This window comes from Alcanivorax sp. MD8A (assembly GCF_002888555.1).
Taxonomy (GTDB): Bacteria; Pseudomonadota; Gammaproteobacteria; order Pseudomonadales; family Alcanivoracaceae; genus Alcanivorax.
Genome location: NZ_AQOQ01000026.1, coordinates 1 through 45271 on the forward strand (window position 1 = coordinate 1; position 45271 = coordinate 45271).

The following is a 45271-nucleotide window of genomic DNA, read 5'->3' on the forward strand; positions in this document are numbered from 1 at the left end:
ATTGCGAACCAGCCTGAAAGACTGAGCATACAAGGAGTTATTCAGAGGCTCCCCAGGTATAACCCTGCACCGAAGACTGTGTGGGTAAGCAGGCTTTGCAGGCGGGCGGCGCGGGGGTTGGGCGTGCGGCGTGCGGCGAGGCCGGCGCCCATGCCAGGCTGCATGAGCAGGAAGGGTGCGGCGACGGAAAGCAGACCAAACAACAGGGCGGGCCACAGGGTAGGGTGCGACAACCAGCCGGGGCCCGCCAGTAACAACAGGGCGCCGGCAAACCCCAGCCCCACCAGATAGTGGACGGCCCAGCCTGTGATGGCTTCATGGGGCATGGCGGTGGCTTGGGCAATCGCAGGGTGACGGAACTGACCGTTGCCCATATGCCGTACCCACCGGCCGACCAGGTCGTAATTGGGCGGTGCGATGCCAAGCAGCGGCTGGCGAAGCCAGCTCCAGGCATCCATTACCAGGGTGGCGCACAGGCCGACGATGGCAGTGTTCAGCAGAAAATCCAGCAAGTGGGTCATGGTGGCTCGTCCTCGGGTTGCGGTGGGTGTTAACGTACAACTTCAAGTCAGCTTGAGGTCAAGGGCATGGATATTTCCGAGGTGGTGCGCCAGTCCGGTGTGCCGGCATCGACCCTGCGTTACTACGAAGAAAAGGGCTTGATCGCATCGGTAGGGCGAAGCGGATTGAAACGGCTTTTTGCGCCACGGGTGGTGGATCAGCTGGCGCTGATTGCACTGGGGCGTGCGGCGGGGTTTTCGCTGGATGAGATTGGTGAGATGTTTGACGCTGACGGCGAGCCCACCATTGATCGACAGGCGCTTGCGGCCAAGGCCGATGAGCTGGAGCTGACCATCCGGCGTTTGTCTGCCATGCGGGATGGACTTCGACATGCGGCCAATTGCCCGGCGCCACGGCATCTGGAGTGCGACCGGTTTCGTCGTCTGATGACGGTGGCGTCTGCGCATGCCAAAACCGCTAAGGCGAAACGTGGGAAACCGTGAGCCCGTTATGTAGGCGGGTGATTACCGGTAACAAGACGAGTTACGGAGTGAGTGAATGGAAACCTTTGGCATTATCGGGATGGTGTTCGGTGTGCTGGGATTCGTGTTCGGGGTGAATGCCCTGGCGAAGGTCTCCCGGCTGGAAAAGCAGCTTCAACAACGCGGGGACGACAACGCCTAACCCAATGTCAGGAACGGCACCAAGGTCACCAGGATCAGCACACTGACGGCAATCACTACGCCCAGCACACGGACGGGGTGCTCGCGCAGTCGCTGGCCCAGCGTCGGCGCAGTGCCATTGCGTTGCGCCTCTTCGTAGCGCTGGCGTTCGCGCAGGGCGCGTTCCTGCTGATAGGTTTCCATCAATGCCTTGGCTCGCTGGCGCTCTTCGGGATCGGTGAGCCAGATACCCCCGGAGGAAATGCCCCACAGGCTGGGAGTGGTTTCATAGAACGCGATGCGATGCTCGTTGAGCAGGGCGCGCACTTCCTCGGCTTCGTCGTCCGGTACCTGTCGCAGGTTGAGTAGCAAGGTGGTCATGAAATCGCTCTGATTGGGGGGGCGTTAACCGGGCCTAGTGTAGCGAAGCGGGGCGGGCTGTGTCGCCCGGGGTGATGGGCGTTGCGGTTTGGCCTGTTGGGCACTTTCATGGTTACATCGATCAATGTCATGGTTGGGCCGATCGGTGACACGCCAGCAGGAATCCCCTGCGCCTCGCGCTGCCGCCCATTACCCACCACCAATCACTCAGGGGAAGCCAATGAAAGCCGTTGTTTGTCATCACGGTCAGTTGAATGTGCAGGAAGTGGCCGAGCCGGAGCCCGGCAAGGGGCAGATGCTGCTCAATGTGCTGCGCTGCGGTATTTGCGGGTCGGACCTGCATGCCCGTGATCACGCGGATGAACTGGCCGACGCCACCCAGCGGGTGGGTTATGACAAGATCATGCGCAGTCAGGACCAGGTGGTGCTGGGCCACGAATTTGTAGGGGAAATTGCCGACTACGGGCCGAAGACACACCGTCGCTGGAAGGCTGGCGAGCGGGTCGTTGCGATGCCGCTGATGCGTGCCGGTGGCGAGGCGCACCCTACCGGGTTGTCCACCTGTGCGCCGGGGGCCTATGCCGAACGGATGGTGGTGGAGCAGTCGCTGACTTTCCGCGTGCCCAACGGGATTTCCGATGACCATGCCGCCCTGACCGAGCCCATGGCCGTGTCGTTGCACGCAGTGAACCGCTCAGGTGTGGGCCGCCGCGATACCGCCATCGTGATCGGTTGCGGCCCCATTGGTCTGGGGGTGATTGCCATGCTCAAGGCCAAGGGGGTACGGCATATTGTGGCCAGCGATTATTCGCCGACCCGCCGTAAACTGGCCCGAGCCATGGGCGCCCATGTGGTGGTGGACCCCTCAGAGGGCAGCCCCTACGAAGGCTTGGCCAAACGTGGCTTTGTGGTCAATGCGCCGCAGCTGTTTGATATGGCCCTGGATGGCATGTCCATGTTGCGTCTGACGCCGTTCCCCTGGGAGCCGTTGTGGCGGGCAGCGGAGGTGGCGGGGGTGACAGAACCCAAACGGCCCGTGATTTTTGAATGTGTCGGGGTGCCCGGCGTGATCAACAGCATTATCGATGAAGCGCCGTTGCGTTCCTGTGTGGTGGTGGTCGGGGTCTGCATGAAGACCGACAACTTTGTGCCGGTGAATGCCATCAACAAGGAAATCGATCTGCGTTTCGTGCTCGGCTACATGCCGATCGAATTCCGCGATGCCTTGCACATGATTGCTGAGGGCAAGGTCAATGTGGAGCCGTTGATCACCGGCACGGTGGGGCTGTCCGGGGTGGATGACGCCTTTACGGCCCTGCGTGACCCGGAACAGCACGCCAAGATCCTGATTGACCCGCGCAAGGCGTGACGGACCCCGTCACGCCCGTTCCTGGTTTTTTCCTTCCGGCCCGTTGGCAGCCTTGCCTGCCCGGGCCTTGCTGGAGACATAGTTCTCCGGCGGTTCTTCATAGATGCTCTGGTAGCTTACGTTAACGATGGACTCGGAGGTTTTCGGCAGCAGGTAGTACATGGCTAGCGCGCCCTTGCCGAACACACCTAACTTGCGTTTGTTCTGGGTAACGATCACATCCAGCATCCATTTCACGGCCGTTTCCGGCGACATCACCGGCATGTATTGGTAGATCTTGGTTGGCGCAATCATGGGCGTGCGCACCAGCGGGTAGTTCAGTGAAGAAAACCGCACCCCGGTGTGGGCGAACTCGTTGGCGGCCACCCAGGTCCAGCCTTCCAGGGCCCACTTGGAACCCAGATAAGCAGAGAACCGGGCGGGGTTTGCCTGCACGCCGACAGTGGACACATTGATGATGTGGCCTTCGTTGCGAGCTTCCATGCCGGGCAACAGGTTCATGGCCATGCGGATTGACGCCAGGTAATTCAGTTGCAGTGTGCGTTCGTAATCGTGAAAGCGGTCGTAAGTGAATTTGATGGAGCGGCGGATGGAGCGTCCGGCGTTGTTGATGAGGATGTCCACGCGGCCGTGATCCTGCTGTGCCTGCTCGCAAATTCGGTCGCATTCTTCCAGATTGGTGAGGTCGGCAGGGTACACCCCGGCCTTGCCGCCACTGGCCTGGATACGCTCGGCAATGACATTCAACTTGTCCCGGTTCCGGGCCACCAGCAACACCGTGGCGCCTGCCTCGGCCAGTTTTTCGGCGACCCCTTCACCAATGCCGGAGCTGGCGCCGGTCAACATGACGACTTTGCCACTCACCCGTCTGCGTAGAGCGGTGCCGGGCTGAATCACGCTGCGGGTATTCCAGGACCAGTGGTCCCGCAAGCGCGAAAAATAGGGGCGGATGGTCGGGAGTCGGAACTTCAATTCGCTGGACATGATCGGGGTGCTCTGGCTTGTCGTTGCAGATAGGCTTACATCTTAACCTGAGCATATACTCGGAAAAACTCGGGTTTTCGCTGCAGCAAGAACGGGGGAAGAATGGCCGCTGATCATCGTCAACATACTGTTTTTAAAATGAAAAAAGAGCCCCGCCAGGCACGGTCGCGAGCCTCGGTAGAGGCCATGCTGCAAGCCTGTGCTCGGATTCTGGAGCGCCGTGGGTACGCGGGGTTAAGTACCAATGCGGTGGCAGAGGTGGCCGGGGTGAGCATCGGTTCGGTGTATGAGTACTTTCCTGGCAAGGAAGCCATTGTGGCGCGGCTGGCAGAATCGTTGCTGGCGGAAACCACCGACTTGTTGCAAGGCCGTTTGGCCATGACCGACCAGCGCAGCGAGTTGAACGTGGCCATGCGCCATTTTCTTGGTGCACTGCATGCGCTGATGCACCAGCATCGCAGACTGCTGCGGGTATTGGTGTTTCAGGTGCCGTACCTGCATCAATTGCCCGCCACTCGCAAGCTGCAGCAGGAACTGCAAACCGTATTGCAGGAGGGGTTAAAGCGAACCCACGAGCAGTATCGGGTTTCCGTGTCGCCCACCACTCTGTATTTGATGTCCACATCGGCAGCGGGAACCCTGATGCACATGGTGCTGATGGCGCCGCCGTCTATGGGGGCCGAGCCAGTACTTGATGCTTTGTCGCAAAGGTTGACGCAGTGGTTGGTCTCGATGCCGGCAAGCTGAGGTCGACATTCCCGTGTATTGCCAAGGGGGGGTTACAGATAGAAACGAAAATTAACCCAAGTGAGTTGACCCATATGGGTTAATGGAAATATGTTGCTGCCTGAGATGTCCCGCGGCGGCTGCCGGGGACGCAAAGAACAACAACTCAGGAAACGCGCATGGCAATGATCAAACGACGGGTATTGGCTGTGGGGCTGGTGGCTTGCGCCTCACTAACCGGTTGCGGAGGATCAGACTCCTCGGGTGAAGCTACAAGCTTAGCTCAGTCTGATCAGGTACAAAGCGAGGGTTCCGCAGCTGTTCCTTCGGTTCCAGTTCCGTTGACGGGGTTTTGTGCGGAAATGATGATGGACTTTTCCCCGTCACCGTCTGTTGTCGTCACTGAGACCCCGGGTGCACTGAAGCATCTGGTGAAACAGCAGACGAGCACCCCCTTGTCGCTTTTCAGCCAGGTCAATCTGGCTTCACGCTCCCCCGCGATACAGGCAAGCGAAGTGATTCCGCGTGGGCAGGGATTTGGCACGATTCACGGGAATGTGATCAATAATGATCAGGTGGACCTGATTATTCCGGGGAATCTGGAGCTTCAATGGACGGTAGAAAGCCAGCTCTATCAGCCCGAGGGAGTCACATCGGGTGATCAGGGATACTACGGCACCCATGTGTTCCCCGTAGGCGGCACGGACATTGATTTTTCCATGATTGCGCTGGACAAGGTATCAGGAGCGCGCCGTTGGGTCGTGAGGCCTGGCCAGATTGGTCAGGGTGGCACGCCAATGGTGCTCAATGACATGCAAAACGCAGGTAAGGTGATTTACTCCGGAGGGCTGCGCGGGGTGTTTGCCGTTACTGAAAAGGGTGAGGTGCGTTGGTGCACCAACACCGGGTTTGGCATTGATACACCAGCAACCTCGGACTTTGATACACATATCAAGAAACGGCTATGGGGGATCAACTATCACCAGCCAACCGATAGCGTGATCGCTGTATACGGTGATGGTACGGTCCTGGCTTTCGCTCGCGAGACTGGAGAATTACGCGCGCAATACCGTGTCGAGGGGGATCCCTCTGTTGATAACACGGGGCTTAATCTACCTGAACCGATCCTTGAGGGTGCAGAGAAGGCCATCCGGAAACAGTTTGTTCCGGAAGGCGCGAACTTGCCGGAAGATGCCCGCATCTTTGACACAATTATCGCGGTGGCGCTTGGCGGCGACATGGTGGTTAGCAACTACTATGCGACCGACCCGGATTCTGATCGTATCTGGGTTGCGGCTACTTTGCCGGACGCAGCGGATGGTATTGAAGACGGGGTCGCACGTTTTGGTGCTTTGCACGCACTGACCCTTACTCGTGAGGGCGATCAATTCAGTTTTGAAACAGAGTGTGCTGTCCCGTTTGAGGGAGGGTCGGCTTCGACTCCCGCTGTGCTGCCCGGAGGGGACCGCATTTACACTTCTGACAAAGACGGCAATGCACTGGCATTTGATCAGCGATGTGAGTTGGTGTGGTCAGTCAATGTGGGCGATCAGATTCTGGGTTCGCTGGCTGTTTCGCCATACGACAACTACGTTTATGCGTCTACGGGATCCGGGGTATTCCAGATAGTTGATCATGGCAACAGTGCTGAGTTGGGCTGGTCAGCCAATCTGGATGGTGTTTTCTACGGGGGCGCGGCACTGCTGCCCGTCGCGCAACTGGTTAGCTCCGCTCTTGCGGAAGCCGGATTGTCGGTTCCCGTTCAGCTTCAGGCATCGAATATTGAGATTTCCACTGTTGCTGAAAATGCATTGGTGTTGATTGCCGGGTTGGGTTTTCAAATGGACCCGCAGCGCAGTGAAGTCTTTGCGCCTTTGGTTATGTCAGTGACCATGATCGACCGCATGACCGGGGAGGTAATTAATTCCACCCCGGCACGAGAAGAATCCATTGCTGTTATCGGTATTGATAACGATGGCAGCGTCGTGATTGGTAACTCGCCACTGCGTCGTGGTGCAGTGGTTGGAGTAACAGAAATTCTTGGAAACGGCCTTCTTGGCGAGGCGCTGGCAGATCTGCTGCCCCCTTTGACTGGAGGTGTCACCAAGTATGCTCCGTCATCGCGTTTCGATCTCGCAGCCCGTGATGCGGTGTGCTACGCGGCCCGGAAAGTGCTGGCATGGGAGGTTGGCCGTGACAGCGCTGGATACACATGGCTCGACTCTCCTGAGGCATCGTCTTATCAAGCACTGACCGGGCAGGCGGTGGAGATGTTAGGTCTTGCCAGGGCAGTAGGTGAAATCAGCAGCGACACTTATGCGGGGGTCAGTTATTTAATCAGTGATGCACGAGAGTCGGCGTTAACAGGGGATTTTCGTGCTGCCCACTCAGTTTTAAGAGAGGCGTGTCAACAGCTTGACTGATTCTGGATTCTTTTTGCCCTGCGTAAGCAGGGCTTTTTTTGCCTGTGAGTGCATGGTTGCCTGATCTATACTGACCGGGTGTTTGCAGTCTGGCTGAATCAATAATGAAGCGTTCCTCCCAGGAGAGACCGGGTGATGAAGTAGCAACCCGTCTGGTAAAAACTGCCATCGCGTTGTTTGGTGAAAAAGGGACCAGTGTGTCCCTGAGAGAAGTTCAGCGAAAAGCTGGCGTGCTCAATGAGGCGGCGATTCGCTATTATTTTGGCAAGCGGGAGGCGTTTGTTGAGGCATGTATAGAAGATGTCGCTGCCCGGTTTTTGGTTGTCACTGAGCAGCAATGGCAAACCTTTTCCGAGAAACAGTCCCGCCGAGCCGTGACGGTGCGGGATGTGTCCATGGTATTGGTGAAATCCCTTTACCTGTTCTTGCTGCAGGATCGCGCCAGTGTCTGGTTTATGGCCCGGATGATTCGCGAGGAGGGCGACTTTGGGCAAGATCTTCTGATCCGTTACTTCGGCGAGTTTATCTGGCGATTGGAAGCGGAAATTCGAGAAGTGGTTCCGGATAAGCCCAGGAAACTGGTTCGAATGCACTTGTTTCTTGCCATTAATAGCTCTCTTAACGGCATGGTCGATCAAGGGTTGCTTTGGCGCTTGCCTGATCTGGATGGCAATGAGGGCGGTTTCAGGTTGGACTTCGATGAATTCGCCAAGGGATTTATTGCATACGTTTCTGCAGGGATAGAAGCCAAGTAAGGGCTAATAAGAGTGATTCGGTCTTGATGCGCAGAAAAATGATAACTTTCCCGAAATTCATATAAAACGATTCTGGAGGCCGGTGGAACAGGCCGGTAGTGTGGCGGTGTTCAGGTTCAGGGAGGCAGACTCCGGGGGGAAGGTGCCTCCCTGCCTGGGCAGCTTCTGTGTCTTTCCTGTCTTGTTTCCTCACAGCCTCGTCCCCAAATAGCAATACACTACGCTGCACTGTTCAGGTGCTGCGGTTGTTGCTGTCGAGGTTGGCGATGACGAATACGTTGTTAATCAAACCTGCGGCCACGCGCCTGCAATTCTCTTCGAACCGCGGCGGGGCTCGTCACCGGGTCCGGTATGTGGAAAGTTCGGCGCCGCCGCCGGGACAATGTGGACTGTGTGTCGGGTCGCTTGCAGATCAGCCGGGCCGGCCAGGTGTGTCGTTCCGTGGGGTACGATTTTGTGGTCCGCTCATGGTGGGTAGTTTTTTGCCTTTGCCGGGCCTAACGGTGAAGCGCGTGCGCGATGAACGGGAGTGAGTATGAAAGAGCTGGAACAGGCCGAGGACGATTTCGCCCACAAGGCACTGGTGGAGGCGATTGAAAATCAGATTGCAGAGGGGCACCCCCGTGAGGCGGGCCTGGTGATGATGGCGTTGACCTCCAAAGGGATGGACCACGAGGAGGCACTAACGGCCATGGCTGATGTGCTGGCATCACATATCGCCCGGAGTGATGAAACTGGCACCGGCTTTGACGTGAATGCCTACGCCGCGGATTTGCTTGCCTTGTCGTAGTCCGAAAACCCGGCTTGTTGGCTACCAGGGAATATCGCTGCCGTCCCAGGCGACGAAACGGCCATGATCGTTTTCTCCTGCACCATCGATGATGGCAGCGAGTTGGTGTGCTGATCGTTCGGCCGAGAACAGCTTTCCTTCGGGGACATTGCGTTGATAGGGCTGCGACAGAGGAGTGTCGGTGGTGCCGGGATGCAGTGCCAGCACGGTCAGATTTGGCAGTCGGCGCCGGGTCTCGATTGCCAGGGTACGTAACAGCTGATTCTGTGCGGCCTTACTGGCGCGGTAGCTGTACCAGCCGCCAAGATGGTTATCCTGAATGCTCCCGACCCTGGCCGAGAGACTGGCAAACACGGTGCGTCGCTTGCTGTCGAGCAAGGGGAGCAGGGTGCGCGCCAGCAGAATGGGACCAAAGGCGTTGACCGCGAAACTGCGTTGCAGTGCCTTGAGCGAAATATCTTCCAGCCTTTTTTCCGGGGTCAACGACTGCGCTGGATCATGGAGCATACCCGCGCACTGGATGATGTGATCAGGAATCTGATTGTTGGTTCGCAAGCAGGTTGCCAGATCCTCAAGCTGTTGTTCGTCGGTGATATCCGCATCATGAATGTGCAGGACAGGCCCACCTGTGAGATGTTCGGACTGAAGTTGCAATAGCACCTGACAATGGCTGGCACGACGCGCCACAGCGATCACCGGACTGCCCTGTGACAGCCAATACCTCACAAGAGCAAGGCCGATGCCAGAGCTTGCTCCGGTAATCAGTCGGCTGATGGGGGAAGGCGTAATGGCAGACATTCCGACAGTATGCGGCTGGCGCGACAATGCCCCGTGAAGGGGGTCAGGACATCACGAAGTGCTCGATACCGCGGTTGAGAAACTGTACCAGCATGCGATAACTGTCCAGGTCAAAACAGGGAGAATAGGGCAGGCTCAGGTCGTTGGGAGAAGGGGGCTGCTGCAGGGTGGTGAGATGGCACCACTGACGAATCAGATGATAGTCCTCTGCGTCGTCACTGCGCTCGCGGATCACCAGTGTGCCACGGTAAGGCCAGGCTTGAATCTGGTGGGCCAGCAAGGTGCCCAGCAGGCGCTGGTTATGCTGGTCCGCGGTTTCCTCGCCACAGCACGCGCCACGACAACGGCCCAATTGCCACGAAAAACACGCGCCCTGATGCCGCTCCAGGCCACAGATGGCAGGGCATAACTGGGCATCCTTCACCCATTTTTCCAATGCCTGATGTGCCTGGCGGGGGCTGCGATACAAACCAAAGCAGTCCTGTTGCCATAAGGGGTTGTTATCGGCGGGGCGAAACAGGCCGGGTACCAGAAACCCGTTTGGTGCGGGGTTCAGAACCCAGGTGTGCAATTGCCGGTAGCGTCGTTGGCGCCGATTGAAGATAGGCTGACGCTCCTTGATTTCACGGTTTTCCAGTAACAGGGCGCCCAGTTCGCCTGCGGTTACGGTGAAGTCCACCTGGTCTGTGAGGCCACACATTCTTCTGGCTCGCGGGCTGGGGTTGCTGGCCTGAAAGTGACTCCGCACCCGTTGACGAATATTGATACTCTTGCCGACGTAGAGAAGCTCGCCCTGGTTACCGAAAAACCGGTATACCCCCGGGGAGTCCGGTAGGTCCGTGAATGCTGGGAGAGAGTGCGGGGCGTGGCTGTCATGCATGACATCATTATGAAAAGTACTGGTTGAGGAAAGGGTGAAGGGGTGGCGCGGATGAATGCTCGGCAAGAGGAATGCTCTGGGGTTCTGGATCGGGGAGAGCCTGAGGATCGACTGAGCATGCGTGATGGCGAGCGATTCGCGATTCCCGGAGTGCGGGGCCGCATGGAAAAGCTGGCATTCGGCACTGGCCTGTTTCTGCATCTTGCTGAGCTGGAGGTTGAGCAGGACGCGTTTTTTGCGGTGGAAAACTATATGGCGCCGGGCTGGATCGGGGGCAGCTGGAATATTCTTGGCGAGTTGCAGGTGCAGCCCCCGGGAATGGCCCCGTTATCGTGCGGCGAATCGGATGCCTTGATCATGCGGGTGGATACCACCGGGACGCGGTATCTGTTACCCGCAGGGCAGTTGATTCGTCACATTGGTGTGACGTGCACGCTGGAGTCGTTGCATCAGCGTTTCAATGGAAACCTGCCGGCGGCGTTGGCGCCGTTTGTGCGCAATGATGACGACGTGGTGGATATGCGCGTCACAGAAGTGACCCCGCGAATGCGGAGCGTGGGGGCGGCCATGTTTGCCCGGCAATTGCACGGGGCGGGCCGTCGCTTCCAGTTGGAAGGGCTGGCGATCCTCTTCCTTTACGAAATTATCGACAGTTTTTGTGAGGGACTGGATGATGACAGCGAGGACTTGCCGGATTGGGAGCAGGTAGCGCTGGAGCGCATCATGGTGCGCATCCAGCAGGATCCGGGAGCCCCTTTGGTTGCCCGTCAATTGGCTGACGAAATGGGCATGGCGGAAACGCGATTGAATAGTCTTTTCAAGGCACGCACTGGCAAACGCTGTGCGGAGTTTATTCGTGCCGAGAGGATGGCTTTGGCGAGACGCTTGATCGAAGAAGGGGAGCTTGCCCTGAAACAGGTCGCGCTGCGGGCGGGCTTCAACCACGTCAGTAATTTCTCCCGAGCCTACAAGAGCTGGTATGGCGAAAATCCCGGGCGTGCGCAACGCCGGAGCTAGTTACTCCCCGAACTCTGAAAGTGCCACGCCCACCGTCACGGCGCCGATGGCGTTGCCGGCATCATTGCTGATGGTATAGCTGACCTGGATTTGCCATACCCCGGTTGAGTCATCATGCCGCACAGGGCTGGCGTAATAAGCTCCCGGGCCGGCCAGAAAGGTTTTCACCCACTTGGGCTCGTCCCCCTGCCACAGGTCTGTGGTGATGGCGCTCTGCCCGGCGTTGAGCCCTTGGTTATCCATCACGATGATTTCGGTGATCACTCCTTTCTCTCGAAGGTGCAAGGTACGCAGGAAATCGGAGAGGGGGGTTCCCATCATCAGGGTTATCAAGTCGGCGTTGGATTTGCCGTATTGTGCCCGCCATCGTTCGTCTAATGCCTGTATCTCGGCAGGGTCGAGTTGATGATTGAGGCGATTCTGTTCTTCCACCGCTGCAATCACGGTGGGGGCGGCGGCAATTTCCTTCGCTTTGGCCAGGCCGAAACGAAGGCTGTCCGGCCATGCATCCTGTGCCAGGCAGGCGCTTGCCAGCAGGAGCAGTATGAGGGTAGCCGTGGCTTGAAATCGCGTGATCACATGCCGGTGTTCGGTTGTCACTTTCCTGTACCTGTGTGCCTGGAGATGTGGGGCAGGTGATTATACCCCGGTGCCGGTTTCGGTTATTACAACATGGTCAGGGTCGGGGAAGTCTGTGCAGATTTGTTAACGTCAGGCGGATAGTGGCGTTATCGGGACGAGCCGTGATGGTGGCGGTGATGCGCGGGTGTTGCTCTCTGATCTGTCGCCGGCGGCCCTGGAATAGGCCGCCGGTCGTCAGGGTGTCGCTGACTCAGGCCCAGTCACCCAGCCATTTCTTCTTGGCTTTTTCTACCAGGTCTCTGGCGTCGTGGTCCCAAGGGTGGAAGTTGGGGCTGTAGAATTTGAAGTAAGACGGTAGCAACTTCCTGAATACGCCAGGCTTGCCCCACATATAGTTCAGGGTGCTGGTCCATGCCTTCACATTGGTCAGTTGCCCTTCTTCGCGCATCAGCTGGGTCAGATGCATGGTGGTAAAGAACGGAAAGAGAACACTCACCAGCATCATTTCCGTGACCCGGGTGAATTCGCTGCCGCCGATGGCTTTGTAGACATCGAACGCTACCGCCTTGTGTTCGGATTCTTCCACTGCATGCCAGGCCCATACCGGTGCCATGCGCGGGTCCATTTCCTCCAGGGCGTCGTACTTGAGCAGGAACTCTTCGGCCATCAGGGCGGTGAAGTGTTCCACTGCGACGGTGTGGGCCAGCTGGCGTTCCGGGCTCAGTTTTTTGCGCATCAGGTTCATGAAATCGAGAATTTCCTTCTCTAACCGAGCCAGATTCACGCCCTTGTCCTGGAGGAAACCGTTCAGCATTTCATGCTCGCGGGAGTGGTGAGCTTCCTGGCCGATGAAACCCTTGATGGCTTTTTTCAGTTCCGGGTCGGTGATCTCTTTTTCGAAGTAACGCACGGAATCGATAAAGAACCGCTCGCCCGGCGGAAAACCGGCAGACATGGCGGCCAGCAGCAGGGTTTTAACCGGGTTGTTGTCCCACCAGTAGCGGGGCATGTCATCGCTGTTGCTGAACTCAAATTCCGGGCGACGCACCTGCGGGATCATGCCCTTGGGTGTCTTGCTGGCCACGGCACGGATAGCCCCGGCGATCCCCTTGCGTTTGCGGTTCGGTCCAATGGGAACAATGGCATTCATGGCTGTGCTCCTTTCTGCCCGTCAGGGCGTTTTGTCTCAATATGGCCTCTACGGTACTGGTTCCGCCGGGGGCAGCGTGAGATTCTGCATGGACATAATAATTATCATTGGTGGCCAACGTGGCGAGCGACTCCAAGACCGACTCCCTGATTGCCGAGACCCGTGAGCGTCTCGATGCGATGCCTGGCTGGATCAGCCAGCAGACCCAGTCGTCCACGTATCCGCGGGCTTTTCTGGCGGCGGCAGAGGCCCGTGGGGCCGACCGTGCCCAGATGCTGGCGGACGCGGGGCTGGACGCGCAGCGGGTAGAGGACCCGGAGGGGCGTTTGTCGCTGCGTGAAGTCTGGATGCTGGCGGCGGTGACGCGGGTGCGTAGCGGGGATCCCACGTTGGGGTTTGCCTGTGGTGACAGCATGCCCCTGACCGCCCATGGCAATCTGGGTTACGCCTTGTTGTGTGCCGGGACGCCGCGGGAAGCCGTGGGGTTGCTGCAGCGTTTCTGGCACTTGCGTGGGCGGGGCGTGCAGCTGCTGGTCAATGAATCTGACAATGACATGTTCATGGAGCTGGTGCCGGAGTGTGCGTTGCCGCCACGGCTGGTGGACCTGATGTTCAGTTCCATTGCCACCAGCATGTTCCGCGGTATGGAATTTCTGATTCGGGATCTGCCGGGGACAGCGGAAATCTGGTTGCAAGGCCCCGCGCCAGATGGGGTGGAGACCTGGCAGGCGCGCTTGCCGACCTTGCGTTTCAGTATGCCCCGGGCGGGTATTCACCTTGTGGGCGACCTGAGTGTGATGGACCAGCCACTGGCCACCGCCAACCCGGAAGGCTTGCGCGCTGCGGTGGCCCAGTGTGAACGGGAGAGTGCTCTCAGCGATCCGGGCGGGGATGTGTTGCGGCGGGTGCGGGCCATGCTGCTGGCCGGGCCCGACGGGTACCCCAGCCCGGTGATGCTGGCCGAGCGGTTGCACATGACCCCGCGCACCTTTCGTCGCCGGCTGCAGGAGCAGGGGTTCAGTTACCAGCAGTTGCTGGAAGAGGCGCGGCGCCGTGACAGTTGCCAGTTGTTGCGGGATCCGGAGCGCGAAATCCGCCGCATCAGTGACCAGCTGGGTTACCTGAACCCGGCCAATTTTACCCGTGCGTTCAAAAGCTGGACGGGCATGACGCCACGGGAGTGGCGTCAGCAGTCCAGTCACTGATCATGCGGTGTTATCCAGCCTGGCAAGAAACGCCAGTTGCTGGCGGATCACATCGCTAAAGGCCGGTTCGAAGTAGGGCTCGAAATGGTTGGCCTGAACGCTGGCGAGGGTCAGGTGAGGGTTGTTCGCCTTGCGGATGGCGTTTTCGACAAACGGTGCCACCGAGTCACCGCTGGCCCCCAGTAGCAGGGTGGGGATGCGGATGTTCTTGAGGTACTTGATGGGACGATAGGGCCCCATGGTCAGTAGCGACCGCGCCGCCACCCGGTTGTCGTAGGGCCGGCCGATGCTGGTTTCTGCCAGTTGCAGGGCTTTGCCGGCGTCGTCCCGGTCCATGGAGGAGAAGGCGCCGGGCTCGCTGACCACCGGCACGTAAATCGGGTGCCCGGGTTTGAGCAAGTCGGCCAGGGCATACAGGCCGAACCGCAATAACCGGCCAACGGGTACGGCGCGCACGGCGGCCATGCCATCCAGCATGGGCACCTGGGCAATGGCGCCCGCCAGTTCCGGATGCCCGGCGGCCAGCTCGACGGCGTGGCCGCCGCCAAAGGACGACCCCCACAACACGATACGGCGGGGGTCGATGCCTGGCTGGCTTTTCAGAAAGGCCAGGGCCGCATCGCCATCGGCAACCCGCTCTCTTGCTGAAATCACCTGTCGTGGCAGCCCGGCGCTGTCTCCCCAACTGCGATAGTCAAAGGTCATGACTGCATACCCTGCGCGGGTGAACTCCTCGTAGTACGGCACCGTCAGGGCGTCCTGGATGCCGCCCCAGCCGTGCAGCATGAGGATGGCCGGGAGGGTCTTGCTTGCAGGGTTTGCCGGCCGGTGCAGGGTGGCAGCGCACCAGGTTCCCGCTGAGTAAAAGCCGGTTCGCTGGCTGTCGCAGGTCAGGGTGTTGGGGTTGTGTCGCAGGGCATCCATGGTGGGGCTCCGTTATCTTGTATGGCATTCAAGAGCGCAGGCTAGCATTCTTGAATACCATACAAGATGACCGGGCAGACTGTAGGAGCATGCGCCGTGGCCAAGAACAAGCGCGAGATCGATTTGAAAGTGAAACAGGAAGAGCTGGAGAGCACCGCTGCCCGGCTATTCCTGACGCTGGGGTATGACGGCACCTCCATGAGTCGCATTGCCCGTGAGCTGGGGGTCGCGCCGAATACCCTGTACTGGTACTACCCCAGCAAGGATGAGCTGCTGGTCGCTGTGCTGAACCGGCAGATGTCAGCAACCCTGGCGCGCTTGCCGGGCATTGCAGGCCTGCCACTGAAGGACAAGATGGCCTGGGCCCTGCAGGCCTTCGAGCAGAGTCGCGAGTTGGTGACCACGGTGCATGCGCGACTGGAGCAGTCTGCCGTGATTCGGGAATGGCACGATCAGTTCCATCACTTTGTGGAGGCGGCAGTGATTCATACCCTGGAGGCGGAAGGAGTGGCCCCGGCGCGTGCGGCCATGGTGGCGACGGTGGGTACCTTTCTGGTGGAGGGCCTGCTGGCCCACCCTCACAGTGAGGCGCAGCGGGAGGCGATTCTGCAATGGTTCGCGGTGAGTGCCCTGCCTGACTGACCGCTACGGCTGATAGAAATACCGGCTCATCAGGGTGGCGACTTCGTCCACCATTTCCTCATCGGTGTAATACGGCACCGGTTCCAGCAAGTGTTGGGAGAGGATGGCGGTGCAGGCATGAAAGGCGGTGTAGATGGCGCGGTCCAGGTTGTCCACCTGCAGCCGCTGGCGCTGCTTGATCAGGAAGCGGTGCATGGCTTCCATTAATCGTCGTTCGAATTCCTTGCCTTCCGGCAAGGCGGTCAGCGTGTGCTGGCTGCGCAGTAGTTCGGTTAACACGCCTCCGCTTTGCCGGAATGACTGGATCCCCAGGGTCGCCCACAGCCGCGTGGACTCTTCGATGGAGATGTCCCCCAGTCCGTCCAGAAGGTCATTCAATACCCGTGTCAGGTCGTTCAGGTAGCTCTGCATCAACGCGCTGAGCAGTGCCTGCTTGTGGGGGAAATACTGATACAGGGTGGCGATATTCACGTTGGCCTGGTCGGCCACCTTGTTGGTGGTCAGGGCCTCCAGCCCCTGCTCCTTCACCAGTTCGCCGGTGGCCGCGATGATGCGTTCCACGGTGCGAATGGCCCGCGGCTGGGTGGGCTGTTTTTTCAGGGCGGAGAGGTGGGGGAAAGGCTGTGTCATAAAACCAAGTTTTAACCAAGTGTTTGCTTGGATTATCGTCAGGGTGGCGAAAATGGCAAGTACGAGGACATCATGAGCGAATCAGTCATCATCCAGCCCACCTGGCAACACAAGTACCGCGATGAGGTGATGGATCGCATGCGTTACACCTGTGACCCTCTGGCGGATGCGGTAGCAGAGCGGATTGAGCGGGCCCGACCGTCACAGATGCTGGACGAGGTGTATGCCCGGGCAAAATCCGAGGGCGGCCCCTTTGCTGATTACGTCGATCAGTGCCACAGCACTCCGTCCTGGGTGGACTGGCAGAAAGTAGAGCACGCGGCCCGGGTAAATCTGGGGTTTGCCAACGTCCGCGCGATTGCCTTGCTGGTGAGCAGCCTGGTGGAAGGCTACTCCCTGAGCAAAGCCACCCATGTGCTGATTGCCACGGGGCGCCTGCACCAGGACGTGATGCGGCGGGTGTATGAAACCTCCCAAATGACCCACAACATGAATGTACCCGGCGGGTTGCGGCCGGGGGCCGAAGGCCACCGCACAGTGATGGAAGTGCGCCTGCTGCACGCCATGGTGCGTAAGTACCTGCGTGGGCGAGGCTGGGAAACCGATCAATACGACGAGCCCATCAACCAGGAAGACATGGCTTTCACCATCATCGAGTTTGATTACCTGGCCCTGCGCGGCATGGAGCGCATGGGGGCGTCACTGAGCGACGATGACAAGGTGGCCTGCCATCACATGTGGCGTTACATGGCCCATCTCAACGGTGTCTGCGATGACATGCTGACCGACTCGCTCGACGAGGAAATCTATCAATATCAGCGTATCCGCGAACGCCAGTACAACCCCAATGAAGAAGGGCGGCTGTTGGCCCAGGCGGTGATCACGGCGCTGGCAGGGCAGCCGCCGTTCCGGCTGCAGGAATCCCTGCTGTATGAATTGAGCCGTATCTGTCTTGGCGACGAACTGGCGGATGTCTACGAACTGCCGCGCAGCGCATTCTGGTTGCGGGCGGTGCTGGCCTACAAGGCGGCCAACAAGGTGGCGACTCTGGCTCACTACCGGGTGCCGGGGGTGGATCGCATCAGTGAACGGCTGAATGTGCGGATGTTGCGAGCCGCCCTGCACAAGAATTTGCCAGAAGACCCGCAAAAGCGCGCCTTTCGCCATATTTCCTGACCGGGTCGGCGAAACGCCGTCTTTTTTGCCAAAATCTGCGCCTTTTGGTCACGAACAGGCGCGAATCCTTTATTTACCCTTCGGGACAGCAAGGTATACACGGTGTAGCGTTGAAGAAAAACCAATACGCCGCACCGATAGCGGCAACGCGGGAGCGCAACATGACACAGGAACAGACCGTCCTTGGTCCGGATTCATTGATGTGGAAGTACTTCGGTGACAGCCGGGTGTTGATGTTGCTGCCCAGCACGACCACCTTGCAGGTCGCGCATCCGGGTATTGGTGCCGGCGTCGAGCAGCACTCGGCCTACAAGGAAGACCCCTGGGGCCGTGCCGAACGTTCGCTGGCGTTGCTGTGGCCGGTGCTCTACAACACTGCTGAAGGGGTGCGGGATTTCGGTACCCGGTTGCGGGAAATGCATCGCAGCATCAAGGGCACCGATTTCAACGGCAAACCCTACCATGCGCTGAACCCGGAGCTGTACACCTGGGTCCACATCACGACCTACTACGGCATGCTCTACCTGGCCCGTTTCAACGGCGACAAGCTCAGTGAGGCAGACAAGGAACAGCTGTTCCAGGAATGGCTGCAGTTTGGTCGCCAAATGGGGATCCGTGACAAGGACATGCCTGCCACCCGGGCCGCCTACTGGGCGTATCTGGATGACACTATCCGTCACCGGTTACAGGAAAACCCCGCCACCGAGTACGTGGGACATCGCGGTTACTACACCAACCAGCCCAAGCCGCCGGGGATGAAAGTCTCTGACGGGCGCTGGAAGATGTACCAGTATGTCGTGGGCTCGATGACCTGGCATCTCAAGAAAGGCTTTTTCCCCAAGGCCTATCGCGAGCGATTCGGGATTCGCTGGAACTGGTGGGACAAGACCCTGTTCCAGCTGATCAGCCTGACCTTCCGTGCCGTGTGGCCACTGTTGCCCGAAAAATCCCGTTGGGTGCCCCAGGCCTGGAGTGCCATTCAGGACGCCCGTCAGTTTCCGCAAAACTATGGTGGTGAGGCCTCGCTGAAGGTGGCGCGCGCCAGCTGATCCGGGTGTGCGGTGTTTCGGGTTTCCCATTCAGGAGTCTGTTAGGATTCTTAGTCTCTTGGACAGAACACCAACAACACACCACCCGGGGGAATGTATGACACGCGGCCTGCTGTTTTTCTGTCTGGCATTTTTCAGCCTGTCGGCCCATGCCGACTGGACCATGGCGACCTATCATGGCCACCCCTACGCCGGAGCCCATGGTGGGCAGGATGGTGCAGCCAAATTCGCGGTGGGCATGTTGTGCAAACAGGACACCGGGCAGCCGGTGTATGTGTTGGCCCACCGTCGTTTTGTGACCGCCAGCGGTCCTGCCACCACGCTGCCGGCACAGTTCGAGCAGGGCGAGTTGCTACGTGAGTTCCGGGTGGACGGGGTGCACTTTGGTGATCTTGGCGCACGCCATGGCAGCTACGATGCCGACAACAACCTGCTGATCTTTGCCAGTGCGATGCCGCTTTCGTCTCCGGTGGTTCGCGCGCTCAAGCAGGGCAGGGAGCTGGATGTGGTTTACCTGAACAAGGCGGGCGAGGTGTTGTACGTGTCGGACTTTTCCCTGCAAGGTTCGGCGGCCACGCTTAACCGGCTGCGTTGCCCTTAAACGGAGCCGTTTCCCGGCGGAAAACGACGTATCAGGCGCGCTTTCCGACCTGCGACGGAAGTCCACTGGGGTGGTGAAAAACGCTGTCGTATAGTGAGGCTCCCAGTCATTCCCGGAGCTATCATGTCCTTCCAGGTTTACCAGCCGTTAGCCCACGGTATTACCCGCATTGATACGGCCATGGTCCGTGATGAACTGGCCGCCTGCTACCTGATGGAAGATGACGGCGAGTGCGCCATCATCGAAACCGGTACCCATCACACCGTCCCCATCATCCTTGATCTGCTGGAACAGAAAGGGATCGCTCGCCGCCAGGTGAAATATGTGATCCCCACCCATGTGCATCTGGATCATGCCGGCGGGGTGGGTGGCCTGATGCAGGCGTTGCCCGCGGCCACTCTGCTGATTCACCCCCGCGGGGCGCGCCATATGATCGACCCATCCAGACTCAAGGCGGGCGCCACGGTGGTGTATGGTGAAGCGGCGTTTGCCGAGATGTATGGCGACATTATTCCGGTGCCGGAATCGCGAGTGAGGGTGATGCACGATGGCGATCAGGTGACGCTTGTCCAGCGCCGCCTGACGTTTCACGATACCCCCGGCCATGCCCGTCATCACTTCTGTGTCCAGGACAGTGCGTCCAATGGCATTTTCACCGGCGATACCTTTGGTCTGGCCTACCCTTCCCTGGTGACAGAACGCGGCCCCTTCATCTTGCCCACCACTACGCCGGTGCAATTTGACCCGCCCGCGTTGAAAGCGTCGATTCGCAAATTGCTGGCGCTGGAACCGGAGCGCATGTTTCTTACCCATTACGGACTGCTGGAAGCGCCTGCGCGACCGGGGGAGCGCTTGCTGGCCATGGTGGATGACTATGTGTTGCTGGCGGAGCAGGCGGAAGAAGGTGGTGACGATGATCTGATGGGTCGACTGGAACCTGCCCTGCGAGACTATCTGTTCGCTCAAGCCCGTGAGCACGGGGTGAACCTGTCCGATGCGGCCCTGGATGACGCACTGGGGTTTGATATTCACCTGAACAGTCAGGGGTTGGTGGTCTGGCTGCAACAGCGAACGGTGTGAGAACCGGCGTGTCCAACGGTGTTTACGGGAGAATGCCAGTGAGAATACATGTTTCTGTGATGGTGTCCGGCGGGCTGTTGGCATGTGCCGTTGCGCAGGCCGAACCATTACCTCAACTGCAGGCGTATACGGTGCCCGAGCCCTGGCTGGCTCCCATGTCGCCTCTGCCGCTTGCCGATAACGTGTGGCACATCGGGACCGAAGAACTCACGGCGCTGTTGGTGAAAACCGCTGACGGCGCGATTCTGATCGATGGCGGTATGCCGCAAGGCGCAGATATGTTGCTGGACAACATGCGTACGCTGGGTGTTGCACCAGAGGACCTAAAGTGGATTCTGGTGAGCCATGGCCATGGTGACCATGCGGGGTCGCTGGCGGCGATTCAGCGTGCCACCGGCGCCCGACTCGCGGCCAATGCGGAAACCGCCATGTTGATGGCGGCAGGCGGTGCCCACGATATCCATTTTGACGATGAGATTCTTTACCCGCCCGTGTCGGTGGACCGGCAGTTGCAGGATGGCGAACAGGTCACCCTGGGCGAGGTGACGCTGACCGGCCATTTTATTCCCGGTCACACTCCCGGCAGCATGGCCTGGACCTGGCGGGCGCGCCGGCAGGGAAAGACAGTCGATATGGCGTATGTGGACAGCCTTACCGCGCCCGGATACCAGCTGCTGGACAACCCGCGTTACCCGCGGATCGTGGACGATTTCAACGCCACTTTTGCCACCGTGAGAGCGCTCCCCTGTGATGTGCTGTTAACCCCGCATCCCGGCGCCAGCGGCTGGCACTATGGCGACCCGGCGAGGTCCTCGCCGCTGGATTGCCAACGTTACGCCGACATTGCAGAACAGGCCCTGCGCCAACAAATCGCGGACCAGCGCCCTGATTGATCCACTGAGCTGAAGGAACAGATCGGATTATTTCCCTTGTTCCACTACGGGCGCCTGCCCATAGTGAAGCCATTAATGTTTATGCGGAGCCAACATGTCTGACGATACCTATACCCCGCCACGGGTCTGGAAATGGGACAAGGAAAACGGTGGCGCCTTCGCCAGTATCAATCGCCCCATTGCCGGTTCCACCCACGACAAGGACCTGCCGGTGGGCAAGCATCCCCTGCAACTGTATTCGCTGGCGACCCCCAACGGGGTGAAAGTGACGGTGATGCTGGAGGAGCTGCTGGAGAAAGGCCATCGCGAGGCGGAATACGATGCCTGGTTGATCAATATCCAGAATGGTGATCAGTTCGGCAGCGGTTTTGTGGACGTGAACCCCAACTCCAAGATCCCGGCGCTGATGGATCACAGCGTGACCCCGCCCCGCCGGGTGTTCGAGTCCGGCAGTATTCTGTTGTACCTGGCGGAGCGCTTTGGCGAGTTTTTGCCATCGGATCCTGCGGTCCGTACCGAAACCCTCAACTGGCTGTTCTGGCAGATGGGGAGCGCCCCGATGCTGGGCGGCGGCTTTGGCCACTTCTATGCCTATGCGCCGGAGAAGTACCAGTACCCCATTGACCGTTACACCATGGAAATCAAACGTCAGCTGGATGTGCTGGACCGGCGCCTCGCCGACAACGCCTACCTGGCCGGGAGTGAATACACCATTGCCGATATGGCGGTGTGGCCCTGGTATGGTGCGCTGGTTACCAACAAGGTGTACGAGGCGGCGGAATTTATCGAAGCCCACACCTACACCAACGTACTGCGCTGGACCCACCAGATCGCAGAACGCCCGGCGGTGAAACGCGGGCGTATGGTCAATCGTGCCTGGGGCGAGCCATCAAGCCAGTTGCTGGAACGGCATGATGCCAGCGATTTCGAGTTGAAGACCGTAGACAAGTTGCAAGGCCAGGGGGCCTCTGAATAACGCCTTGCATGCTCGGCGTGCTAGTGCCCCGGCGTTTTCAGAGCTCACCGGGGGTGGTGCCGAACGCTCGTTTGTAGGCGGTGATGAAATTGGAGGGGTGGCGATAACCTGCCAGGTAGGCCGCCTCGCCAATGGAGAGCTGCTGTCGGCGCAACAGATCCTGGGCTCTCTCCAAACGTCGCTGACGAATATAGGCAGCAGGCGTCATTTGAAAATGCTGGCGGAACAATCGCTGCAATGAACTGACGCTCATGCCCACATGGCTGGCGACCTCCTCCAGGCTGTCGAGGGTCTGTAGTTTTGCCTCAATATACTCTCTTGCCCGTTCCACCTTGCGTGGGGCTGAAGGTGCCTGCGACTCTTTTAGCAGCCGAGCCAGCGCCGCATCCAGAATTTCCAGGGCGCGGCTTTCCACATGCAGATTCTGCATAAACGAGGTGTAAGGCGAAGGGCGGAAGATTTGCTCCGCGAGCGCGCTCAGGTCTGAGGAGACCGGCCATTCGCTGAAGCAGGAGCTCTCGTGGGTGGCGAACAGCTGATCGATGCAGCGGCGGGCGTGTTCGTCATCACTGCAGTACCGGTAGAGCCAGGCCTTGGGCACCGACACATTGACCTTGCGCAGGCGGCGCCCCTGACGAAGTTCGCGATGCAGTTGCCGGGGCTGGTCGCAGACCAGGGCAAAGCCACTCAGGGTATTGGCGTCAAGGTGGTAGCGGGTCTGGTCGACCCGGAATGCCAGCTCTCCCTCCAGCAACAGGGTTGCAGAGAGCCCCGCAGGGAGTTCGAAACTGACCTGGGTATCCTGTCGTTCCACAGCATCGGAGGCATGCACCAGAATGCCGGAATGATGGCGCTTGAGAACGAAGTCCCCCTCCAGTACCTGCCCATCTCCTGCTGCCGTCTCATCAACGTGCCGTTGTTCAACCCCTGCCTGGCGTGATAGTGAGACAAGCTGTTCCTGGCTGATTCCGGTCATGGCTGGGCCCTGATGAGTTTGCATAACGGTTTGCCGTTTTCGCAAAGCAGTTAGCGCCGCGACAGCATTCCTGAACCACTATCATAAATAATAACAACTCTCATTTGCAGTGATTGCTGTGGCTTGTTGCTGTCCAAATTGACATAAGTATCGGGGTTTTTATGCGAAAGGTGATGTGGGGGCTGCTGGGTAGCTCCGTGATGGTGGCTGTGCCCGCCATGGCTGAGGAGGCCGCAAGCGAGGCCAATGAGCTGGAAAAGGTCTCGGTGTGGGCCACTGAGGTGACGGCCAGCTCGGTGCACATGGATGAACAGGCCATGACGACCCGTCAGGCAGACCACATCAGTGACCTGCTACGCACCGTGCCCGGGGTGGATGTGGGCGGTGCGCATTCACTCAACCAGCGCATCACCATCCGCAGCATGGATGACAAGGACCTGCGCATCAGTATCGATGGCGCCAACCAGAACACCTACATGTACCACCACATGGGTAACCTGCAGATCAACGCCGACATTCTCGAATCGGTGGATATCCAGGTGGGTAACAATTCCGTGATCAACGGTGGGCTGGGGGGCGTGGTCAAGTTTCGCACCAAGTCAGCTCGTGACCTGCTGATGCCGGGGGACAGCTTTGGTGTGCTGGGCAAGGGCACCTATTCCACCAATGCCTACGAAAGCGCCTCTCTGACCGGCTTTGGAACACTGGGTGACAGCGCGGATTATCTGGCGTACTACAACTATCTGGACCGGGATAATTTCGAGGTCGGTGGCGGCGTTATCGAAGATGCCAACGGCAATGAAATGCCGGGTACCGATGGCGAAGTGAAAGGCCTGGAAGGCGAGCTCAACAATGCGCTGGTGAAGCTGGGCTGGGATCTTACGTCCCGTCAGCGGTTGACCCTGGGCTTTGAAAGCTACAAGGACGAAGGGGATTACAGCTACCGGCCAGACATGGGGTTGGCGACAGATATCGCCATTGCCAATGGCATCAATGCTCCGCTGACGTATCCCACCGAATTTACCCGCGATACCTGGACGCTGAATTATGACGCGACGCTGGGTAATACCACCCTTGAGTCCACGTTGTTCTACAACGACAGCGAACTGGAGCGGGATGAAACCGGGCTTGCCCAATCCACTCTGCCGTTTATTGCGGCCACCGCCGGGGAAGTGTATGGCCAGGCCGAGAACACCGGCCTGAACCTGCTGGCGCGGACCTGGCTGGATGCCGGAATCAAACAGGAGCTGGTGTACGGTGCGGAGGTGATTCGCTATGACACCCGCTACCAGGCGCAGTATGTGAATGGCACCGTTGATGAGTCATCTGAAGATGCCCAGTCCAATGCCGTCTTTGTTGAAGACCGTGTGCATCTGGGCGAGCGCGTGGTGGTGACCCCGGGGGTGCGCTACAACCAATACAAGATCGACTCCGTGGTGGTGGACGACACCTACGATGATGTGACCGGGGCGTTTGCGGTGGACTATCAGGTGATGGATTCCCTCAAGCTGCGGGCCAGCACCACCCAATTGTTCAAGGGGCCGGAAATTGGCGAGGTGTTTGTCGGTGCGGGCCTGTTCGATACTCCCAACCCGGATATCAAGGCCGAGAGCGGCAACAACCACGAGCTGGCGGCGGATTTTGCCAGCGGAGATTTGGGGGTTGATCGCTTCAGCGCCGGGTTCACCGTGTTCCGTACCAACATCGATAACTACATCTATGACAACACCGCCGCTGGCAAGGATAACGTGGGCGACATGCACATCGAGGGTTACGAGAGTTACGTCGGGTTTGAGCAAGGCAACCTGAATGTGCTGCTGACCTATGCCAATGCCAACAGTGATCTGGATGCGTTTGATCAGTACGCCGCGCTGGATGGTGCCCGTATCGATCGCGAGCAGGGCGACAGCATCAGTGTGGAAGTGGATTACTTTATTGCTCCGCTGGATCTGAATCTGCATTGGGACATGGTGAACGTGAACGACCTGCATAATGCCGTGGATCTTGATGGCGCGGGTGTGGATCGCTCCAAGGAAGGCTACACCGTGCATAACGTGTCGGTGATGTGGCTGCCCCGTCAGGTGGAAGGGCTGACCATCACGGCAGGGGTGGACAACCTGTTTGACGAATTCTACGCCTCGCAATCCTCCCGTACCGGGGAAACGTTCCACCCGGTATTTGGCAGCCTCTATCTGCAGGATTTCGAACCGGGTCGCAACATCAAGGCGACGGTGGCCTACCAGTTCTGACGGACCCGCAAAGTTAGACTGTAACGCCTCCCCGGACTTTTCGTGGAGGCGTTTTTTTTGTGCATTGCAGATTTGAGGTAAAGCCCGATTGACTCCTCCCGGCTTGCCGCAGGAGCGTCGGTCTCACCCTTCGGGCCGCCCTGCGGGCGTTCCTGGGCTGCGCTCGGTGGCGGCGCGATTGCGGGCCTGGATCAAAAGCGTTTTCACAACAGGGCGCACTGAACTCACAGAGCTAAGCTGTCTTCACTCCCACGGCCTTGTGTGTTCGATGAACTTGCAGTGAACAACGATGATTGCGCCGCGGTGTTCAGGTGCCGCAGAACGTCTGACACACGCACTCTTGTGGTTCCGGTGGGCGGCGGTACTGCTCGGGTGCGTCGTCACCATAGGGCTGGCCCAGCACGGCCAGCAGTGCCTTGGCGGGGGCCAAATCGTGCTGTTCTGTCGCGGCAGTCAGGGCTTGCTCGACAAGATGATTGCGCGGAATGACCGCAGGATTGCTGTTGCGCATCAGACACCAGGACGACTCGCGCGGTTTGCTGTTGCGCGCCAGTCTCGCCTGCCAGCGTGTGTGCCAATCAAGAAATGCGGGTTGCTGGCACAGGTCGCTGTCGGGCACCTCGCCGCCGATCAGAGCATGGAAGGTATTGGTAAAGTCGGCCCGGTTGGCCTGCATCCAGTCGAGCAGATCCTGACTCAAGGTGGCATCCATGACGTCCTCGCCGAACAGGCCCAGTTTACGGCGCATCATGGCCAGCCATTTCTGATCGTACAGGGTGCTATAGCCCTTGATGCGATCCGTGGCGATCTCGATGGCTGTGTCCACGTTGTCGTTGATACGGGTCAGCAGGGTTTCGGCAAAACGGCCCAGGTTCCATTGGGTAATGGTGGGTTGGTTGCCGTAGGCATAGCGACCTTGATGGTCAATGGAACTGAACACGGTGTCTGGATCGTAGGCATCCATAAAGGCGCAGGGGCCGTAATCAATGGTCTCGCCGCTCAGCGTCACGTTGTCGGTGTTCATTACACCGTGGATAAAGCCCACCCGCATCCACTGGACGATCAGTGAGGCCTGACGCTCAATCACGGCATCCAGCAGCGCGAGGGCGGGGTTGTCGCTGTTCTGTTGATCCGGGTAGTGCCGGGCGAGAGTGTATTGAATCAGGGTATCCATCAATGCCGCGTCTTGCTGGGCGGCAGCGTACTGGAAGGTGCCGACGCGCAGATGGGAGGCGGCGATGCGAGTCAGGATGGCGCCGGGCAAGGCCTCTTCCCGGTACACCGGATCGCCACTGCCCACCACTGCCAGACTGCGGGAGGTGGGCACGCCGAGGGCATGCATGGATTCGCTGATCAGGTATTCGCGCAGCATCGGCCCCAGCGCTGCCCTGCCGTCCCCGCCACGGGAAAAGGGGGTGCGCCCAGCGCCCTTGAGTTGAACATCCATCCGGTTACCGCTGGCATCCAGGTGTTCTCCCAACAGGATCGCGCGACCATCCCCCAGCATGGTCAGGTTGCCGAACTGATGACCGGCATAGGCCTGGGCCAATGGCTCACTACCGGCAATCAGGGTGTTGCCGCTGAACAGGTCAGGACGGGTGCGCAGGGCGTCTGTCTCCAATCCCATTTGCTCCGCCAGAGCGGCATTGAACAACACCATTTCCGGCTGGCTGACCGGCTGCGGAGGGCACAGCGAAAACAGCGGCTCGGGCAGTTGTGCGTAGCGGTTATCGAAACGAAATCCAAACGTGGCTGACATGGGCATCCGGGGGGTAATGAATCCGATGCCTACAGGGTAACAGAGTGGCGGTGGGGGAAGAGAGGGGGGAGTTCCTCTCCGCCTGGCGGCGGAGAAGACATCGCGGTCGAACGACCGCTCCCACAGAGGCGATATGCTGGCGCTGTCCGTTGACGGGCTCGTGCCAGCAATAGGCTTGTTATTCCACCGGGTTTACGCACTCGGCGCGGGAGGGTTCCTGCTTGCAGCGGACTTTCAGCAACAGGGACATCATGTCCTTGTTGTAGACGCCTTGCCGGGTCAGCTCAATGCGTGCTTCACGCATCATTTCGTCGTAACGCAGCTTGTCGGCATTGGGAATGCGGATCCACCATTTGTCGTCGATTTCGCCGCTGGCATTATCGATCAGTTTCATGGCGCGGTCGAACTGGCTGAACATGAAGGCGCGGGACTGTTCGCCGAAACCCGCGGGGAACTTGTCTTTCTTCAGGATCACCTGGGCACTTAGCTGGCCGAGCACATAATCAAGAATGCCACCGTCCGGCGCCATGCCCTTGTACAGTTCCAGGGCGGAATACCCCATCACCGGGGCGAAGCAGATATCGACAGAGCCGTTGTTAAACCGGGTAGAAAAGTTGGTGATGTCGGACATGACCGGAGACATGCCCACGCGGGAGGCCATGCTGGCCTGGGCGCTGTCGTACTCGAGAACGGCAATGGACTTGCCAGCCAGTTCTTCGACGGTATCAATGGTTTTGTCTTTCAGAAACAGGAAGGCGGCACCCAACGGGACCACGCCACCCACTTCGTAGGGGCCGGATACCAGGTGCTGATTGACGCTGGCGTTGCCGCTGGCGATGACGGCAATCACGGTTTTCATGGCGTCGTAGCTGGGAATGGCACCGATGGAATCCATGCTGCCGGTGTAGCTGTTGAATTGACGACCCCGGATGCCGGTGAGAACCGCGGCGTCGCACTGGCCGGCTTTTAAATCTTCCGAGGCGATCTTTTCATCGGTGTAGGGTTTCAGTTCTACATCCACACCCCATTGCACCGCGGCGGTCTTGTAGTCGCGCATGATGTTGTAGGTGTCGCCATTGGCGCCAATGATGTCGAACACGCAGAAGGTGCGCTTGGTTAACGCCATGGCGTTACTGCTGAGGCTTAACAGGGCGACAGCGGCCAGGGCTGCCAATCCGGTTGTTGTTTTCATGGTGTGCTCTCCGAGAAGGGTATGGCGGGCACCCAAGACAGGCACCCCTTTCCAGTCAGTGCATTTTGTTGGCTACACGGGCCTGTTGCTGTGCAATCCTTGTTGTGAGCAGAGCAATGAATTGTTGCGGGTGTATACAAAGTGTTAACGACCGTTTGGTCTTGTCGCCCTGTTCACGGCGGCACAGATTGCCGCGGGCAATTTGTCTCATTTACCGTTCATGTCGGTGTGCTACGGTGGGACAGCGCTGTCGTTATCGCTGGCATTCTTGAGGGAGGTGCTCCGGTGGAATTCGATCCGTTTCTGCTCGCCCGGCTGCAGTTTGCAGCCAATATCAGCTTCCACATCCTGTTTCCCACCATCACGATAGGTTTGTGCTGGGTGCTTTTCTATTTCCGGTTGCGATATACCTTTTCCGGAGACAAGGCATGGGAGTACGCCTACTTTTTCTGGGTAAAAATCTTTGCGCTCAGCTTTGCGCTGGGGGTGGTTTCCGGGATAACCATGAGCTTTCAGTTTGGCACTAACTGGCCTGGTTTCATGGAAAGGGCGGGCAATATTGCCGGGCCATTACTCGGCTATGAAGTGCTGACTGCCTTTTTCCTGGAAGCCTCATTTCTGGGAATCATGCTGTTCGGCAAGGATCGCGTTTCCAATCGTATGCACTTGATGGCGACGGCTCTGGTGGCGGTGGGTACCTCTTTCTCGGCATTCTGGATTCTCAGCCTGAATTCCTGGATGCAAACCCCGGCAGGTTACCGACTGGAAGATGGCATTTTCCATGTGGAGAGCTGGTGGGCGGTAATTTTCAATCCGTCATTTCCGTATCGGTTTGCGCATATGTTCAATGCCTCGCTGTTGACTGCTGCGTTCCTGATCATGGGGATCAGCGCCTGGCGTGCCAGGCGCGGTGTGGATGGTCCTGCCACCTGGAAAGTCATGCGTACCGGGGCGGTGATGGCGGCGTTGTTGGCGCCCTTGCAGGTCTGGATAGGTGACCTTCACGGGCTCAATACCCTTGAGCATCAGCCCGCCAAAATTGCGGCGATGGAAGGGGTGTGGGAAACCGAACGGCATGCACCGCTGACCCTGTTCGGATTTCCGGACGAGGAGGCTCGAACCACCCATATGGCAATCAAGGTGCCGGGGCTTGCCAGCCTGATCCTGACGCATGAGTGGGATGGCGAGATTCGCGGCCTCAACGAATTCGAAGGCGAACATCCTCCGGTTGCTCCGGTGTTCTGGGCTTTCCGGGTGATGGTGGGTGTCGGGGTGCTGATGGTGTTGGTCGGTCTATGGTCTGCCTGGCAATTGTGGGTTCGGGGTAAAGAGAGCCGTGAGGGGCAAGCAGGATTGCTGCGCATACTGTCAGTGATGACGTTCTCCGGTTGGATCGCAGTGCTGGCCGGGTGGTATGTGACCGAAATCGGCCGCCAACCCTGGGTTGTGGACGGGCTGTTACGCACGGCAGATGTGGTGGCGGATCACAGTAGTGCGACGGTGGCGGGTACTCTGTTTGGTTATGTCTTGCTGTACCTGTTTTTACTCGTGTCCTACATTGCGGCGCTGCGTTATATGGCGACCAAACCGGCACGCTCCCTGTCGTTGATGCCACAGCAGCGCGCCATGAATGCCGAACGTGCACAAGGAGAGGCATGATGGATCTGGGATACTGGTTACCGCTTTTCTTCGCTGGCGCCATGGGGCTGGCACTACTGATTTACGTCATCCTTGACGGTTATGACCTGGGAATAGGCATGCTGCTGCCTTTTGCCGATGACCGGGAAAAAGATGTCATGGTGGCGGCGATCGGCCCGTTCTGGGATGCCAATGAGACCTGGATCGTGTTGGGGGTGGGGATTCTTCTGATTGCCTTTCCCCAGGCGCACGGTGTAGTGCTGACGGCCCTCTACCTGCCGGTGACCATCATGTTGATGGGACTGATTTTGCGGGGGGTGTCATTCGACTTCCGGGTCAAGGCAGGAGACAGGCACAAGGCCAAGTGGAATGCCCTGTTTGCCTTGGGTTCGCTGGTTGCTTCGGTTTGCCAGGGCTGGATGCTGGGGGCCTTTGTTACGGGGCTGACCGGCGATTCCACCAGCACCCTGTTTGCCGCCCTGATTGCGGTGGCATTACCTGCACTCTACATCATGCTGGGGGCGGCATGGTTGTTGATCAAGACGGAGGGAGAACTGTTTCGCAAGGCGGCTCACTGGGGGCGGTTGGCAGTCTGGCCCATGGGAGGATTTCTGGTGCTGATTTCCATCGCGACCCCATTGGTCAGTCAGACCATCGCGGACAAGTGGTTCACCCTGCCCAATGCGATTGGCTTGATGCCCATCCCCATTGCCACGGGCCTTGCCTGGGCTGGACTGATCTGGATCTTTAACAGTCGCCAGATTTTGCATCATGGCTATGGCTGGCTGGCGTTTCTTTCACTGGTGGTGATCTGCGTGTTGGCAGGCATCGGCCTGGCGTACAGCCTGTTTCCCGATATCGTGCTGGGTCAGCTCTCCATCTGGGAGTCCGCGTCGTCCACGGAATCGCTGCTGTTCACCTTCTGGGGGGCGATCATTACGCTACCCATGATTCTGGGCTATACCGTGTTCATCTACCGGGTGTTCAGGGGCAAGGCCAGCGATCTGAGCTATGAATAATGATCCGCGTTGTGGTTGTTTTCCGACCACTGGCCGGCTTGGCAGGACCAACGCAGAGGTGGAGGGCCGCCGGCAAGTCTTGGCACTGACATAATGACGGCAAGAGTGTGAAACAGGTCACGTCCAAGAATGAAAATAATGACCGATCCGCCTGCCCCCCGTTCCAGATTGCTGAAGCTGCTTGACTGGTCCGACCGGGATAAGTGCCTGCTGCTGTCAGTGCTGCTGTGGGGGTACATGTTTTTTATTTGTGTCTGGCACCAGGTTACGGTTCATCTCACTGAATTCGGTCGCAACTATGTATCGTCGCAGGGGACGGCGATGCTCAACAGCGTGGTACTGATTAATTTGCTGGGCTGGGTGCTGCTGCTGGCATGGGGCGGTTGGTTGCGGCACGAGAACCGGCACTCACGAATCTACCCCAATGTGTTCCTGTCTTTCTTCAGTGTGGGCTTTGTGCTGCTGGGATGGGTGTTCGGCCTCTACAGCCCGATGACAGGAATGGTGCTGATGGGCTCGCCACTGGTCGGTTTTATCCTGTTTGGGTTCACCCGCGTCGCATGGAACTTCGCCTTTACGGTGTGTGTGGTGTTGCTGCTGGCCTGGCTGTCAGTAAGTGGTTACGTAGAACACGCCATTTATTTTGCCCGGGACCCGGTGTCCAAACAGCATTTATCTTACTACTGGATTGCCAGCACTGTGGCATTCATGGTGCCTTTTATCACGTCGGTGATCACCCTTGTGGCATTGTTGCTGGGTCGGTGGGTGCATCGGGAAAAGCAGATTCGTGACCAGGCGCTTCACGATCCCCTTACCGGCCTTTCCAATCGGCGTGAGCTGTTCGCTCAGCTGGCTCACGAGCTGGCGAGAGGCCGCAGAAGTGGACAGTCTCTGACCCTCTGTGTCATGGATCTGGATCACTTCAAACGTATCAATGACAGCCATGGCCATGGGGTTGGAGACCAAGTGCTGGTTCAGGTGTCGGAGATTCTGCGAGCCTGCCTGCGTGAAACAGATTTGATTGGCCGTATTGGCGGTGAAGAGTTTGTTCTGGCATTGCCGGAGACCGGGGCGGCCGGAGCCGCCACCGTGCTGGAGCGTTGCCGTGAGACCATTGCGTCATCCCCTGTGCCCCTGGAAAGTGGGGACTTCCTGACTGTGACGGCCAGTTTTGGAGCCGTTCTTTGGTTGCCTGGTCATCCCGCAAATCACGCCCTGACGGATACCCAGTTGCTTTCGCGCGCCGATGAAGCCCTGTATCTGGCGAAGGGGGCAGGGCGGAACCGGGTGATGTTCTGGTCTCAGGAGGAGGAAGGTGCTGCGGCGTTCCCCTGATCGCAGCACCGCCGGTTCAGTCCTGGGAGGGCTGAGTGGCAATCAGTTGATTGACGGCCTGGGCAAACGCTACGGGTGAGTCTTCTTGCAGGAAGTGCCCGCCAGTGAGTGTCTGGTGAGGCTGCCCTTTGGCGCCGGGTATCTGCTCCTGCATGTATTTGTCACCACCACGGGTAATCGGATCGCCATTACTGAAGGTGGTCAGGAAAGGTTTGCGCCATTGTTTCAGTGATTCCCAGGCGGTGCGGTTGGCCCGGGTGGCCGGGTCGTTGGGGGTAACCGGGACCAGCTTGGGAAACGCACGGGCGCCGGCCTTGTATTTACGATTCGGGAAGGGGGCCTCGTAGGCGCGCTTCTCATCCGGACCGAGTTTGCGGAAGCTGGCGGCATCGATAATGCGCGAGACCGGGAACACTGGCGAGTAGATAGCGAAATTCTTCCACAGTTGAAACGCGGCTGGCACGGTCTGGTCCCCGGTGGGGAGCATGCCGTTGCCGACCACGATTGCGCGAAAGCGATCAGGGTTTTCTGCGGCCAAGCGTAACCCGAGCAAGGAGCCCCAGTCCTGACAGACCAGAGTGATTCGGGTGAGCGCTAACTGATCCAGAAGCGATAGCATCCAGTCCATGTGGGACTGATAGCTGTAGTCATCGATGCGGGTGGGTTTGTCAGACTTGCCGAAGCCGATCAGGTCTGGTGCGATCACCCGATGACCGGCGGCTGCGCAGACTGGGATCATGTGGCGATACAGGTAAGACCAAGTGGGCTCGCCGTGCAGCATCAGTACCGGCGGGGCATCCGCTGGGCCTTCATCAACGTAGTGCATTCGAAGCCCTCCCACATCCACATAGTGTGGGACAAAGGGATAATCCAGCAGGCGTTCAAAGCGGTCGTCCGGGGTGCGCAGGTACTCCATGGGGTGTCCTCGTGGGTACAAAATTCCTGTATTGAATAGCAATGGATGCGATGTTCCGCCATGTCGTTACAGGTCAAATGACGAAGGCGCAGCGGGAGGTTGAGCCCTGGCCGCCATTTCGCTACTGTGGCCAGCCCTCCCTGTGACCCAGGGGCGCCTTTATCTCGCCCCGGCTTTTGGATATGGAACTATGTGGATCAAGAACCTGATTGTGTATCTGGGCGATGACGCCTTTTCTTTCTCCGTTGGCGAGCTGGACCAGATTCTTGCGGATAACCGCTGCCAGCCCTGCGGCTCGCAGACGCTCAGTACCGAGGGCTTTGTGCCGCCGCTGAAAGGTCAGGACCCGATGGTCTATGCGGTGGAGGGGTTTATCTACTGCACCTACCAGCAGACCACGCGCCTGCTGCCCGGGCCGGTGATCAAGGAGTTGCTGGATGAAAAGGTCGAGCACATCCAGGACGAAGAAGGGCGCAAGGTTGGGCGAAAGGAAAAGGCCGAACTGAAAGAGCAGATTACCTTTGAGTTGATGCCGCGTGCTTTTACCCGTTCCCGCCGTACCAATTTGTTGATCGATACCCTGCGCAAGCGGGTGCTGGTGGATGCCTCTTCTGCAACCCGTGCGGAAGAAGTGGTGGCGTGCCTGCGCAAGGCCATCGGTACCCTGCCTGTCGCTTACCCGGCGCCTAATTCTGCCCCTTACACCAGCTACAGCAACTGGCTGCGCGATACCAAGCTGCTGCCCGAGGGCTTTACCCTGGGCGACCGTTGTGAATTGAAAGGCACCAAGGATGAAGGGGCGGCAGTGAAGTTCACTGCGGTGGATCTGGGACAGGAAGAGATTCTCGCCCATCTGGAAACCGGCATGGTGGTCACCCGCATCAATCTGGCCTGGCAGGACAGTCTGGAACTGGATGTGAATGACAAACTGGAGATCAAGCGCATCAAGGCGCTGGATGTCCTGCAGGAAAACATCGACACCCTGGATGCAGATGATGCCGTGGCGGAACTGGAGGCCCGTATCAGCCTGCAGGGGAGTGTGCTGCGCGAGGCACTGGATGGCCTGTTCGGTTACTTCGAGGTGAATCCGGCGTAACGGTCAGGTGACCGCCACAGGGACCTGGCAGGCCAGGCCCCTGTATCACCCTCGTTAGTCGTCGATGTCCTTGTCGTCTTTCTGGTCCTTGTCCAGTTTCACGGGGGAGTCTTCATCACAGTTGGGTGTGTGCATGAAGGTTTCCGTGACGTCCAGATAACCCAGGTGAGATAGCGTACGACGGCCCAGCAGGAGCGGGTAAATCATGTCGGAGCGATCATTCAGGGTAAATTGCTCTTCATAGACGGTATCGCCAACACACAATTTCATCAGTACCACAGGTCGACGTTCTTCACCGCCGGCTCCGCGAATCAGTACTTTGCGGTAGCGAGGCTTCTCGAACGTCTTGCTGACAGTCTTGCCAGAAGCTTCGTCTTCCACTTCCACCTTGAAGCGCACCCAGCTTTCGCCGTCTTTGTCGAAGACTTCCACGTTGGTGGCATGGAGGGACGAGGTTAGTGCGCCACTGTCCAATTTGGTCTTGAGCTCAACGCCCCACGGTTCCAACGTGGTTTTCTCGACCCATCCGTAAACGTTCTTGGCGCCTTGTGGCTGTTTTGCCATGGCCAGGCCGGATGTGCTCAGTAGTGACAGGGCGAGTGCGGTAACGAGACCTTTCTTCATGGAAGCTCCTTGTGATTCCGTGATTCCCTCTTTACGACCGGGGACGGGCCGCTGTGTTCCCCGGCAGGCCGGCTGAGCCAATCGTACCGGACAGGGTTTAACAGTGTTTTTCACAGGGTACCATCTGGACATGAACCGAAAAATGGAACTGCCATGACTGACAAGTTGGCGCCGCCCTCCCTGCGGCTGTTACTGGGAGAAAGCCGGGCGATGATGGCCTATGGGCGTTACCTGTTGCGCGGGATGGGCTATCGCCAGTTACCCCGGGGTAATGGCGAGCCGGTGTTGGTACTGCCAGGGTTCGGTGCCAGTGACGTAAGTACGCGCCCACTTCGAAAAGGGTTGGCGCAGCTGGGCTATACCAGTTATGGCTGGGCGCAGGGCACCAATCTGGGTATGAACCGCAAGCGCAAGTCGTTGCTGGTAAGCCAGTTGCAAGCGATCCACACCCGGCACGGCACGCCGGTGGCGTTGGTGGGCTGGAGTCTGGGTGGGGTGTTCGCCCGTGAGTTGGCTCGAGCGTTTCCGGAACAGGTCAGTCAGGTCTTCACCCTGGGCAGCCCGATCAACCGGGACCCTGAAGCCAACAACGTGACCGCCCTGTTCAAGCTGTTTAACCCAAACCGGCAAAACCCGGATCACGATGCCTTTCAGGCACGGATTACGCCGCCGCCCGTCCCCTGCACGGCGATTTATACCCGTGATGATGGCATTGTCAGCTGGCCGTGCTGTCTGGAGAATGACGGCCCGAATACCGATAACGTGGAAGTGGCCGGGACTCATGTGGGGCTGCCCTGGAACCCCGCGGTGCTGGCGGCCATCGCGGAACGGTTGGCCCGGTACGATAGCGAGAGAGACAAATGACGGAACTGAAGCCCGGCCGTTACCGGCACTTCAAGGGCAATGAATACCAGGTAATTGGTCTGGCCACGCATTCAGAGACCGAAGAGACGGTGGTGGTCTATCGGCCTCTCTACGGGGATGGGGCTCTGTGGGTGCGTCCCCTGGCCATGTTCGCCGAAACCGTCGAGCGAGACGGTCAGGTTCAACCCCGCTTTGCCTGGATCGGTGAGTGAAAGGTTGAAACGCGGTCCGGGGCGGACGGCATTCCTGCACTTTTGCTCCCTGAACTTTGAACTTTCAACTCTGGCAGCTGCTACAATGCCCCTTCAACTCCGGAGCTGATTCCCATGTCCACCTTTGCTGATCTGAACCTGCACGAGCGCCTGGTGCGCGCGCTTGACGAACAGGATATTACCGAGCCTACCCCGGTGCAGGCGGCGGCCATTCCCGACGCGTTGGCGGGCCATGATCTGCGGGTGATTGCCCGTACCGGCAGCGGCAAGACTGCCGCCTTCCTGCTGCCCCTGCTACACGGCCTGCTGCAGCATTCCCGCCCCCGTACCGATACCCGGGCGCTGATTCTGCTGCCCACCCGCGAATTGGCTCAGCAGACCCTCAAACAAGTGGAGGCGTTGGCCCGTTACACCTTTATCAAGGCGGCGCTGGTGACCGGTGGGGAAGACTTCAAGGTTCAGGCCGCCAGCATGCGCAAGAACCCGGAAATCCTGATCGGCACCCCCGGGCGTCTGATTGAGCATCTGGAAGCCGGCAACCTGTTGCTGGGTGATCTGGAAGTGCTGGTACTGGACGAGTCCGACCGCATGCTGGACATGGGCTTCAGTGAAGATGTGCTGCGTTTGGCGGCGGAATGCCGCAGTGAACGGCAGACGCTGCTGTTTTCGGCCACCCGCGGTGGCAATGCCATGGACCGGGTCGTGGAAAGTGTGCTCAAGGAGCCGAAGTTCCTGTTGCTGGACACGGTCCGCGACCTGAATGAATCCATTCAGCAACAGATCATCACCGCCGATGATGTGGCGCACAAAGAGCGCCTGGTGCAGTGGCTGCTGGCCCATGAGACCTATGACAAGGCGGTGATTTTCACCAATACCCGTGAGCAGGCCGACCGCCTGGGCGGCGTGCTGCGCGCCACCAGTCACAAGGTGTTTGTGTTGCATGGTGAGAAGGAACAGAAAGAGCGTAAGCTGGCCATGGACCGGCTCAAGGATGGCGGCGTGCGTATCCTGGTGGCCACCGATGTGGCGGCCCGCGGTATTCATGTGGAAGGGCTGGATCTGGTCATTAACTTTGACATGCCACGCAGTGGTGACGAATACGTACACCGCATTGGCCGCACTGGCCGGGTTGGCGGTGAAGGCACGGCCATTTCCCTCATTGCGGCCCATGAGTGGAACCTGATGGCAAGCATTCAGCGTTACCTGCGCCAGCAGTTTGAATTCCGCATTGTGGATGCCCTGAAGGGCAAGTTCATGGGGCCGAAAAAACTCAAGTCCAACGGCAAGGCCGCTGGCAGCAAGAAGAAAAAGATCAAAAAGAAAACCGACGCGAAAAAAACCGGAAAGAAACCGCTGAAGAAAAAGGCCGCCGCCAAGCGACCCGCCAAACGCAGCAGCAAACCTGCCGCACCGGATACCCAGGGCGGCTATGCCACGGTGAAGAAAAAGAAAAACCCGGGGCCGCTGGATTAAGGTCATCCTTCCTTCGGGAGCCGCTTTGTTTTGAGCTTGGCGTCAGACGTCAGAGGCCCCCCGCCCCGCTTTATAAAACTCGGTAAAACCCCGGTGTCTTTTCACAGACGGGGTAATCAGGCAATGTCATCCTAGTATTTCTCTCAGGGAAAGGAGCGGCCTTTGCCAGCGGACAGGGATGTGTCCCCCGAACCGGGCACCTTGCAGTGCCCGGATTGCCATACTGATCTTGCCTTGCCCTCCGGCAAGGGGCGCGGCACGTGGCGTTGTCCCCGTTGCGACTGTCAACTGAGTGGTGCCTGGCGCCTGAAACCGGATTCCCTTCTGGCCCTGTCTCTGGCCACCGCCTTCCTGTGGGTCCCGGCCCTGACGTTGCCGCTATTGCGTCTTGAAAACCTCGGCCTTGATAACCACGCCAGCCTGCTCGGTTGCATCTTTGCCCTGATGCATGGCCTGTACTTGCCCGCCGGACTGCTGTTGCTGTTTACCTTGTTGATCATGCCGCTGGCGAATCTGGTTGCCGTGAGTCGGCTGCTATGGGCTGCTCGCCAGCACCAGCCGGTGCCGTCGCCACGCTGGATGTGGGTGTATCGGCAGAGTCGGGAATGGGCCATGACGGATATCTTTTTGCTGGGGATTCTGATCTCCATGACCAAACTGGGCGACCTGGCCACGGTGACCCCGGGCGCCGGCATTGTTTGTCTGGGGCTGGCGGTGCTGTTACGGCTGATCGTGGAAACCCTGGCGCAGCCGGAGCAGTTGCAACGCCTGATTGACCAGCGCGCCGGTGAGGTGAGCGATGCCTGATAAGCCGCACGCCAAAGCGTGGTCGTTACTGGTTGCCGCCACTGTGTGGCTGGTGCCCGCCAACCTGTTACCGATCATGACCGTCACTCAGGGGGGGCGCAGCAAGACCAGTACCATCGCAGAGGGTATCTGGCAGCTCTTTGACGCGGGCATGCCGGGCATCGCCATTATTGTCATGGTGGCGAGCTTGCTGGTGCCGTTTTTCAAGGTGCTGGTGCTGGCGGTAGTTTACTGGCGCGCGCCGACGGAATCGCAGCCCCTGACCAGTACCCGGGCTTACCGGCTGGTGTACTGGGTCGGGCGCTGGTCCATGCTGGATGTGTTTGTGGTCGCGTTGCTGGTGGCGCTGGTGCAGTTTGGCAATCTGGCCAATGTGCAACCGGAGCCCGGCATTCTCGCGTTTGGTATTGCGGTGGTGCTGACCATGCTGTCGGCTCATGCCTTTTCGCCCAATCAACTATGGAACAAGGATCATGGAAACAGCTGAAGTGAAACGCTCGCACTGGCCATCGCCTATCTGGCTGGTGCCCCTGTTGAGCCTGATCGTGGCGGCCTGGTTGTTGTACGACCAGTTGTTGCAGCGCGATGTGCAGATTGAGATCAGCTTTGAAAACGGCGCGGGCATCAAGTCTGGGGTCGAGCTGCGTTATCGTGGTGTGCCAGTGGGCAGCGTGGATGAAATCGTGCTCAGTGATGACCTGAAAACGGTGAACGTGCATGCCAGCCTGAATCGTGATGCGGAAAAACTGGCACGGGAAAAAAGCAAGTTCTGGATCGTGGAACCGGAGCTGGGCATTGCCGGTGCCCGTAACCTGGATACCCTGGTGTCCGGGAAATACATTGCCGTAGAACCGGGCGAAGGCGAACCGGAAAAGACTTTCAAGGGATTGGAAACCCCGCCTGACCAACAGCCCGATCTGGGGCTCAAGATCACCCTGGTTGCCAACCAGCTAGGCTCCCTGAAAAAGGGCCGCCACATTTACTACCGGGATCTGGAAGTGGGTACCATCGGCGAAAGTGAGCTGAGCCAGGATGGTCGCTTTGTTGAAATCCAGGCCATCATCAAACCGGAATACAGCAAGCTGGTGCGCACCAACAGCAAGTTCTGGAACAGCTCTGGCCTGACTGTGGATGTGGGCCTGTTCAAGGGAGCGGAAGTGCAGGCCAGCTCCCTGGAAAACCTGCTACGTGGCGGCATCAGCTTCGCCACCCCACCCGAAGCCGGCAACCTGGCCGAGCCCGGCACCCGCTTCGAGCTGCACCGCGAAGCAGAAGACGACTGGCGTGAGTGGGCGCCGATCTTGAAGTGGCAGGGGTGAGGTAGTTAACAGTTAACAGTGAATAGTGAACAGTTCGCGTCGAACGATTTGAGGATTTTAAACGTATGAGGCCGCGTCCAACATTTGGGCGCGGCCTCATAAATTTGTTCTGCACGGCGCTACTGCGCGCGCTGTTCACTATTCACTGTTAACTGTTCACTGCCCTCTACTACATCATCTTCGTCACGACCTTCAGCGGGAAGTGGCGCATGGCGATGCCCATGGGGCCCCAGGGCCAGGCGGGGACGGCGGCGTTGAGGGGTTCTTTTTCGATGGCTTTGACCATGGCCTTGCAGCCGGTTTCCGTGTCGACCATGAAAGGCGTGTTTTTGAGTTTTTCGTTGATCTCTGACTTGATGAACCCGGGGAAAATGGTGGTTACTTCAATGGGCGAATCGATCAGCTCTGCCTGCAGGCCTTCCGCCAGCATGGCCACGCCGGCTTTGGTGGCCGCGTAGGTAGTGAGATTTTTCTTCATGCCGCGCATGGCGCTCATGGAAGAAATCATCACCAGGTGGCCGCTGTTCTGGGCCCGGAAAATTTCCATGGCGGCTTCGGCCTGGGCCAGGGCCGCCACAAAGTTGGTTTCGGCGGTTTGGCGGTTGGCATAAAAGTAACCGGTGCCCAGCGGCTGGCCCTTGCCCATGCCGGCATTGATGATCACCCGGTCGATGCCGCTCAGTTCCGTGCGGAAGGCGTCAAACACGGCAAACACCTGATCGTAATCATTCACGTCCAGCGGTTTGATCAGCACGCGAATATTCGGGTGTTTGTTTTCCAGTTCCGCTTTCAGGGTTTCCAGCCGATCCATGCGTCGTGCACACAGGGCCAGGTTGCGCCCCATGGCCGCAAAAATTCGCGCCATGCCTTCGCCAAGGCCGGAACTGGCGCCAGTGATCAGAATCGTCTTGCGTGTCGGCATGGTTATCCCCGCGTTAAATGGTTTGCTGCAGGAGCGCCGCAAGCGACGCTCCTGCGGAAAAATGTTCTATCGATACGTGACCTGATCGCTCGGTAGATGCAGGTGCTCGTTCACCGAGACTAGCCGTAGCTTGCCCGCATTCACAAGAATGCGCGTCACACTGGTGTTGATCAAGGTGCGGTTCCAGGTGATCAGGGCCTCGTCGTCCATGTCCAGCAGGTGCTGGATGATGACGCTGATGGCGCCGCCGCTGGTGAACACCAGCGCGCTTTCGCCACTGCTGAGGCTGTTGCCCAGGCTATAGGTGCTGGCCAGAACACGCTCGCGAAAGGCGGGCCAGGTTTCACTGTAGGCGCTACGGTCGCTGTCGTCGTTACGCTGCCAGCGACGCAGGGCTTGTTCAAAATGGACCTGGAAAACCTTCCGCGGATTAGCCTGTTTGCCCAGCCACTCGGTCAGGGCGGCGCGGTCGTTGGCCATGGGCCAGTCCAGCGCCAATAGCTCGGTATGGTTGTACTCATTGAAGCCGGTGTCGGTGTGCCACTCGGCGGGGAGCCCGAGTTCGCCGAGGGCGGCCTCTGCGGTTTCCCGGTGGCGGCGCATGGTGCCGCAGATCGGCCGGGCAACGCCGAGATCCTGGTTTTGCAGGGCGCGGCCGAGAATACGGCTTTGCTCCCAACCCGGTTCGGAGAGCTGATCGTAGTCTTCCTTGCCGAAGCTGGCCTGACCATGACGAATCAGGTAGATCACTGGCATCAGGCGTTCTCCGCTTTTTCCAGTTTGCGGCGTAACCCTTCGGCACCTTTGAGCATCATGTGGTTGAAGATGGCAGGGACAAAACGCTTAAAGAAGTAGGCGCGCCGCCCGCTTTTGTGTGGCAGCAGGAAGAACTGTTGGTTTGCCACGGCCTGCTTGATCATATTGGCGATCTGGTCGGCGGTCAGCTCATTGCTGGCCAGCAGTTTGTCCACGGTTTCGATCATGCCTGGCTCGGGGCTGCGCATGGATTCGTGCAGGTTGGTGCGGAAGAAACCGGGGCACACCACCGTGGTGTGGATACCAAAAGGGGCCAGTTCGAAGCGCAGGGTTTCCGACAGGGAAATAACGCCAGCCTTGGTCACGTTATAACTGCCCATCACCGGTGCGTTGAGGAGTCCCGCCAGCGACGCAATATTGACGATATGGCCATGGCCCTGGCGTTTCATCATCGGCACGAACACCTTGCAACCCCGGACTACGCCCTTCACGTTGATATCGAAGATCCAGTCCCAGTCCGCCATGTCGCCACGGTCGATACGGGCCGCGCCTGCTACCCCGGCATTGTTTACCAGCACATCCAGGCCTCCCCATTGTTGCTCGAGCCACTCGCGGGCGTTATTGAGGCTGGCGGTGTCACGCACGTCCACATACTGGAAGGCCAGTTCGCCGGGCAAGTCTTTCAATGCGGCCAGGGTTTCGGCGGCGCGCTCTTCGTTCACGTCACCGATCAGTACCCGGGCACCCTCGCGCAACCAGGCTTCGGCCATGGCGCGACCCAGTCCGGAGGCGCCACCGGTGATGAAAATGCGTTGGGAAGTCTGGCTCATGGGGTGTCCTGCTGTGGTGGTTTCGGTCATCGTGCGTGCGTAAGACGACAGCATGTTGGCGTCGGGCAGCTATTCATTGACCGATGCTAGAGAGCGGGCTTCAATAAATCCAATGAATCCTCAAAATGAAACCTGATAAATCCTATGCATGTTTCGCGCTTTGATCTGAATCTGTTTGTGGTATTCGACGCCATCTATACCGAGGGCTCCCTGACCCGTGCGGCCAAGGTGCTCAACCTGACCCAGCCTGCGGTCAGCCACGCGCTGGGACGGCTGCGCGAGCGCCTGGGAGACTCGTTGTTTGTGCGCCAGGGGAGCCGCATGGTGCCCACCGCCAGGGCCCGGGCGATGGTGAGCCCGGTACGGCACGCGCTGGGCGGGTTTCAGCGTTGCCTCAGTGATGAAGGCGGGTTCGATGCCTCCGACGCCGAGCGGACTTTTGTGCTTGGCCTGCGGGATGGCCTGGAGGGCTGCCTGCTGCCGCCGCTGATGGGGCAGTTGATGGAAGAGGCACCGGGGATTCGCTTGCAGTCGTTGACTATCCGGCGGCGGCAGATGCCCACGGAGCTGGCCAGCGGACGACTGGATCTGGCCTGTGATGTGATGCTGGCCTTGCCGGAGACCATTGAGCATGTGCCGGTCCTGTCCGGCCCCATGGTGGTGATGATGCGGGAGGGGCATCCTCTGGCGGCAGGCATGGACCTGCCAGCCTACCTAGCCGCACAGCATGTGCTGGTCTCGTCCCGGCGGGAAGGGCCGGGGCTGGAAGATTTCGGTCTTGCCCGGCAGGGCTACCGCCGCCATATCCGGTTACGTTGCCAGCACTATCAGGCCGCGATTTCCACGGTGCAGAACACGGATCTGCTACTGACCCTGCCCGCGACGCTGGCAGGGCGTTTGTCCCGTGAGAGGATGGTACTGCAGCCGTTCCCTGCGGACCTTGCGGACCTGGAAATGCATCTGTATTGGCATCGTGACCAGGCAGGTGATCCCGCGCATCGCTGGTTACGACAGAAGGTGCTGGCATTGCTGGAAGAGCAACAGGGGCAGTGGTCACAGGAGTGATGAATGTGGCTTGATTGTATCTCAAATGAGATACAATATACGATCAGGAGGCGATGTTTATGGCGACCCAGACCTCGATGCTGCATGTGCGAATCGATGAAAAGCTTAAGACCGAAGCGGCGGAGAAGCTCGGTAATGTTGGACTGTCGATATCTGATGCTGTGCGCATTCTTTTGACGCGCGTTGTGAAGGAGGGAGCCTTGCCTGCCGGGCTGACGGCGGACCCTGATGCTTATGATGCCTGGTTCCGCGCGAAAGTCCGAGAGGCGTTGGAAGATCCGCGACCTCAGGAATCTCACCAGCAGGTCATGGAGGATCTGCAGGCACTAATCACAAGGAAGCGTGGTGACGGCAATTGAATAGCGTCCAGCGGCTAAGGAAAGTCTGCTGGCGATTATCGATTATATTTCTGATGACAACCCTGCCGCAGCACAGACACTTCTGGATGATATTGTCAGGAAGGTAGGGAGCTTGCCTGATAACCCGCTCATGCATCGTGAGGGAAGAGTGGCGGGGACAAGGGAGTTGGTGGTAAGAGACAACTACATCGTTGTTTACGCACCGCCTGGCGACAGTATTGTCATCGTTCAGGTGCTTCACGCGGCGCAACAATGGCCATAAGCAATGTTCGGCGTTATCCCGCAGTGTCTTGAACTCTGGCCTGTAAGATTTTCCCCTCGAATCCCGTATTCTCCTCCACTCGGATATCCTGCGCAGCTACCGTTTCGCCGCAATGGCTACAGTGCAGCTGGGCCTGAAGCGTGTGCTCACATTGTTTATGAATGCGGGTAAGGGGGGCGCCGTGGTCGTCCGCCAGATACTGGTCTCCCCACTGTGCCAGGTGCACGATCACCGGGTAGAGATCCCGTCCCATTGAGGTAAGACGGTATTCGTGGCGAACCGGACGTTGCTGGTAGGCAACCTTGTCGAGGATGCCGCCTTCAGTGAGCTTGCGCAGGCGGTCGCTGAGCACATGGCGGGTCACCCCCAGCCGTTGCTGAAAATCATCAAAACGGCGCACGCCAAGAAAACAGTCGCGCAGCACCAGCAGTGTCCAGTTGTCGCCGATGATGGCCAGGCTGCGGGCCACGGAGCAGGGCTGTTGGTCGATGTCTTGCCAGCGCATGTAGGCTCTCCGAAAAGGTGTCCCCACATCATACCTGTTTGACAGGTTCCAAAAAAGAACTCACCATGGGTTCCAAATTGGAACTAACTGAGGGCTGCCCGGGAGGAGCCATGAGTCAGAAAGAGACTGCGCCGGCCATGCTGGTTATTGGTGCCGGTGATGCCACCGGCGGCGCCATCGCCAAACGTTTCGCCCGGGAAGGGTATCGGGTCTGTGTCGCTCGCCGCACCAAGGAGGCCCTGGCTGAGTTGGTGGCCGAGATCGAGGGGGACGGCGGCTGGGTACGCGCTTTTGGCTGTGATGCCCGCGATGAAGAGCAGATGGTAGCCTTGTTCGATACCATTGAATCGGAAGTGGGGCCACTGGAGGCGGTGGTTTTCAATATCGGTGCCAATGTTTTCTTCCCGATCCGGGAAACGACGGCTCGGGTGTATCGAAAAGTCTGGGAGATGGCGGCATTTGCAGGTTTCCTGACTGGTCGGGAGGCGGCCCGAGTGATGGTGCCGCGCCAGCGGGGTACCATTATTCTCACGGGAGCGACGGCCTCTTTGCGCGGAGGCAAGGGTTTTTCTGCCTTCGCCGGGGCCAAGTTTGCGTTGCGAGCGTTGGCCCAGAGCATGGCAAGGGAGTTGGGGCCGGAAGGCATCCATGTCATTCACCCGGTGATCGATGGTGCCATCGATACCGCGTTCATCCGCGACAATTTCCCGGCCATGTACGCGAAAAAAGCGCAGGACGGTATTCTCAATCCGGAACACATTGCCGAAACCTACTGGATGCTGCATCAACAGCCGCGTGACGCCTGGACCCACGAGATCGATCTACGTCCGTGGATGGAGACGTTTTGAGTAACACGCAACACCAAAATCCTGCCGTAGGAGCGTCGCTCGCGGCGCGAT

General features: G+C 58.9%; 48 protein-coding genes and 1 pseudogene. 31 read left to right on the forward strand and 18 right to left on the reverse strand.

What is annotated here, in order from left to right; translation table 11 throughout:
* Positions 1–41 precede the first annotated feature (41 nt).
* On the reverse strand, positions 42–521 hold the full coding sequence (locus tag A15D_RS12815; protein ID WP_022984879.1) for a DUF2938 domain-containing protein: 480 nt from the start codon (positions 519–521) through the stop codon (positions 42–44).
* Between the two features lie 66 nt (positions 522–587).
* On the opposite strand from A15D_RS12815, the gene A15D_RS12820 reads away from it, so the two are divergent.
* A complete protein-coding gene (locus tag A15D_RS12820; protein WP_022984878.1) occupies positions 588–1004 on the forward strand; it encodes a helix-turn-helix domain-containing protein in 417 nt (138 codons plus the stop codon).
* Positions 1005–1059: 55 nt separating this feature from the next.
* Positions 1060–1185, forward strand: coding sequence for a hypothetical protein (locus A15D_RS17465; protein WP_022984877.1), 126 nt, complete (start codon positions 1060–1062; stop codon positions 1183–1185).
* Here A15D_RS17465 and A15D_RS12825 read toward each other — a convergent pair.
* Positions 1182–1544, reverse strand: a complete 363-nt coding sequence (locus A15D_RS12825; RefSeq protein WP_022984876.1) for a DUF6164 family protein — start codon at positions 1542–1544, stop codon at positions 1182–1184. The genes A15D_RS17465 and A15D_RS12825 overlap by 4 nt on opposite strands.
* A 220-nt stretch (positions 1545–1764) precedes the next feature.
* Here A15D_RS12825 and A15D_RS12830 point away from each other — a divergent pair, with 220 nt between their 5' ends.
* Positions 1765–2913, forward strand: coding sequence for a zinc-binding dehydrogenase (locus A15D_RS12830; RefSeq protein WP_022984875.1), 1149 nt, complete (start codon positions 1765–1767; stop codon positions 2911–2913).
* Between the two features lie 9 nt (positions 2914–2922).
* On the opposite strand, the gene A15D_RS12835 is transcribed toward A15D_RS12830, so the two are convergent.
* Positions 2923–3897, reverse strand: coding sequence for an SDR family NAD(P)-dependent oxidoreductase (locus A15D_RS12835; RefSeq protein ID WP_102792279.1), 975 nt, complete (start codon positions 3895–3897; stop codon positions 2923–2925).
* Between the two features lie 138 nt (positions 3898–4035).
* Between A15D_RS12835 and A15D_RS12840 the strand changes: the two genes are divergently transcribed.
* From A15D_RS12840 to A15D_RS12855, 4 genes are all read left to right on the forward strand, one after another.
* Complete coding sequence (locus tag A15D_RS12840) at positions 4036–4644, forward strand: TetR/AcrR family transcriptional regulator (protein ID WP_102792305.1); 609 nt, start codon at positions 4036–4038, stop codon at positions 4642–4644.
* Between the two features lie 158 nt (positions 4645–4802).
* On the forward strand, positions 4803–7046 hold the full coding sequence (locus A15D_RS12845; protein WP_146026881.1) for a hypothetical protein: 2244 nt from the start codon (positions 4803–4805) through the stop codon (positions 7044–7046).
* 104 nt (positions 7047–7150) lie between these two features.
* Complete coding sequence (locus A15D_RS12850; RefSeq protein ID WP_022984871.1) at positions 7151–7801, forward strand: TetR/AcrR family transcriptional regulator; 651 nt, start codon at positions 7151–7153, stop codon at positions 7799–7801.
* A 535-nt stretch (positions 7802–8336) separates the two neighbouring features.
* A complete protein-coding gene (locus tag A15D_RS12855) occupies positions 8337–8591 on the forward strand; it encodes a DUF1841 family protein (RefSeq protein WP_022984870.1) in 255 nt (84 codons plus the stop codon).
* 21 nt (positions 8592–8612) lie between these two features.
* Here A15D_RS12855 and A15D_RS12860 read toward each other — a convergent pair whose 3' ends face one another.
* Positions 8613–9389: an SDR family NAD(P)-dependent oxidoreductase gene (locus tag A15D_RS12860; protein WP_022984869.1), complete on the reverse strand. Its 777-nt coding sequence runs from the start codon at positions 9387–9389 to the stop codon at positions 8613–8615.
* Between the two features lie 43 nt (positions 9390–9432).
* The gene (locus tag A15D_RS12865) at positions 9433–10269 is read right to left on the reverse strand and encodes a GIY-YIG nuclease family protein (RefSeq protein ID WP_081703621.1); all 837 of its coding nucleotides are present in this window, start codon (positions 10267–10269) and stop codon (positions 9433–9435) included.
* A 51-nt stretch (positions 10270–10320) separates the two neighbouring features.
* On the opposite strand from A15D_RS12865, the gene A15D_RS12870 reads away from it, so the two are divergent.
* Complete coding sequence (locus A15D_RS12870) at positions 10321–11286, forward strand: AraC family transcriptional regulator (RefSeq protein WP_102792281.1); 966 nt, start codon at positions 10321–10323, stop codon at positions 11284–11286.
* Here the strand turns inward: A15D_RS12870 and A15D_RS12875 are convergent, their stop codons facing one another.
* Both A15D_RS12875 and A15D_RS12880 read right to left on the reverse strand, forming a co-directional pair.
* Positions 11287–11886, reverse strand: coding sequence for a hypothetical protein (locus A15D_RS12875; RefSeq protein WP_146026882.1), 600 nt, complete (start codon positions 11884–11886; stop codon positions 11287–11289).
* A gap of 232 nt (positions 11887–12118) precedes the next feature.
* Positions 12119–13018, reverse strand: a complete 900-nt coding sequence (locus A15D_RS12880) for a metal-dependent hydrolase (protein WP_022984865.1) — start codon at positions 13016–13018, stop codon at positions 12119–12121.
* 119 nt (positions 13019–13137) lie between these two features.
* Here A15D_RS12880 and A15D_RS12885 point away from each other — a divergent pair, with 119 nt between their 5' ends.
* A complete protein-coding gene (locus A15D_RS12885) occupies positions 13138–14223 on the forward strand; it encodes an AraC family transcriptional regulator (RefSeq protein ID WP_233192233.1) in 1086 nt (361 codons plus the stop codon).
* Here A15D_RS12885 and A15D_RS12890 read toward each other — a convergent pair whose 3' ends face one another.
* Positions 14224–15147 (reverse strand): alpha/beta hydrolase, encoded by a 924-nt coding sequence (locus A15D_RS12890; protein ID WP_102792283.1) that lies wholly within the window; start codon positions 15145–15147, stop codon positions 14224–14226. It lies immediately after the preceding gene.
* Positions 15148–15243: 96 nt separating this feature from the next.
* Between A15D_RS12890 and A15D_RS12895 the strand changes: the two genes are divergently transcribed.
* Positions 15244–15789, forward strand: coding sequence for a TetR/AcrR family transcriptional regulator (locus tag A15D_RS12895; protein ID WP_102792284.1), 546 nt, complete (start codon positions 15244–15246; stop codon positions 15787–15789).
* A 3-nt stretch (positions 15790–15792) separates the two neighbouring features.
* On the opposite strand, the gene A15D_RS12900 is transcribed toward A15D_RS12895, so the two are convergent.
* A complete protein-coding gene (locus A15D_RS12900) occupies positions 15793–16419 on the reverse strand; it encodes a TetR/AcrR family transcriptional regulator (protein WP_022984861.1) in 627 nt (208 codons plus the stop codon).
* Positions 16420–16446: 27 nt separating this feature from the next.
* Between A15D_RS12900 and A15D_RS12905 the strand changes: the two genes are divergently transcribed.
* The 6 genes from A15D_RS12905 (at position 16447) to yghU (ending at position 22194) form a co-directional block, all read left to right on the forward strand.
* Positions 16447–17595 (forward strand): oxygenase MpaB family protein, encoded by a 1149-nt coding sequence (locus A15D_RS12905; RefSeq protein WP_102792285.1) that lies wholly within the window; start codon positions 16447–16449, stop codon positions 17593–17595.
* Positions 17596–17756: 161 nt separating this feature from the next.
* Entirely contained in the window at positions 17757–18644 is an 888-nt protein-coding gene (locus tag A15D_RS12910) for an oxygenase MpaB family protein (RefSeq protein ID WP_022984859.1), read from the forward strand.
* 97 nt (positions 18645–18741) lie between these two features.
* Complete coding sequence (locus tag A15D_RS12915) at positions 18742–19245, forward strand: hypothetical protein (RefSeq protein ID WP_102792286.1); 504 nt, start codon at positions 18742–18744, stop codon at positions 19243–19245.
* A 123-nt stretch (positions 19246–19368) separates the two neighbouring features.
* Positions 19369–20325 carry an MBL fold metallo-hydrolase gene (locus tag A15D_RS12920; protein ID WP_102792287.1) on the forward strand — a complete coding sequence of 319 codons (957 nt, stop codon included), beginning with the start codon at positions 19369–19371 and terminating at the stop codon, positions 20323–20325.
* A gap of 59 nt (positions 20326–20384) precedes the next feature.
* A complete protein-coding gene (gene bla / locus A15D_RS12925; RefSeq protein ID WP_102792288.1) occupies positions 20385–21218 on the forward strand; it encodes a subclass B3 metallo-beta-lactamase in 834 nt (277 codons plus the stop codon).
* A gap of 94 nt (positions 21219–21312) precedes the next feature.
* Positions 21313–22194 carry a glutathione-dependent disulfide-bond oxidoreductase gene (yghU, locus tag A15D_RS12930; RefSeq protein WP_102792289.1) on the forward strand — a complete coding sequence of 294 codons (882 nt, stop codon included), beginning with the start codon at positions 21313–21315 and terminating at the stop codon, positions 22192–22194.
* A 37-nt stretch (positions 22195–22231) separates the two neighbouring features.
* Here yghU and A15D_RS12935 read toward each other — a convergent pair whose 3' ends face one another.
* Entirely contained in the window at positions 22232–23170 is a 939-nt protein-coding gene (locus A15D_RS12935; protein WP_158245812.1) for an AraC family transcriptional regulator, read from the reverse strand.
* Between the two features lie 161 nt (positions 23171–23331).
* On the opposite strand from A15D_RS12935, the gene A15D_RS12940 reads away from it, so the two are divergent.
* Positions 23332–25419 (forward strand): TonB-dependent receptor domain-containing protein, encoded by a 2088-nt coding sequence (locus A15D_RS12940; RefSeq protein ID WP_233192234.1) that lies wholly within the window; start codon positions 23332–23334, stop codon positions 25417–25419.
* 307 nt (positions 25420–25726) lie between these two features.
* Here A15D_RS12940 and A15D_RS12945 read toward each other — a convergent pair whose 3' ends face one another.
* Positions 25727–27178 carry a YdiU family protein gene (locus A15D_RS12945; protein WP_102792290.1) on the reverse strand — a complete coding sequence of 484 codons (1452 nt, stop codon included), beginning with the start codon at positions 27176–27178 and terminating at the stop codon, positions 25727–25729.
* A gap of 178 nt (positions 27179–27356) precedes the next feature.
* Positions 27357–28370, reverse strand: coding sequence for a putative solute-binding protein (locus tag A15D_RS12950; protein WP_022984851.1), 1014 nt, complete (start codon positions 28368–28370; stop codon positions 27357–27359).
* A gap of 285 nt (positions 28371–28655) precedes the next feature.
* Between A15D_RS12950 and A15D_RS12955 the strand changes: the two genes are divergently transcribed.
* The 3 genes from A15D_RS12955 (at position 28656) to A15D_RS12965 (ending at position 32362) form a co-directional block, all read left to right on the forward strand.
* On the forward strand, positions 28656–30029 hold the full coding sequence (locus A15D_RS12955; RefSeq protein WP_102792291.1) for a cytochrome ubiquinol oxidase subunit I: 1374 nt from the start codon (positions 28656–28658) through the stop codon (positions 30027–30029).
* Complete coding sequence (locus tag A15D_RS12960; protein WP_233192235.1) at positions 30026–31027, forward strand: cytochrome d ubiquinol oxidase subunit II; 1002 nt, start codon at positions 30026–30028, stop codon at positions 31025–31027. Before A15D_RS12955 ends, A15D_RS12960 begins: the two co-directional genes overlap by 4 nt.
* A gap of 138 nt (positions 31028–31165) precedes the next feature.
* The gene (locus tag A15D_RS12965) at positions 31166–32362 is read left to right on the forward strand and encodes a GGDEF domain-containing protein (RefSeq protein WP_158245813.1); all 1197 of its coding nucleotides are present in this window, start codon (positions 31166–31168) and stop codon (positions 32360–32362) included.
* 16 nt (positions 32363–32378) lie between these two features.
* Here A15D_RS12965 and A15D_RS12970 read toward each other — a convergent pair whose 3' ends face one another.
* Positions 32379–33278, reverse strand: coding sequence for a haloalkane dehalogenase (locus tag A15D_RS12970; RefSeq protein WP_102792293.1), 900 nt, complete (start codon positions 33276–33278; stop codon positions 32379–32381).
* A gap of 190 nt (positions 33279–33468) precedes the next feature.
* Between A15D_RS12970 and A15D_RS12975 the strand changes: the two genes are divergently transcribed.
* On the forward strand, positions 33469–34374 hold the full coding sequence (locus A15D_RS12975) for a recombination-associated protein RdgC (RefSeq protein WP_102792294.1): 906 nt from the start codon (positions 33469–33471) through the stop codon (positions 34372–34374).
* 54 nt (positions 34375–34428) lie between these two features.
* Here A15D_RS12975 and A15D_RS12980 read toward each other — a convergent pair whose 3' ends face one another.
* On the reverse strand, positions 34429–34998 hold the full coding sequence (locus A15D_RS12980; protein WP_102792295.1) for an ATP-dependent zinc protease: 570 nt from the start codon (positions 34996–34998) through the stop codon (positions 34429–34431).
* A 153-nt stretch (positions 34999–35151) separates the two neighbouring features.
* Here A15D_RS12980 and A15D_RS12985 point away from each other — a divergent pair, with 153 nt between their 5' ends.
* The 6 genes from A15D_RS12985 to A15D_RS13010 all read left to right on the forward strand — a co-directional run bounded on the left by A15D_RS12985 (position 35152) and on the right by A15D_RS13010 (position 39673).
* Positions 35152–35862: a triacylglycerol lipase gene (locus A15D_RS12985; protein WP_102792296.1), complete on the forward strand. Its 711-nt coding sequence runs from the start codon at positions 35152–35154 to the stop codon at positions 35860–35862.
* Complete coding sequence (locus A15D_RS12990; protein WP_102792297.1) at positions 35859–36074, forward strand: DUF1653 domain-containing protein; 216 nt, start codon at positions 35859–35861, stop codon at positions 36072–36074. The genes A15D_RS12985 and A15D_RS12990 overlap by 4 nt, the downstream gene beginning before the upstream one ends.
* A 114-nt stretch (positions 36075–36188) precedes the next feature.
* A complete protein-coding gene (locus tag A15D_RS12995) occupies positions 36189–37547 on the forward strand; it encodes a DEAD/DEAH box helicase (protein ID WP_102792298.1) in 1359 nt (452 codons plus the stop codon).
* A gap of 180 nt (positions 37548–37727) precedes the next feature.
* The gene (locus A15D_RS13000) at positions 37728–38354 is read left to right on the forward strand and encodes a paraquat-inducible protein A (RefSeq protein WP_031226209.1); all 627 of its coding nucleotides are present in this window, start codon (positions 37728–37730) and stop codon (positions 38352–38354) included.
* Positions 38347–38841 (forward strand): paraquat-inducible protein A, encoded by a 495-nt coding sequence (locus A15D_RS13005; RefSeq protein ID WP_102792299.1) that lies wholly within the window; start codon positions 38347–38349, stop codon positions 38839–38841. Before A15D_RS13000 ends, A15D_RS13005 begins: the two co-directional genes overlap by 8 nt.
* Positions 38828–39673, forward strand: coding sequence for an intermembrane transport protein PqiB (locus tag A15D_RS13010; protein WP_102792300.1), 846 nt, complete (start codon positions 38828–38830; stop codon positions 39671–39673). Before A15D_RS13005 ends, A15D_RS13010 begins: the two co-directional genes overlap by 14 nt.
* A gap of 169 nt (positions 39674–39842) precedes the next feature.
* On the opposite strand, the gene A15D_RS13015 is transcribed toward A15D_RS13010, so the two are convergent.
* The 3 genes from A15D_RS13015 to A15D_RS13025 form a co-directional block, all read right to left on the reverse strand.
* A complete protein-coding gene (locus A15D_RS13015) occupies positions 39843–40595 on the reverse strand; it encodes an SDR family oxidoreductase (RefSeq protein WP_022984838.1) in 753 nt (250 codons plus the stop codon).
* A gap of 66 nt (positions 40596–40661) precedes the next feature.
* On the reverse strand, positions 40662–41351 hold the full coding sequence (locus A15D_RS13020; protein WP_102792301.1) for a histidine phosphatase family protein: 690 nt from the start codon (positions 41349–41351) through the stop codon (positions 40662–40664).
* On the reverse strand, positions 41351–42181 hold the full coding sequence (locus A15D_RS13025; protein WP_102792302.1) for an SDR family oxidoreductase: 831 nt from the start codon (positions 42179–42181) through the stop codon (positions 41351–41353). The genes A15D_RS13020 and A15D_RS13025 overlap by 1 nt, the downstream gene beginning before the upstream one ends.
* Positions 42182–42325: 144 nt before the next feature.
* Between A15D_RS13025 and A15D_RS13030 the strand changes: the two genes are divergently transcribed.
* The 3 genes and pseudogenes from A15D_RS13030 to A15D_RS13040 form a co-directional block, all read left to right on the forward strand.
* Positions 42326–43246, forward strand: coding sequence for a LysR family transcriptional regulator (locus A15D_RS13030; RefSeq protein WP_102792303.1), 921 nt, complete (start codon positions 42326–42328; stop codon positions 43244–43246).
* Positions 43247–43305: 59 nt separating this feature from the next.
* Positions 43306–43605, forward strand: a complete 300-nt coding sequence (locus tag A15D_RS13035) for a type II toxin-antitoxin system RelB/DinJ family antitoxin (protein ID WP_102792309.1) — start codon at positions 43306–43308, stop codon at positions 43603–43605.
* Positions 43606–43624: 19 nt separating this feature from the next.
* Positions 43625–43867: pseudogene (locus tag A15D_RS13040) on the forward strand (type II toxin-antitoxin system RelE/ParE family toxin); the annotation flags it as partial.
* Between the two features lie 13 nt (positions 43868–43880).
* Here A15D_RS13040 and A15D_RS13045 read toward each other — a convergent pair.
* Positions 43881–44372, reverse strand: coding sequence for a helix-turn-helix domain-containing protein (locus A15D_RS13045; protein WP_102792304.1), 492 nt, complete (start codon positions 44370–44372; stop codon positions 43881–43883).
* A 110-nt stretch (positions 44373–44482) separates the two neighbouring features.
* Between A15D_RS13045 and A15D_RS13050 the strand changes: the two genes are divergently transcribed.
* Positions 44483–45220, forward strand: coding sequence for an SDR family oxidoreductase (locus A15D_RS13050; protein WP_022984833.1), 738 nt, complete (start codon positions 44483–44485; stop codon positions 45218–45220).
* Positions 45221–45271 lie beyond the last annotated feature (51 nt).

What these genes read in the sequence shown, in the direction of transcription:
- A15D_RS12815 (WP_022984879.1), bottom strand. Translation starts at nt 521, where the DNA reads ATGACCCACTTGCTGGATTTTCTGCTGAACACTGCCATCGTCGGCCTG.
- A15D_RS12820 (WP_022984878.1), top strand. Translation starts at nt 588, where the DNA reads ATGGATATTTCCGAGGTGGTGCGCCAGTCCGGTGTGCCGGCATCGACC.
- A15D_RS17465 (WP_022984877.1), top strand. Translation starts at nt 1,060, where the DNA reads ATGGAAACCTTTGGCATTATCGGGATGGTGTTCGGTGTGCTGGGATTC.
- A15D_RS12825 (WP_022984876.1), bottom strand. Translation starts at nt 1,544, where the DNA reads ATGACCACCTTGCTACTCAACCTGCGACAGGTACCGGACGACGAAGCC.
- A15D_RS12830 (WP_022984875.1), top strand. Translation starts at nt 1,765, where the DNA reads ATGAAAGCCGTTGTTTGTCATCACGGTCAGTTGAATGTGCAGGAAGTG.
- A15D_RS12835 (WP_102792279.1), bottom strand. Translation starts at nt 3,897, where the DNA reads ATGTCCAGCGAATTGAAGTTCCGACTCCCGACCATCCGCCCCTATTTT.
- A15D_RS12840 (WP_102792305.1), top strand. Translation starts at nt 4,036, where the DNA reads ATGAAAAAAGAGCCCCGCCAGGCACGGTCGCGAGCCTCGGTAGAGGCC.
- A15D_RS12845 (WP_146026881.1), top strand. Translation starts at nt 4,803, where the DNA reads ATGGCAATGATCAAACGACGGGTATTGGCTGTGGGGCTGGTGGCTTGC.
- A15D_RS12850 (WP_022984871.1), top strand. Translation starts at nt 7,151, where the DNA reads ATGAAGCGTTCCTCCCAGGAGAGACCGGGTGATGAAGTAGCAACCCGT.
- A15D_RS12855 (WP_022984870.1), top strand. Translation starts at nt 8,337, where the DNA reads ATGAAAGAGCTGGAACAGGCCGAGGACGATTTCGCCCACAAGGCACTG.
- A15D_RS12860 (WP_022984869.1), bottom strand. Translation starts at nt 9,389, where the DNA reads ATGTCTGCCATTACGCCTTCCCCCATCAGCCGACTGATTACCGGAGCA.
- A15D_RS12865 (WP_081703621.1), bottom strand. Translation starts at nt 10,269, where the DNA reads ATGCATGACAGCCACGCCCCGCACTCTCTCCCAGCATTCACGGACCTA.
- A15D_RS12870 (WP_102792281.1), top strand. Translation starts at nt 10,321, where the DNA reads ATGAATGCTCGGCAAGAGGAATGCTCTGGGGTTCTGGATCGGGGAGAG.
- A15D_RS12880 (WP_022984865.1), bottom strand. Translation starts at nt 13,018, where the DNA reads ATGAATGCCATTGTTCCCATTGGACCGAACCGCAAACGCAAGGGGATC.
- A15D_RS12890 (WP_102792283.1), bottom strand. Translation starts at nt 15,147, where the DNA reads ATGGATGCCCTGCGACACAACCCCAACACCCTGACCTGCGACAGCCAG.
- A15D_RS12900 (WP_022984861.1), bottom strand. Translation starts at nt 16,419, where the DNA reads ATGACACAGCCTTTCCCCCACCTCTCCGCCCTGAAAAAACAGCCCACC.
- A15D_RS12910 (WP_022984859.1), top strand. Translation starts at nt 17,757, where the DNA reads ATGACACAGGAACAGACCGTCCTTGGTCCGGATTCATTGATGTGGAAG.
- A15D_RS12915 (WP_102792286.1), top strand. Translation starts at nt 18,742, where the DNA reads ATGACACGCGGCCTGCTGTTTTTCTGTCTGGCATTTTTCAGCCTGTCG.
- A15D_RS12920 (WP_102792287.1), top strand. Translation starts at nt 19,369, where the DNA reads ATGTCCTTCCAGGTTTACCAGCCGTTAGCCCACGGTATTACCCGCATT.
- bla (WP_102792288.1), top strand. Translation starts at nt 20,385, where the DNA reads ATGGTGTCCGGCGGGCTGTTGGCATGTGCCGTTGCGCAGGCCGAACCA.
- yghU (WP_102792289.1), top strand. Translation starts at nt 21,313, where the DNA reads ATGTCTGACGATACCTATACCCCGCCACGGGTCTGGAAATGGGACAAG.
- A15D_RS12935 (WP_158245812.1), bottom strand. Translation starts at nt 23,170, where the DNA reads ATGACCGGAATCAGCCAGGAACAGCTTGTCTCACTATCACGCCAGGCA.
- A15D_RS12940 (WP_233192234.1), top strand. Translation starts at nt 23,332, where the DNA reads ATGCGAAAGGTGATGTGGGGGCTGCTGGGTAGCTCCGTGATGGTGGCT.
- A15D_RS12945 (WP_102792290.1), bottom strand. Translation starts at nt 27,178, where the DNA reads ATGTCAGCCACGTTTGGATTTCGTTTCGATAACCGCTACGCACAACTG.
- A15D_RS12950 (WP_022984851.1), bottom strand. Translation starts at nt 28,370, where the DNA reads ATGAAAACAACAACCGGATTGGCAGCCCTGGCCGCTGTCGCCCTGTTA.
- A15D_RS12960 (WP_233192235.1), top strand. Translation starts at nt 30,026, where the DNA reads ATGATGGATCTGGGATACTGGTTACCGCTTTTCTTCGCTGGCGCCATG.
- A15D_RS12965 (WP_158245813.1), top strand. Translation starts at nt 31,166, where the DNA reads ATGACCGATCCGCCTGCCCCCCGTTCCAGATTGCTGAAGCTGCTTGAC.
- A15D_RS12970 (WP_102792293.1), bottom strand. Translation starts at nt 33,278, where the DNA reads ATGGAGTACCTGCGCACCCCGGACGACCGCTTTGAACGCCTGCTGGAT.
- A15D_RS12975 (WP_102792294.1), top strand. Translation starts at nt 33,469, where the DNA reads ATGTGGATCAAGAACCTGATTGTGTATCTGGGCGATGACGCCTTTTCT.
- A15D_RS12980 (WP_102792295.1), bottom strand. Translation starts at nt 34,998, where the DNA reads ATGAAGAAAGGTCTCGTTACCGCACTCGCCCTGTCACTACTGAGCACA.
- A15D_RS12985 (WP_102792296.1), top strand. Translation starts at nt 35,152, where the DNA reads ATGACTGACAAGTTGGCGCCGCCCTCCCTGCGGCTGTTACTGGGAGAA.
- A15D_RS12990 (WP_102792297.1), top strand. Translation starts at nt 35,859, where the DNA reads ATGACGGAACTGAAGCCCGGCCGTTACCGGCACTTCAAGGGCAATGAA.
- A15D_RS12995 (WP_102792298.1), top strand. Translation starts at nt 36,189, where the DNA reads ATGTCCACCTTTGCTGATCTGAACCTGCACGAGCGCCTGGTGCGCGCG.
- A15D_RS13005 (WP_102792299.1), top strand. Translation starts at nt 38,347, where the DNA reads ATGCCTGATAAGCCGCACGCCAAAGCGTGGTCGTTACTGGTTGCCGCC.
- A15D_RS13010 (WP_102792300.1), top strand. Translation starts at nt 38,828, where the DNA reads ATGGAAACAGCTGAAGTGAAACGCTCGCACTGGCCATCGCCTATCTGG.
- A15D_RS13015 (WP_022984838.1), bottom strand. Translation starts at nt 40,595, where the DNA reads ATGCCGACACGCAAGACGATTCTGATCACTGGCGCCAGTTCCGGCCTT.
- A15D_RS13020 (WP_102792301.1), bottom strand. Translation starts at nt 41,351, where the DNA reads ATGCCAGTGATCTACCTGATTCGTCATGGTCAGGCCAGCTTCGGCAAG.
- A15D_RS13025 (WP_102792302.1), bottom strand. Translation starts at nt 42,181, where the DNA reads ATGAGCCAGACTTCCCAACGCATTTTCATCACCGGTGGCGCCTCCGGA.
- A15D_RS13030 (WP_102792303.1), top strand. Translation starts at nt 42,326, where the DNA reads ATGCATGTTTCGCGCTTTGATCTGAATCTGTTTGTGGTATTCGACGCC.
- A15D_RS13035 (WP_102792309.1), top strand. Translation starts at nt 43,306, where the DNA reads ATGGCGACCCAGACCTCGATGCTGCATGTGCGAATCGATGAAAAGCTT.
- A15D_RS13045 (WP_102792304.1), bottom strand. Translation starts at nt 44,372, where the DNA reads ATGCGCTGGCAAGACATCGACCAACAGCCCTGCTCCGTGGCCCGCAGC.
- A15D_RS13050 (WP_022984833.1), top strand. Translation starts at nt 44,483, where the DNA reads ATGAGTCAGAAAGAGACTGCGCCGGCCATGCTGGTTATTGGTGCCGGT.